The following is a 57,671-nucleotide window of genomic DNA, read 5'->3' as shown; positions in this document are numbered from 1 at the left end:
CATCGTGCAATCAGTGGCGAACTTTGCGCTCGGCTTATCGATGCGCTTCAGAAGAACCCCTATCTTCTGGACGAGACAGCTTTATTTGCGGAAGGGCAGAGCGGCTTATTTGACATGCTGGCCGACCCTTTGCTCAACAGCGCGAAGGTGATCGACTACCTAGTAGGGCGCGCTCTTGACGGCAATGGCAATCGCGGAGTCTTCTGGAAGCTCGGAAGCATCGCCCGCGCGGGTGAGCCATCGCAGGCGCTCGAGCGCTTAAAAGATATCGACCCGCAGAATTTCGTGTTGGACGATGCCGCCGATTTGGCTGCTTGCCTGACGCTCATTGGTAAGTTCGATGATGCCGAGCAGGTTCTGAATCGGAAAGTGAAAACATTGCCGGAAACTGTCTCCGGCACGGATCTCATGTTCCTGTTGGAAGCCTACGAATTCGTTCGTGCTGAGCAGGGGAGGTTTGGGCGGAAACCGGTCGACGGGATGCCGCTATGGTCCTTCCTCGAGCTCAATCTCCATTGGTTGCGACATGATGATAAGTTTCCGGTGATATTGCCGCAGATATTTGACCATCTTTCGCATTTCCGGATGTTAGACCAGATGCGATGGCTTTCCGAAGACCTATTAGGTAGTCTCGATGCAGATGATATCGTGAAATTGGCAAAGACTTCCCAGGTCATCGTTGCGTCGCTTTTCAAGGCTTCGAAGCGACCGGAGCTAGCTGTCCAAGGTAAAAGGCATCTGGCTGTACACATATACAGGAACACCGCCGCTAAGGTGACCTCGCATTATGGCAGCAGTGGTAAGAATATCCCAGGTTCTGTGGGAATGCACCTACTGCAGATGGCTATAACAGTAGGCGACGGGGCCGGTATATCGACCTATAAAAAGATGACGATCGAACAGTCCGGAGCCGTTTCTAAGTCGGATCTGCCCTTATACAAAAAGACTACCAGTGATTATTTTAATATGCTCGTAAGAGCTCGCGATTATGCAGGCGCCCGAACGTTCCTGAGTGGCCAAAAGGAGAAACTGCCTGAGGAATTCTATCTGCACTTAATTTCCAACTGCTACACCTATGAACGGAACTACGCTTCTGCAGAAGCGGTGGCGGCATCTCTTCTCAGGAAATACAAAAAGAACAGCTATAGGCGGAAGATTGCGACCATCCTTGCGAACAATGGAGAGTTGGAAAAGGCATCAGCTTGGCTGAACCACGCGGCTTCCGTAGCGCTTGCTGCCGGAAATGGTCCGCCCAAGAGAGAGTTGGCGGCAATACGAGAGGAGCTTGCTCGAGTAAACTTCCTGTCACAGGCATCGAACATATTAGAGGCTGTAGCTCAGCCAAGATTGCCCAAGGGGGTGGTTTTCCTTGGGTCATTCGGGTGTTTGAACACAATATCCATGGTGGTGCCGGTTCTCCTAGAACTGAAGCGTCGAGGATACGCGGTAGTTCAATTGGACGAGGGAATGCTCAGAAATGAACCGACAGGTATTGCGTGGATAGACAAACACGCAGGTATGATCGAACGAGTGATTCACACTGATCTCGACATATCAGATGGGCTGGAAAATGAATGGATGATCGACTGGTCCGGTCGCAAAATAATTGCTGATGGGATCAATTTCTACCAGGCGATTTTTGAAATAATGACGCAGAAGTTCCGTGCGTTCAATTTTGACATAAATGATCCGTGGATATTTAGGTGGTTCCGCTACTATCTGATAAGATGTGACAAAGCGCTGACGGCGTGCAAGTCGATCGAGCGAGAGGTAATGTCCAGAGGCATGCCAGTTCGGTTTATAAATGCGGGGTCGCATTCTGCTCCGTTTTCTGTTTATCGCTCATTTGCTCTACATCATGCTCCTCAATATGATGTCGGCTTTATCCATATGGGGCCAGCCTATGAGAACTATTACAGTAATCTGAAAAGCAAGGTCGCCAGCACGGTGTGCCTTGAGAACCTGACCAAATACCCTCTTTACAGACTGCCGTTTTTGGCAAGGCCTGACCTGTTCGAGGACTGGTTGATGCAGGACGGATTATACGACATATACCGAGATGAAATCGACCGTATCCTGAACTATAATCGCGTGGGCCGAACGGCTGAGCTATCGGAATCTCCTTATGAAGCTCGTCTGCGCGAAGCAAAACTGTCTGGGCGCAAGATCATAGGAGTCTATGGAAAGATCCTTTGCGACATGGCTGTTCCTTTCGATGGAGGACCAGGCCACGAGAACATTGCTGATTGGCTGCGGCATACCGTCACAATTGCAAGTGAGACATCCAATCTAATTGTGTTAAAGCCACACCCTCATGAGTTGCGACCGGAGATTGCTCGAGATCTAAATGAATATTGGCTCGACTTGATCAAAGGTATGAGTATACCTGAAAATGTGCTTATCCTACCCCATACGGGCTTCAACAATCAAGATCTCATAAAGTATCTAGATCTGGCTGTTCTTTGGAACGGTACTTCCTCGCTTGAATTGTGCGCGCAAGGAATTCCAGTTGTCATGGCCAGTCACTTCGGCAAGCACGATTACCCCGTGGAATTAATCTACCCGAATTCTCGTAGCGATTATGAGAAGATCATTTGCTCCAATGACTGGGAACGGCCTGGCCCTGAGAAGATGGAACGGGCAGCTCTGCTGTTAAAATATATGGGTACGGAGGAAGTTTGCGTACCGTTCAAATACTCCCATAGGCCGGTCACAAACGATCCTGTAGGTGTCCCTTTTTGGCACATGGATGAGATCGACCGGCTCCTGACGCAGGGCGATGCTCACATCAGTCGCCTCGCTGACAAATTCTTCACCTGACCGGTTCCAACTGCCGGCATTATGCAGCGTTCCTTCGCCGGCTCGCTTGTCAGCGGTGGCTCCTCCCATTATTAGTCCTGGAGATTCTCAGAGTGGTTCGAAGCTATGTCCATCTCTCGTTCGCCCGTAGAGGGGCGATATCGCTGTGTTGTGATCCGCCCGAGACGCCCCTCATCGCAACATGCGCTTTCGAGGCCTCAAAGATCGGAGACAGTCTATTGAAGACGTGCGCCACCTGCGCCAGAACCGAGAACCGCTAGGTCGCTTGCACATTGCATGTGCAAGAATTGTTGGAGGCTTGCCGGGAATGATTTCCAATGTAGGCGAGCATGCTGGTAACTCAGCTACGTAGAAAGATTGAAGGAGACGATAATGATTTCTGGCGGCACCATACTTGTTACCGGCGGCACGGGTTCGTTTGGCAACGCCTTTGTCCCGATGACGCTTGAAAAGTATAACCCTGCAAAGATCATCATATACTCGCGGGATGAGATGAAGCAGTGGGAGATGGCCAAGAAATACGCTGACGACTCGCGCGTCCGCTTTTTCATTGGCGATGTGCGCGACCGTGAACGCTTGTATCGGGCCCTCGACGGGGTGGATTACGTCGTACATGCGGCTGCAACCAAGATCGTGCCGACGGCGGAATACAATCCGTTCGAATGCGTCAAGACGAACATCAATGGTGCTATGAATCTTATCGATGCGTGCATCGATAAAAAGGTCAAACGCGTCGTTGCGCTGTCTACCGACAAGGCGAGCAGTCCGATCAATCTTTACGGTGCGACGAAACTTGCGTCAGATAAGCTGTTTGTAGCCGGAAACTCCTATGCCGGTGGACACGACACTCGGTTCGCCGTCGTGCGGTACGGAAATGTCATGGGTTCGCGTGGGTCGGTTATCCCCTTCTTTCTGTCCATTAAGGACAAGGGTGTCTTGCCGATTACTGATGAACGCATGACGCGCTTCATGATCTCGCTCGAACAGGGCGTCGAGCTTGTTTGGCATGCGTTCGATGACATGGAGGGAGGGGAGATTTACGTGAAGAAAATCCCTTCAATGAAGGTTACCGAACTCGCCCGCACGATCGCGCCGGAAGCGGAGCTTGAAATGGTCGGCATTAGGCCCGGGGAGAAGCTCCATGAACAGATGATCGGCGAAGAGGACTCTTTCCACACCTACGAGTATGAAGAGCACTTCAAGATCCTTCCAGCCATTCACAATTGGACCTCATCTGAGGCACGCATCAAGAACGGTAAAAGGGTACCGCCCGGGTTCAGCTATACCAGCGACAACAACACTGCGTGGATGACCTCAGCGGAGCTGCAAGCCTGGGTTGCTGCGAACGCAGAAAAGATTGGAAGCGTCTGAGACATGATCCCGTATGGTCGTCAGGATATCACGCAAGCGGACATCGATGCGGTTGCAGAGGTGCTCCGTTCCGATTTTCTTACGCAAGGGCCAGCGGTGCCTCGCTTTGAGAACGCCCTTGTCGATTACACGGGTGCAAAGTTTGCATTAGCGGCAAACAGTGCAACATCGGCACTTCATATGGCTTGCTTGGCGATGGGGCTCGGTCCAGGAGACTGGTTATGGACTTCGCCATTGACGTTCGTGGCGTCTGCCAATTGTGCCCTCTACTGCGGAGCCAAGGTTGACTTCGTTGACGTGGATCCGCGAACGTACAATCTTTGCCCCGCTGCACTAGAGCGCAAGCTAGTCAATGCCGAACGCGGTGGAACTCTTCCCAAGATCGTAGTGCTCGTGCATCTCACTGGTCAGCCGTGCGATATTGCAAAATTCCATGAGCTTGGGGAGCGATTCGGCTTCAGGATAATCGAGGACGCGTCACACGCTATTGGTGGCAAGTATCGGGGCGAACCCATCGGTAACTGCCGCTACAGTGATGTCACCGTCTTCAGCTTTCACCCGGTGAAGATCGTCACCACTGCGGAAGGCGGCGCGGCTTTGACCAACAAGCCAGAGCTTGCGGAGAGAATGGCGTTATTTCGCAGCCATGGAATCACACGAGATCCGGCAGCAATGACCCATGAACCGGACGGCCCGTGGTATTATCAGCAGGTGGACCTTGGATACAACTACCGCTTGACTGATATGCAAGCGGCTTTGGGCCTGAGTCAGATGGTTCGCCTCGACGAATATGTCGCAAGGCGTCATGCGCTGGCCCGGCGATATGATGAGTCGCTTGTCGAACTCCCCGTGGTGACGCCATGGCAGCACCCTGACAGCTATTCCGGCCTGCACCTTTATGTGGTTCGGCTGGAGCTTACGAAGGTTTCTAAACCTCGCCGAGCGGTGTTCGAGGGCCTCCGTGCGCAGGGCATTGGCGTGAACCTGCACTACATTCCCGTTCATACGCAGCCCTATTATTCGAAAATGGGCTTCCGAAAGGGCGACTATCCTGAAGCGGAACGGTATTACGAGGAGGCGATCACACTGCCGCTATACCCGACAATGACTGAAGCGCAACAGGACCAAGTTGTGGCGGCGCTCACTGCGGAATTGGCAACGTGAATCTCGCCATTATTCCAGCACGAGGTGGTAGCAAGAGAATACCTCGTAAGAATATCAAGCAGTTCGCCGGAAGGCCGATGATCGATTGGTCTATCCGCGCGGCGATTGAAAGCGACCGCTTTGATCGCATCATAGTGTCCACTGACGATGTAGAGATCGCCGAGACTGTGCGTCAACTCGGGGGCGAAGTTCCGTTCCTTCGGCCTGCCGAATTGGCTGATGATTATACAGGGACGAGCGATGTGATCCGCCATGCGATACGATGGATCGCGCAAAACGACAGAATGCCGGGCCGAGTCTGCTGTATTTATGCGACTGCTCCCTTCCTCCGAGCAGATGACATAGCGAAGGGGTGCGACCTCCTTGAGGAAAGCGGAGCTGAGTTTGTCTTTTCCGCGACGAGTTATGCATTTCCAATACAGCGTGCCATCCGGTTGACGCCTGAGCGGCGCGTGGAAATGCTCATGCCTGACCAGTTCGGCATTCGCTCGCAGGATCTTGAGGAAGCCTATCATGACGCTGGGCAGTTCTATTGGGGCCGCTCTGAAGCTTGGCTGTCGGGGAAACCGGTTTTCTCGCTCTCAGCTACTGCCCTCGTTCTGCCCCGCTATCGCGTTCAGGACATTGACACGCCTGACGACTGGTTGCGGGCAGAGCTGATGTTCAAGGCCTTAAATGAGTTTGATGCCACCACCTCGTAGATACAGCGTCCTATTTCGAACCGATGCGTCGATCCAGATCGGCACAGGGCATGTTATGCGTTGCCTTACGCTCGCTCGTATGTTGGCCGACGCTGGGTTCCTATGCCGTTTTGTTTGTCGTGCCCATCCGGGGAATTTAACGGATCTCATTCGTCAGAGGGGCTTTGCGGTGATCGAGCTACCCCGAGAAGTGGGAGACAGAGCGGAAACGGCATACGTTGGCCATACGCATTGGCTCGGCGCAGACTGGCAGACTGATGCATGCGAGACTGCGGCGGCGATTGGTGATGCACGTCTGGACTTGCTCATCGTGGACCATTATGCGCTCGATTCCCAATGGGAGCGCTCTATGCGACCGTTCTGCGGACGGCTCATGGTGCTCGATGATTTGGCAGATCGCGAGCATGATTGTGACCTGTTGCTGGATCAGAACCTAGGCAGAACCGCGAACGACTATATATTGTTGGTACCCGCGAACTGCGAAATGCTCATCGGGGCCTCGTTCGCGCTCCTTCGCCCTGAATTTGCGCTTAAGCGGCCGTATAGCCTTGCTCGGCGTCGAAGTGCCTCCCCCCCAAGGCGGCTGCTGGTAACCCTCGGCGGCATAGACAAGGACAATGTCACCCGGCGGGTGCTGGATGCTCTCGAACGATGCACGCTACCTCCAGATATGGAAATCACGATCGTTATGGGGCAACACGCACCATGGGCGAAATCCGTCCGCGAAATGGCCACTCAGCTACCATGGAAGGCCGATGTCGTCCTTAATGTTGATGACATGGCGTCTTTGATGTCAGATGCGGACCTTGCGATTGGTGCAGCCGGCAGCACATCTTGGGAGCGGTGCGCGCTTGGCGTGCCTACAATTCTAATGATTCTCGCGGAGAATCAACGCAGTGTCGCGCGAATACTCGACATTGAAGGTGCAGCGAAGCTCGTTGAACTCGGCCCCGATTTCATCCCCGTCTTCAGAGGCGTCGTTGAGAGCCTTGTTGGAAACAAGACAGCGCTCGAAGCGATGTCTGAACGAGCGGCGACCATCTGCGATGGCAAAGGCGGTCTTGAAGTGGTGAGAGCGATTACGGATCGCCTATGTTGTCGTATCTAGTGCGAGGTTCCTGAGAATGACGAACAGTACTTATGGCCGTCTCCGAGCAGCCACTGATGACGATCAGACAATGATGAGAACGTGGCGCAATATTCCGGCAGTAAGGGAGAAGATGTATACCTGCCATGAAATCTCGGAGGAGGAACATCAGCGATGGTGGGAAAGAACGAAGACGGCTAGCGATAATCAATATTTCATCTACGAATACCGCCATGCTCCCATGGGCGTCGTATCTTTCAACGATATAGATAGGCAGAATGAAAACGCGAGTTGGGCTTTCTATGCATCCCCGGATGCTGAGAGGGGGACCGGCTCCCGGATGGAATTCCTTGCCCTGGATCATGCATTCTTAGACCTGAAGCTGCGCAAGCTCTCCTGTGAAGTTTTGGACTTCAATACAGGTGTTATTAAACTTCACAAGAAGTTCGGGTTCGTGGAAGAAGGTATTTTTCGCCAACACTATCAGCGCGACGGTCGGTTCTACGACATACACCGCCTCGGCATCTTGGCGCGCGAATGGACAGACAGGCGCACCGACATGCTTGCCAGCATTCCTGTACCTAGAGGAGAGTAAAATTGACCAGAGTTATCAAAATCGCCGGGAGGGAGATCGGATCTGATTTCCCGCCGTATGTTATCGCCGAAATGTCCGCTAACCACAACGGTCGAATTGAAACCGCGCTGTCGTTGATCGATCGAGCGAAAGAAGCAGGAGCGGACGCGGTAAAACTCCAGACTTACCGGCCGGATACGATAACTTTGGACAGTGATGCGGACGAGTTTCGCATTCAGGGCGGTCTTTGGGGCGGAAAGACGCTCTACCAACTCTACAGCGAGGCCTATATGCCTTGGGAATGGCATGCGCCTTTGTTCGAGCACGCCCGTAAAACTGGCATCACCATCTTCAGTTCCCCCTTTGACAACACTGCGGTTGATTTGCTGGAGGATTTGAATGCACCGGCCTACAAGATTGCCTCTTTTGAGGCGGTAGACCTTCCGCTGATTCGTTACGCGGCGGGCACCGGGAAACCAATGATTATCTCCACCGGCATGGCCGACGATGAAGAAATCGCGGAAGCGATCGACGCCGCGCGCGGTGGCGGGTGCAAAGATTTGGCAATACTTCACTGCGTGAGCGGCTACCCGGCACCGGCCAGAGACTACAACTTGCGGACGATCCCTGACATGATCGAGCGCTTCGGATTGGCGACGGGTCTTTCGGATCACACGCTGGATAATACCACGGCCATTGCAAGCGTCGCCCTCGGAGGTTCTCTGATTGAAAAGCACTTCACGCTGGACAGGAGTGGTGGCGGACCGGATGATAGCTTCTCACTTGAGCCACAGGAGTTCGCAGCACTTTGCCGCGATGCAAAGACTGCGTGGGAAGCTCTCGGAAACGTTGATTACGGCCACAAATCGAGTGAAACAGGCAACGTTAAGTTCCGGCGATCCCTTTACTTCGTAAAGTCTCTCAAGGCCGGTGACATCGTGACGCCAGACGCCGTCAGAAGCGTAAGACCCGGATTTGGACTGGCGCCCAAGTTTCTTGATCGAGTGCTGGGCAAGGTACTACGAAGAGACGTCCAAATTAACACACCCGTAACCAAGGATGCCTTTGCGGTAGAACTATAACCGGATACCAATCGATCACCCCTGTGCAACGGTTTGCGTGGGGGTGATCACGATTCGAGCCAGAGACGGCTTGCAAGCGGTATTCAGGCTATGCTCTGTCCCGAATATTATAGTAGCCCATCACGCCAATCCCCCAGGCAAAGAGCAACCCAAGCGTTAGGAGAAAGGCATTCAGCAGGCGACTCGGATACTGAGCCATCTGTGAAAGCGTCGGCTCGATAAACAGCGCGAGATAGCGCTGACGGTTGTTCGCGTCGATACGGGCCTTTTCGAGAGAACCCAGGGCCGCAGTGTAGGCGCGCTCGGCGAACTCGCGCTCCGTCTCCAGTTCCTCGAACTCGGCGATACGGCCGGCAACGTCGGGCGAGTTGGGGTCACTCGCGGCCGATGCACTTTCACCCGCGCCCAGCCGCTGGCGCTCCACTGCAAGCTGCTGTTCCAGGCTTTCGATGCGGGTCTTGAGCACGCGGATGCGCGGCGTGTCATCGCTCATCTGGCTCTTGGCGGTTGCGAGGTCGGCGTTGAGCTTCGTCAATTCTGCTTCCAAGCCGCCGATCAGCTGAACCGCGAGCTTCGCGCCTTCCTCCGGGCTGATTTCCTGCGATTTGTCGCGGTAGTCGCGCAGCCCCGCGCGTGCCTTGGAAAGCCGCGCTTCGCCGGCGAGCACCTCGTCCTGCGCGGCGCGCAAAACGTCGTTGCGCGCCGAAAGCGAAAGGCTGTTCACGAGATTGTCGCTCTGGTCGACGATGAATTGCGTGATCTCCTGCGCCTGCTTCGGCTCGAAGGCCTTGACGGTCACCTGCATGATGCCGGAGGCATGGTCGAAGCTGACCTTCACCATATCGCGCCAATAGGCAAGCTTGTCCTCAATCGGCAAATCGGAGCCGATGCCATAGAAGTAGTCGAGCCCGCGGGTGGCGTAGACGTCCTCAAGCTTGAACCGCCTGTCCGCATCCGCGGCCATCCGCTCGCTCAGGATATAATCCATGAGGATATAGCTGTCCGAAACCGTGCTTCCGCCCGAGGCCTGCGTGAACATGCCGAGAATGTCGCTCGAAGCGCCGCCCTCGATGCTTCGTACGGCGAAGGAGGCCGTGCTGTGATACTGGTCGGCGGCGATGAAGGCCATGTAGAGCGAGGCGAGTGTCGCGGGCACGGCCACGAGTCCCAGGAAAGATGCGCCGATAATGGCGTGGCGCCACCGCAGCTTCTTTAGCCATTTCGGCTGCCAGCCGGCCTTCTTGGGTGGTTCGACTTTCCGTCCCGGCAGCGGAATAACCGGCGCGCTTTCCTTACCGAGCAGCCCCTCAAGGACAGCAATGCCTTTGCTTTTGGCCGTTGCCTTGGCAGTCTTCTGCTTGTCGGCGGCCTGCGCGGGGTCAGGCTTGTTCACTGCCGCGTCCTTGCTTGCCGCCATTTAGCCTTCCTTCATATTCTTGTCGTGCGCGCGGATCGCGTCTTCGACATTCTCATAATAGGTCATCTTGCCTTTTTCCAGCACCACGCCGCAATCGCAATATTCGCGGATCGTGCTGGTGCTGTGCGAAACCATGATAATGTCTGATTCCTGCAGCTTGGTCTCAAAGACAGCCTGGCATTTTTTCTTAAAATTTGTATCACCAACAGCGGTGATTTCGTCTACGAGATAATAGTCGAAGTTGACGCCCATGCTCAAGCCGAAGGCGAGGCGCGCCTTCATGCCGGAAGAATAGGTCCCAACGGGCGCCTTGAAGAAGGGGCCGAGCTCGGCAAAGTCCTCCACATAGGCGATTAGCCGCTCGGTTTCCACGCCATAGATTCGTGCAACAAAGCGGACATTCTGTTCTCCTGTCATCGTCGGTTGAAAGCTGCCCTGAAATCCGAGCGGCCAGGAGATTTTGCCGCGTCGGATGATCCGGCCCTTGTCAAGCTTGATGGCGCCGGCGATCAGGCGCAACAACGTAGACTTTCCGGCACCGTTGCGGCCGAGCAGGCCGACGCTCTTGCCGCGATTGAGCGTCAGCGAAGCATCCTGGATGATCGGCTTCTTGATGCCCTTGGTGCGGGCATATTTTGTCGCCTGCTCGAACCGGATCATTCGTTTCTCAGCGTCTTTCTGGAGAGCGTGAAGAGCAGCATTCCGGCAAACCATGTCAGAAATGCGATTCCGTAGAGATAGTCCATGTCGAGCCCGATCGCCCGGTATTCCGGATAGAAACCCTGACGGAAGCCCATGATGATGTGAACGAGCGGATTGATGAGCACGAGATCGCGATAGGGCGCGGGGATCGAATCGGGCAGGAAGAAGACGCCTGATATCAGGAAGAGCGGCCGGTTGACGATGGTGAAAACGTGCTCGTAGAGCGGGTATTTCAGGAAGAGCACGCAATTGACCAGGGCAACGCCCAGGCCGAAGAGGCAGGCCATGGCGACCGCTTCCAGGATTGAGGGCCAGTGGATGTTCGTGTCGACCCGCATGGTGGCGACGATCGTGCCGAGCACGATGAACGCGACCAGCGAGGTCGTGCCCATCTGCAGGACAAAGCGGGCGACGATGGTGTCGATCGGCGCGACATTGGGGTAGCTGAGCAGTGCCTTGTTGGCTTTCACCGCGGCGTTCAGATAGCCCGTCATCGCCTGGTAGAACTGGAAAGCGATATAGCCGGTCGCGAAGAAGAGCATGAAGCTGGTGCCGAGCGCCGGCGCGCGGGCAATCGCCTGGAAGATGACCGTCATCAGCAGGATGTGGGCCGCCGGATCGAGCAGCGCCCAGACATAGCCGCCGGGCTTCGAGCCGAATCGCGTCGCCATTTCTCGAACCAGAAGGGCGCCGACAACGCGGAAATGGGTGATGAGATAGCCCATGTCAGGCAACCGAGCGGATAAGGGATGTGACCGATGATGCGGAGCTTCCCGTCGGAGTGGCTGTTGAAGAAGCGAATCGGCTCGGCCCTGAAATCTTCGACATCGCGGCCACTCCAAGATTAGAAACGGTTGGGCCAAGGGAACAGTTCTGGCGTTCGCTTATCCTCGTGAGCATTCATATACTGCTCCTTCGCGGCCCAAATGTTTCCGCGAACCATATAAATCTCATGGTTGTCATCTATCGGAAACACAATGTTCTTCCTCAGCAATCCGCGAATTTCCTCTGATCGTTCGATAAAGTGCCGGTTTCCCCGACGCATGAGCCACAGCAGCGCCGAGCATTCGGAATCAGAAAGAGTGTCCAGAGATAAAAGAGCATCATTCTTCCTGCAGTTGGCGGGCTGCTTTCGATGACTTTCGTTCTCCTGCTCCATGCGGGCTTGTGTCTCCATGATTGTATCCGTCCTTCCAGCGATGGTCTAGCGGACCGGGCCCTTCGATTGCAATACCCTATAAGGTCCCAGCACGTGTCTGGCGCGAGTCCTCGTGCAAGACTCAAACAGCCGACGTATCGTCTCCAAGTGGGCACATGGTCTTGGGTGCACAGTGCCGGGAAGTCTGATGCCAGTGCTGAAGTAAAGTTTCGAAGCATCAGACCGAACTTGCCCCACGCCGGACGTAAGGATGAGTGCCGCCGTTCCACCGACGGGGCGCATTTCGGCGCTTATGGGCAGCTTAAAACTGAATACCATAGCAATGGGAGATGGCGGCAAGGGAACTCAGAAGGTTAACGGCTGTATAGCCTTCTTCGACCAGTCGCAATTCTGCTGGCACGTCTCGGCGTTCAACGATTTAAGTAGAATATTGAAGCCCGGGCCGACGACCGTAGTGGGGATCACGGGTCTGCAGTGGCCAAGTACGCGACGCGACGAGCGGCGCCTGCGGACATGCTGAACGCACCGACAACGCGGAAATGGGTGGTGAGATAGCCCATGTCAGTCACCCGAACGGATAGAGTATGCGGCCGATGATCCGGTATTTCCGCTCGGAAAGGGTGCGGAAGAAGCGGATCGGGTCGGACCTGAAGTCTTCGACATCGCGGTCACTGCCGATCCTGCGGATCGCCGGCGTCACGAAGGCGGTCAGCAGATGACGCCAGCCGAGAAGGCCGTAAGGGCCCCAGGCGCGCCATTGCGGTCGGCGCGGGCCAAGGCCCTGCGGCTCGTCGAGCTGTCTTCTGATCGCGGTCACGGTCGCTTCGAATGAGGTTTGCGCTCCAGTCTCGGGATCGAAGTAGCGAGGATAAAGCAGATAGGCGCCGGCGAAAAGCGCTTCGATGCTCAAGTGCCGGCCGCGCCGCGGGTTCGGCTGGCGGTCGTCCGTCAGGCCCCATCCGGAATAGAAGGGACAGCCGGCGGTCGTGACCGGGATGCCGCGAAGGAGCGCCTCAAAGCCCGCAAGCGAGGTGATCGTATAGACGTGGTCGACGGTGCGCAGTGCCTCGGCGAGCGGCAGGCTCTCGGTCACGACCTCGCAAAGATGCGCCACTTCGGCGGGGTCTGACCTTGCAGGGCGGGCGCGGCTCAGCACGTCCGGATGCGGCTTGTAGAGGATCTGGGCGTCCGCTTGCTCTGAAGCCGCGAGCCGCACCAGATCATTGTTGGTCATGCGGCTGAGATAGCCGTAGCGGATCGAAGCATCGTCCTCCACCTGGCCGACGACCAGCACCCGCTTGCGCGTCTTCTCGCCATAGACCTCCTCGGCCGTGCGCCGGCGCGCGCCATTGTATTTGCTGATGCCGCTTTCGGTGAGAAGCGCGATGCCGGCGCGCGCGCGCTCCATCAGCGCCGCATCCGCTTCGAAGTCGTAGGTCTTCAGCAGCACTTCAAGGTCGGAGGCATGCCGGCAATCGAAATAAAGCGCCCGGCCGTCGAGCGCCAGGGAGAGGGGAGGCGTGCGGCTGGCGCTTGGGCGGGCCGAGCGAAGGAAACCGTCCTCAATGAAGGTGACGGGAATGTTCCGCGCTTTTGCCAGAGCCTCCACTGGGCCCGGCAGCTCCGGCCCCCAAGCGAGAATTTCGGCGTCCTTCTCGGCCAGGATCCGCGGCTTCCAGACGCGCTCGAATTCGCGTTCGCCGACATTCATCGGAAGGAAGCGGAAGTGTCTGTCGGGGAAATATCGTTCGAAAGGCTCTCTCTTCCATTCCACGATCTGGACGGCAAAGGTCGTCACCGGCTCCGGTGCGGGAGCGGAGGGAATAGTTGCGAAGTCTTCCCTTTGTCGTCGCGTTACCGCCATCGGCGCCTTGGATCCGAAAAAGCAGACTGCTATCTACACACCCTGCGGTCGATCCGCCAGTCTCAAGCGCTTATTGATTGTCACAAATTATTGGTCTCGGACGGTCGCCCGTTCAAGCTCTCCGAGTCGTTCCGTGCAAATCATCTCGACAAGGCGGAGGAGGTGTTCGGTTCGCTCGAGCAGCCAGCTAAGCGCCTCCTCGCTTATCTCGAAATGCTTCGAATAGCGTGCTTTTACATAGGCCTCGTTTAGAATGTTGAACCACCCAATATGGCGCTGATGATCGCGAGGCCATACCTCTGCAATGCGTCGGTCTTGCCCGTCTGCGAGGCCGCGCAAATGCTTCAGATTATGGGAAGCAGGGCTATAGTTCGTCAAAACAAGCAGTAGAGCGGCATAGGCTTGTTCAATCGATTGATGTAGCAGGAAGGCCGCCTCCTTCAAATCATTCTCGCCGACGCAAAAGGCGGCCGTTTTTATAAATACCCTGGCATGAGGCAGCCGATCCTCGAAATGCTCTTTGGCTAGTCGGTAGGCCTCGGTTGGCGTTTGTGGCTTGGGCTCTGCGAGTGGCGCGTCGTCCAACTCGTAGATCACGACGCCATCGCGGCGGATGTCAACGAAGAAGGGTTGCCCTTCGTACAAGGCCGTATTCACCTCCCGACGCGAATGGACAATGAGGCTCACCGGCGTCCGAACGTCCGACAAATGCATCAGCCGGTCCTCAGCCTTTGACCAGTAGGCAGCAAAATCCGTCAGCCGCCGATCGTTGACCACAACCAAAAGATCGTAATCGGATTTGTAGCCCTTCCTCGTGTGCGGTTCGTCGACCCAAGTACCGCGGGCGTAAGAGCCATACAGAATGATTTTGAGAACACGACCGCGTTTCTTGAAATCGCTCGTCCCGCCCTTCAGCGCGTCTTCGAATTCCTCGTGAATGACTTCGACGATACGAGCGAGCTCCCGCTGCTTCTTCTCCGGCAGGTGCTCAAGGCTCGATCTCATTGACGACTGCGCGTTTTTCTCTTCGGCCATTCCCTTGAAACCACTGACTGAATCACTGCCATGGTAGATCGCAGTCGGTCTTGTGCATACCCGTAAATTCCTGTTGATCGCGCGATACCCGGCGATCTGCGGCGGCCGTCGCGCGAGAGGCTGAATGTAGCCGCTGGCGGTTTGCGGTGTTAAGCGATGCTGTTCTCGGAGGTCTCCTTATGAGGGAAAGGGGCCCGAAACTGTCAATTCAGCCTCGGGCATTGCGCCGAATGGACGCATCTTGGCGCCCCCGAACTGAAGCTCAGAAGCGTGACGATCGCCGGATCGTCATCGCGTCTTGATCAAGTAGGAACGAACCTCGGCCCCTACGGTCATCACAGATGTTGCAAGGTTGTTAGTGCATCCTAGACGAGGGGTGGACTTGGCCGCCAAGCGGAGCAACCTGCCGGGCGCAGTCGGTCCCGGCTTCCGCCCGTCGGGCGGCGCTTCTCTAATCGGCGGGTCGAGGTCAAGGGCTTTTCGAGCTTTCCACTTGGTGCGGCGTTCGACGTTTCTTCGCGGCCCGTGCTTCTCTCCGGGATCGGCTTCAGCCCTCCCACCATGGGGTTCAGTAGATGCTGTGGTCCAATCTATGCTGCATCCTGATGACGTGTCATCATCGGTATAGCGCCGCGCACGAACTCACATCACCATCGTCCGCGAAGGACGTCTTCCGCCGCGAAGCGGAACTTTGAATTTCTCTTACATCGATTGCCCTGAGAACTGACTACTCTACGCGGGCATGGCGCCGGCCATTGCCTCCCGCGTCCAGCGGAATTCTGAGCCGTCCACCCACATCCGATGCATCACGACCGCAAGCCTGCGTGCCAATGCAACGTTGGCTTTCTTTCTGCCATGTCGCCTGGCAATGCTCATTGCCCATGCTTTTAGCCAGCACCATTTCACCAAACGCGTCAACATCGTCTGCGCCGCCTCGTACAGAAGCGCTCGCATCATGGCATCGCCGCATAAGGAGACGTGACCGATCCGTTTGCTTTCGCCGGACTGGTTGAGCACTGGGGTGAGCCCCAGTACGGCTCCCACCGCCCGCGAATGGCGGAACCGGCTGGGAATGTCGATCGTCGAAACATAGGCGAGCGAGACAACCGGCCCGACCCCGGGCACCGTCATCAACCGCTTGCAAACTTGATCACGCTTCGCCTCGTGGATTTGGCGAATTCTTCGCGCAGCTTACGCCGTCCAGCGAGCAACGGCTCCATGATGTCCGCCAGGTCGGGGTCCGCCTCAATGAGTTCGCGTATCTTCGCCTCAAAGGTACCCCGGCAGACTACGCCGACCTTCAGCCCGAAATTGCGCAGCAGCCCGCGCATATCGTTCTCAAGAGCGATCGCTTGTTCCTGTAACAGCGAGCGAGCCGTCAACAGAGCACGGCGTTTCTGGCTGGTGAGCGTCTTCACGTGCACGTTCTTGAAAAGACCGACCCGCATCATCTGCGCAATGCCGCGCGCGTCGTTGCGGTCACTCTTGTTCGTTTGCGAAGCCTTCAGGAAGGCCTTCGTGTGGCGCGTCTCGATGCAGAATACCGGAAGCCCGGCCTTGGCCAGTCCTTCGAACAGCCATTGCGACATTGGCCCGGCCTCGAGCCCACCCGTTCCAAGTTGAGCGCGGGATCACTCAAAATGGCAACCAAGTCCTCCGGGTGAGACACTACCTTTTTCTCCCAGCAGATCTCGCCGCTCGCATCGGCAATACAAACGCTGGTTTCTTTGACAGAGACGTCGAGGCCGGCGTAATGTTTCATGGCTGCGCTTCCTCTTTCTGATGCTTGTGGCTGTTTCACACAGACCACGTTCTATCATCAGCTTGGAGCGCAGCACCTCCCTTCCGGTCGGCGAAGGTGGGGCACGAAGCCGATTACCCCATCTATGCTAAGCCTCCTGCGGCTGCCCTGTTACCCGGTCAAGTTGCGCGCGAACTGGCTTCGACGCTGAAGCGTCTGCGCCTGGTACGCTCATTTCACTTGCCATGGCCCTGGCGGGCCAGCTGCTGCATTCCAGGTCATCTCGGTGCTGCGGGGAGGGACACGTTCACTGCTTTCGAAAACAGGTTGGAGCTCGGTTTCGTCGTTCCGCGCCAGGCTGTATGAGGCAAGATAGGCGGTGACTTCTCCCAGCGAGCAACACGCAGGTTCTCGATTCTTGGCTCCCGCCACGTCGGTCTGATCGGTGCCGAGATTGGACCCGGACTTCGATGACGGAGGTCCAACCACCAAATTGGTTCGGAGGCCATTACCTCGTATGGGTCAAAGCAAGCGATCGGTGCTCCAGGGAGGAAGCAGTCGATTCCTCTTCGGGGAAGCCGAGAACATTAATCTTGCCACTTTTGGCCGGACGTATTGTGCGGCCACATGCTATCCCGCTATTTTCAACTTAGCCTGTTCAAGCGACCAGTACTCCATGTCGAAGAGATCTGCCTCGCTGATCGGAGTGAAGCAGCCATACGCTTCCGCGGCGTTGATTGCTCGCGCAGCCTGTTCGCAAAGATCTCCGCCGATTTTGGCCGTCTTGGCATTCGCGCCGAGTGCGAACATGCCTTTCCCAAGCACCAGAACGACGCGTGGATAGACGTCGAGTATCCGTATCTGCTCGTTGGCGCGGGTCGCGCTTCGCTCAAAGTAGGCTCTGTAGCGGTCCGCATAGGCGGCTAATGCGCTCTCGATTGCAGGTTCATCAGCATCGGCCCCGATGATGATCGGCCAGGGCTTGATGCGAATTACGTGGTCGGGCGTCAGTGTGCCGCGCAGACTGATCGCCTCAACATTCGGCTTCGATGTGAGTTCGCGGATCGCTTCGGTCGAACGGTAATCGAGGAAGACACCCTTTGCGAAAGGCGACCCTTCCCGCATCAGTGCTTTTTCCAGCCGCGCGGCAAGCGCCGCGTCTGCCTCGCCGTCAGTGGGCTGGGGGCCCGACAACGCCACGCCGGCACGGGCGAGTTCCTGCTCCGCCAGAGTTACGAATTCGATCATCAGCTCATAGGAAACACGGGCATCGTTTGCGAAGGTGAAGAGGCCGTGATTTTCCAGCCATAGGCCCTCGCAACCCGGATGGTTGCGATAGATCCGGTCGGCCGCAATGGAAAGATCGAAGCCGGGCATCACATAGGGCACATAGGCGAGGCGATCGCCATAGACGCGGCGAACGGTGTCGCGCATGTTCGGTTGGTCGGCGAGCGCCAGGACCGCCGTTGCATGCGTGTGGTCGACGTAATCGAAGGGCAAGAAGGCGTGCAGCAGCGCTTCGACGGACGGGTTCGGCGCGTCCTTCTCGATCAGGCTGGCACGCAGCAGTAAGACCATGTCAGGGTCTGAGAGCTTCGGGGTATTGCGGGCTTCGAGCAGCGGCGCAAGGCGCACGGCGGGCAGGCCCGCTGCCTCGATCGTGTCGAGGTCCCAGCCGCTGCCCTTAATGTGCATGAGCTCTTCGCTCTCGTCAGACCTTACCTTGACCGACGTGTTGCCGCCGCCGTGCAGCACCAGGTCCGGGTCGCCGCCGATGATACGGGAGGTGTAGATACGCAGGCCGAGTGCCTCGGTCTGTCCCGCGGCGCGTGCTGCCTCCACAAAACGTGCTGCGTCCTCGTCGTTCCAGCGGCTTTCCATGCGAATTGTCCTGTCTATGAATTAAGGTCGGCGGGAAGCCGGAGCCGCCCGCCGCTTGTGCGTGCTTAGAAGTCGAAGTTGCCAATGTTTTCCTTGGTGAAAACGGTGCGCTCCGGCAGCAAGATGATACCGTTGCCATCGGCTTCATAGTCGTAGCCCTGTACCTTGTTGGCTGAGACTTCGACGGTACCGATGCCGGGGATCTCCAGCTTCTCGCCGACCTTCATCGGCCCGTTCTTCAGGACGTGATCGGCAACGAAGACCGAGATCTTGCCCTGCTGCGTGACGTCCCAAAGGCCGAAGCGCTGGATCGTGCCGCGCTCGATATAGGGCCGCATGACGTTTGGAGTGGAGAAACCGACGATAGTGACGCCCTCGGCGCGCTTCAAGTTTTCCGCCGCCTGCGCGGCTGCCGGCAGGGCGTTGGCATCGGGCGCAATGATCGCGTCAAGGTCAGGATAGGTCTGCAGGATGCTTTCGGCCGTCTGCAGCGATTTCTGAGCGTCGTTGTAGCCGTACTGCGTGGTAACGATTTCCCAGCCCGGATGCTCCTTGGCGATCTTCGCCTTGGCGGCTTCCGCCCAGGCGTTCTGGTCGGTCACTGTCGGGCTCGAGTAGAAGAAGGCGACCTTGGCCGTTTCCTTCGTCACGCCCTCGGCCGCCATGTCGACCAGAAGGCCGCCAAGCTGGTCAGGCGTGCCTTGATTGATGTAATAGCTGCGGCAATCCGGGTTGACGTCGCTGTCCCAGGTCATGACGAGCACGCCGCGTTCCATGGCGCGCTTCAGCGCTGGGCACAGGCCATCCGGAGAGACGGAGGAAACGATAAGCGCGTTGTAGCCCTGGTTGACGAAATTGTTGATGAACTGGACCTGCCCGGAAACGCTCGGTTCCGTCGGGCCGTCATAGGTGACCTTCGCGCCGACTTCCTCCCCCGCCTTCACCGCGCCGGCGCCGCCGGAGGTGAAGAAGCCGACACCCACCAGCTTGGGGATGAAGGCGATCTGGTTTTCCGCATGCGCAGCGCCCGAGGCGAGCATGGTGCCGGCCAAAAGCGTCGCGGCGAGGGCGCTTAATTTCATGATGGTCTTGATCATTCTCATTCTCCTCCTGAAATGACGGCCGCCCGGTTCTGTCTCTGTTGCCGGGCGACTGCGATGAAATCGGCCAGCATCGCGCTTGCGTGGCGCAATGCGACCGCGACAACCAGCAACCCTCCCGAAAGTGCGCTGGAAATCTGGCTGGGGACGCCGGCTGCCTGCAAACCCTGCTGCAGGTAACCGATGACGAAGGTGGCGAGCAGGGTGCCGAGGATGGAGCCCTGACCGCCATAGATGGAAGCGCCGCCGAGTACGGCCGCGGTGACGGCCGGCAGCAGGGTCGCCGAACCGAGGTCGACGCGCGCGGAGCCGAAATAGGCCGACATCACGAGGCCGGCGATCGCCGCCGAAACGCCGGTAATGACATAGGTGATCGTCTGGACGCGGCCGACCGGGATACCGGCGAAACGGGCGGCGCTTTCAGACTGGCCGGAAAGGAACACTGTACGACCGAAGCGAGTGAAATGCAGAAGGACGATGAGCACGAGCGAGAGTGCGAGGAAGAGCGCCAGAGGTGCCGGCAGCCCAAGGATTTCAGCATAGCCGAAGGCGTTGAAGGCCTCCGGAAAGTTGCCGATGCCCTCGTAGCCGCCCGCGCCGACCAGACCGGAAGCAACGGTTGCCGTGCCCTGGAAGAGATAGAGGCTGCCGAGCGTGACGACGAGCGGCTGTATCTTCGACAGGTGGATGACCGTGGCATTGAGGAGCCCGCAGGCCGCGCCGGTCACCAGAGCGAGCAAGATGGAAAGCGGAAGCGGCACGCCGTAGAACGTCGCGACGCCGAAGATGATAGCGGTAAGGCCGATTACCGAGGCGAAAGAGACGTCGATGCCGCGGGCAATGATGACAAGGGTCAGCGGTAGGGCGACGATGCCGATCTGGACGAAGTCTGACGTGCCGTAGATTAGGTTCGCGAAATTGAGGAAGCGCGGATTGACGAGACCGAAGATGACAAGTTCTGCGACGAGCATGGCGAAGAGGGCGGTCTCCCAGCGGAAGATCAGCTTTTTCATCGGCTTGCCTCCATATTGCGCGCCGTCGTCGTCTCACGGGATTGTGTTGGGCCGCGCTCGTGCAGCCGATAGCGGCGGGCACGGATGCGCCGGTCGATAACCTGGCGGATGCGGCCGTCGAGCAGCAGCACCGAGAGCAGGATCGCGCCTGCAATGAAGTCGTTCCAATAGGCCGGGATCTTCAAGAAAACGAGGGCGCTGTCGATCGAGGTGATAAAGATGACGGCGGTGAAGACCCCAGCGACCGAGCCGGTGCCTCCGAGAAGGCTCACGCCTCCTAGCACACTGACGGCAATGGCCTTCAGTTCGATGCCGTTGCCGGCCTGATTTGGGATGAAGCCGATCTGTGCGGCGAAGACGAGGCCGGCGAGGGCGGCGCAGACGCCCGTCGTGACGAAAGCGGAAAATTGCACCAGCTTAACCGGTACACCGAGATGGTGGGCGGCCGCGCGGTTGTCGCCAACCGCGTAGAAATTGCGGCCGAAGCGCGTCTTTCGCAGTACGATCCAGGCAAGCGCAACAAGTGCCAGCACAACAATCGTGAGGATGGAGACGCCGAAGCCGAGATTGGCAGCGAGCGCCTTCAGACCCTGCGGCAGGTCCTCAATCCAGCGCCCGCCGGTCAGGACAAGCATGATGCCGCGATAAAGACCAAGCGTGCCGAGCGTGGCGACGATGGATGGAATGCCGAGATAGGCAACCATCAGGCCGTTGAGAGCCCCAGCGACAGCACCGGTTGCAAGGCAGAAGGCGATGGCGAGCGGAAGGCTCACGCCGGCTGTGAGTGAAAGGCCAAGTACGGCGGCGCTGAGGCCAAGCACCGAACCGCTCGACACATCGATATTGCGAGTCACGATGACGATCATTGTCCCGAGCGAGATCAGCATCAGGACGAGGCTGTTGGAGACGACCACCGAGGCCGTGGCGCCGGACAGATAGCCTGGGGCGACCGTGCCGATTGCCGCGTAGGCGACGGCGAGCACCAGGATGAGCGTTGCGACGCGATTGCGGGCAAAGAGATCAAGCATGGCGACCCTCCGAGGCGCCGAAGGCGAGGCGGGCGATGGCGTCAACCGAGATCTGGTCCGTGAGTTCGCCGCCGGACTGGCCGAAGGCCATGATCTCGACCCGGTCGGCAAGCTGTTCGATCTCGTCGAAGTCGGATGAAATGAGGGTGATGGCGACCCCGTCCGCGGCAAGCCGGCGGATGAGGTCGTAGATATCGTTGCGGGCCGCGACGTCCACGCCGCGCGTGGGCTCGTCGAGGATGAGCACCTTGGGCCGGGCGGAAAGGCACTTGGCGAGCAGCACCTTCTGCTGGTTGCCGCCCGAAAGACCGCGCGCCTCCTGGTCGGCGCCGGTGCACTTGATGCCCATGCTCGCGCGGAACGCGTCGAAGACTTTCCGCTCGGCGCCGGGCCGCAAAAAGAAGGGCAGGCGGTGCACGAGGTAGGACGAAACGTTCCATGAGAGCGGTGCTTCAAGGAAAAGGCCGTGCTGCTGGCGGTCTTCAGGCAGGTAGACGAGGCCGAGGTCGATGCATCTGCGCGGCGAGCGCTTCTTCAGTTCCACACCATCAAAGACGACGCTGCCCGCCGTCTGCGGCCGAAGGCCGAAGAGCGTTTCGGCGAACTCCGTGCGTCCGGCGCCCACGACTCCGGCAAGGCCGAGGATTTCGCCGGCCCGCACGTCAAGGCTGATATCGCGGAAACCTTCGCCGCTGAGGTCGCGAACGCTGAGACGCGGCTTGCCGATCTGCGAAACCTTGCGGCCTACACGGTTCTTTTCGGCATCATCCGCGATCTGCACTCGGCTCATCGCGTCGATGATCTCGGCATCGCTGTAGCTGTCGAGCGGCCCGCAGAGTACGATCACACCGTCGCGCAGTACGCTGATTGTGCCGCAGATCTCACGAATCTCGCGAAGCTTGTGCGAGATGAAGATGATGCCGACGCCCTGGCTCTGAAGCTTGCGTACGCGCTGAAAGAGGGTGCTGGTCTCGAAGGGGGTTAGCGCCGAGGTCGGTTCGTCGAGTATCAGCACGCGGGCGTCTCGCACGAGCCCGCGCAGGATTTCGACAATCTGCCGCTCCGCGATTTCAAGTGCGGCGGCCTGCACGTCGAGGTCGAGCGAGACGGCGAGCTCGGCGACGAGCTGCTCGACGCGCGGCCGCAGTGCGCGGGGAGAGGCGGCCAGGCCGAGGCAGATGTTTTCCAGGACGCTCTGGTTGGGAAGAATATGCGCCTCTTGCGGCACCAGGTAGAGCCCGAGTTCCTGCGCGAGCGCCGGCGATGCATGGGTGAGGTCGAGGCCGTTGATCTCGATGGCGCCGGCATTGGCAGGAATGACGCCCGACATGATCTTCATGAGGCTCGACTTGCCAGCGCCATTGCCGCCGAGAAGCGCATGCACCTCTCCCGCCTGCAAAACCAACGAGACGCCCTTCAGCACCGGAACGGCACCGTAGGACTTCCAAATGTCCGTCAGCTTCGCGACCCTCTCGGCCACAGGGCTCCCATTCATTCCGCACCTGTTCATATGTAACCTGTCTAAGTCATGTGATCACATGGCTCGGTGGTCGTCAATATGCCCGTAACATCATGACCGCATGTAGGGGGCCGGCGCTCTGGCGAATTGCGCAGAATTCTCGTCGGAATCAATAGATTGCAGATAAGAAGAATTTTTCGCGGCCCTGATGCGTTGACGTATCAAAAGTTTTATTGTTATTCAAATGATCAGAGATCGACCGAGGGAGCCGCTTACATGGCGTCGGACAACGGGGAATGGAGCTATGCCGATACGGACGAGGAGATCCTTACCCGTATCGCCTGGTATTACTACAACGACGGTCTGACGCAGAATGAGATCGGCGAAAAACTCAACATGTCGCGCATCAAGGTGTCGCGTCTTTTGGAGAGCGGCCGGCGCTCCGGCATTATCCAGGTGCGTATAAACTCGCGATATCAGGGGTGCCTGGCGCTCGAGCGGCAGATCAAGGAGCGCTACGGGCTGTTGGAAGCCTACGTGGTGCCGCAGCTTCCCGATCAGGATCCGAGTGACCGGCTTGGTCAGGCGGCCGCGCAGTTTCTCATGCAACGGCTTCAGCCGGACGACCTTCTCGCGGTCGGATGGGGCGCGACCGTGAGCAACACCATCCAGCGGCTCGGCCACCTCGCCAACGAGCGCAATATTGGCCTCGTCAGCCTGACCGGCGGCGTCGGCACCTATGTTGACGGCATGCGAACGGCCAATTGGGGCAGCAGCGTTCATCTCGTACCGGCGCCGCTCGTCGTGCGCGACCCGGATGTCGCGCGCAACCTCTCATCCGAACCCGCCGTCGCCAACTTGCTCGAAATGGCGCTCAACGCGAGTTACCAGCTCGTTGGCATCGGCGAACTTTCGGCCATCTCCACTGTCGTGCGTTCCGGCTATGTGAGCCCCGACGAGGTGGAGCCGCTGCGCCGCAAGGGCGCCGTCGGCGATATCCTTTGCCAATTCTACAACGAATGCGGAGAGCCACTCGAGTTGCCGCTGCATGATCGAGTGATCGGCGTGAAGCTCGCGGCGCTGTCTCGCGCGGAAAAGGTCGTGGCGGCGGCGGGTGGCATCCATAAGGTACAGGCCATCCATGCAGCGCTTCGCGGAAAGTTCGTCGGCATCCTCATAACCGACGAGACGACCGCGAACGGCCTCATCGAGATCGAGGACTGAGACCATGACGACTTCCTATCTGCTGGCCGTCGATGCCGGCACCGGCAGCGGCCGCGCGGTGATCTTCGACGAAAACGGCAATCAGATCGCCAGCGCCCAACACGAATGGTGGCACCGGGCCGATCCGCGCTTTCCGGGCTCGATGGACTTCGATGTGGAGGGCAACTGGTCGCTGCTGTCGCGCGCCATTCGCCAGGCGGTCGCCGAAGCCCGCATTGCACCCGCCGATATCCGTGCAGTCAGTGCCACCAGCATGCGCGAGGCGATCGTCGCCTATGACGGCAGTGGCCGGGAAATCTGGGCCTGCGCCAACGTCGACAGCCGCGCCGTGAGCGAGGTGCGCGACCTGAAGCGCGATTTTGCCGATCTGGAGCGGGCGCTTTATACTGAGAGCGGGCAGACCTTCGCGCTCGGCGCCCTGCCGCGCCTGTTCTGGCTGAAGCGCAACCTACCGGACGTTTATGCCCGCATCCACAGGATCAGCATGCTGTCCGACTGGATTCTGGCGCGTCTCTCCGGCGTTATCGCGAGCGATCCATCCAACGCCGGGACGACCGGTCTTTACAGCCTGACGAAACGCGATTGGATGCCTGAGGCGCTGAGCAAGGCCGGCATGCGCGACGATATCTTCCCGGAAAGCGTCGAGCCGGGCACCGTGATCGGCCGCGTCACCGAAAAGGCGGCTAGTGAGACGGGCATTGCCGCGGGCACGCCCGTGGTCATGGGCGGCGGCGACTGCCAGATCGGGGCAGCGGCAATCGGTGTCGTGAATGAAGGTGACTGCGCCGTGCTTGGGGGCACTTTCTGGCAGCAGGTGGTGAATGTCAGCCCGTCCGCCTCCGATCCGTCTATGGACCTGCGCATCAATCCGCATGTCGTCAACGGCCTCAACCAGGTCGAGGCGATCAGCTTCTTCGTCGGCATCGTTATGCGCTGGTTCCGCGACAGTTTCGGCGCGGAAGAGCTCGCGGCGGCCGGACCCGGCGGCGATGCCTACAGGCTCCTGGAGGAGAAAGCAGCCGGCGTGCCAGTCGGCGCCTACGGCATCATTCCGGTCTTCTCCGACGTCATGCACTATGGCAACTGGTATCACGCCGCGCCGTCGCTTCTGAACCTCTCCATCGACCCGGAAAAATCGGGAAAAGCGGCGATCTTTCGCGCCCTTCAGGAGAACGCGGCGATTGTCGCGGCCCGCAACCTTTCGGCTGTCTTCAAGCTTTCCGGCAAAACGCCGGATAAGATCGTCTTTGCTGCCGGTGCGTCGAAATCAGCTCACTGGTCGCAGATCCTCTCGAACGCCACCGGCCTTCCGGTCGTCACGCCCGTGATCAAAGAGGCGACGGCGCTCGGCTGCGCTGCGGCGGCGGCAATCGGCATCGGCCTGCGCCACAATTTCGTCGAGGCGGCGGAAAGCTGGGTGCGCTGGGACCAGCGTTTTGAGCCGAATCTCGAGCATAAGGCTATCTACGACGCGGCGGGCGAGCGCTGGGCACGTGCCTACGCGCTGCAGCGACAGCTCGTGGATGAGGGCGTCACCACTGCCATGTGGAAGGCACCAGGCCTCTGACTTTTATAGATCCGTCAATCAACACAGCAGGAATTACGACATGCTCATCCAGATGGTCAGCATCAACGTCAAGCAAGGCCACGCCCCGGAGTTTCTGGAGGCGTTCCGCATAAACTACGAAGGCACGCGCCAGGAGCCCGGTAACCTGCGCTTTGATGTCCTGCGCAATCCGGACGACGACCACAGCTTCGTCATCTATGAAGTCTTCAAGTCGCCCGAGGCGCTGGACGCGCACCGCAAAACCGAACACTACCAGGAATGCGTGCGCCGGATCGACCCGATCCTCGCCGGCCCACGAACCAAGACCTTTTATAATGTCGAGATGGCCGATTTTCTCGGCGCGGGCCAAGCCTAGCGGGTTGGAACACGGCAGAGCTCGTCGGACGGCAGCGTGACCAAAGGGCATGATTTGCCTGACGTTCCACGGACCAGACTGCCCCGAAGGTTTTGGGCGGGCGGCTTCTGCCGGTCTACGCGATGGCGCTTCTTCGTTACGCAGGGCGCAGGTGGCTCGAGCTCCGTCATTATTTGCGCGGGACCTCACGATCCCGCCGTCGCACCGGCTCGGTGGCATGCTCGCGACCGTTCTCGACGTCACCAGCAGGTACGACGCTTGTGGAAACGCTTTCAGGGCTTGTCCGCGTCGAAGTTCCGCTTGAACAATCGATGGCGTCGCTTAGTCCAGGCTCTTTGCAATCATAGGTGATTTGCGGGCTGTTGTGATCGCGGACCTCGATTAGAGGAACACTCGCCGGGCCCTATGGAGGAGTTCACCACCTCCCGCCGTAGCCGCATATTGTCGAGATTCAACGCAGGCAGGGCAACTGGTAAGCCGCGTGGCTCATAACCACGAAAGACCGGGTTCGATTGCGCGCCTACAAACGCTCACGCGCAACCACCCAATGACGCCGACTATGCCGTAGGGTGGTCGCCTATTAAACGTCATTGCCCGGACGGTACCGGGCAGGAAAGATCGCCTTCCTGGCAATTGAGGTAAGCCTTCAGCGCCTTCGTTCTATCTGTCGTCAGTACCGTCTTGCACCCGGCCACGAGCATAGGATCGGCGCTGCCGTCGGCGCTGGCTGATGTCTGGAATGCACACTCGTCGTCGCGAAAGGAAGTCCACGACTTTTGGGCGGTGACAAGCAGCTTTTTCGTGTCGGCGTCATCGCCAATGCGTGCCTCGATTTCGTTGAACGTCGAATTCAGTTCCTTGTCAGCTGTAGCGAACGCCTCGTCGCCTTCGGCTGCAACAGCAACAGCTCCAAACGAACCGATAAGCATCACAGCTGGGATCAATAGAGTACGCATTGCAAGCTCCTCGCGTTCGACAGTTGTAGCAGCCACCGATGGTGACTGGGACAAGACGTGCGCGCAGGAGTTTAGGCAAAATAAGTAGCCAAATTTATCCGTCTCCCGCCGGAGTAACCGCCAAAGTGGAGTGATCCATGTGTCCCTGAAAGCTAGTTCCTCTCGGGGGCGTCGGAGGGGTCACCTCCGGTACATCGGGTGGCACCTCTTCTGGGACGAATCCCAGGATGCTCACCACGAGAGCGACGAGGATGCAGATGAGTACGAGGAAGGCGACGCCGGCTTTGTCCATGCATTATTAGCAGTTTCGAATGTGAGCAATTCGAGGCAATGCCTCCCGAAGATCGGGAAGGCGGACAGTTGTTCGTGAAGATCGGGGCTCGTGCCTGGTCGTTCCTTCCCTAAAAAGATCAGGACGGCTCCGCATCGCGACTGTGTTAACCGGGATCCAAGGTTCACCGTCTGACGTAGAACTTCTTTGCGTCGGCAAAGGCGGGGATCATGTCCCAGGGAGTGGTGTAGGTGGCGGCTGGGTGGCCGCGTTCTCCGGCATGGGCCGGTATGATCAGCGCGCCACGGCTGGCAGGCTGATGAGCGGATCATCGCTCATCTGGCTGATGGTTTCCAGCGTCATGTATCTGGCGCGCTGCACAGCCCATTCGTCGTTCTGCTCGAGCAGGATCGCGCCGACGAGGCGGACGATGGCGTCATCATTGGGGAAGATGCCGACGACCTCGGTCCTGCGCTTGATTTCGCCGTTGAGGCGCTCGATCGGGTTGGTCGAGTGCAGCTTGGCGCGGTGCTCCTTCGGGAAGGTCATGTAGGCGAGAACGTCTTCTTCGGCATCATCCATGATGACGGCGAGCTTGGGCACCTTCGGCCGGATCTGGTCGGCGACGGCGCGCCATTGGGCGCTTGCGGCTTTCGGTGTCTCCTGGGCGTAGGCGGTGGCGATGAAGGCGGAGACGACACGGCGGCCGCTCTTGCCGGCGTGGGCGAGAACGTTGCGCATGAACCCGGCAGCGCTGCCATGTGGCGCTGAGAACCTTGGTGACGGCCGCCTTGAGGCCCTCGTGCGCATCGGAGACGACCAGCTTGACGCCGCGCAGTCCGCGCCGGGTCAGCTTGCGCAGGAACTCGGTCCAGATCGGTTCGGCCTCCGAGGTGCCGACCTCCATGCCCAGCACCTCCCGGCGACCGTCGCTGTTGACACCGACGGCGATGATCACGGCGACGGAGACGATCCGGCCGCCGCGGCGGACCTTCAGGTAGGTTGCATCGATCCATAGATATGGCCAGTCACCCTCGATCGGCCGATCGAGGAAGGCCTTGACCTTGCCGTCGATCTCCTCGCACAGCCGGCTGACCTGGCTCTTGGAGATGCCACTCATGCCCATGGCCTTGACCAGATCGTCGACCGAGCGGGTCGAGATTCCCTGCACATAGGCTTCCTGGATGACCGCCGTCAGCGCCTTCTCGGCCATGCGCCGCGGCTCCAGGAAGCCCGGAAAGTAAGAGCCCTTGCCTCAAGCTTCGGAATGCGCAGCTCGACGGTTCCGGCGCGCGTCTCCCAATCCCGCTCGCGGTAGCCGTTGCGTTGGGCAGTCCGCAGCGGGTTCTTCTCACCATAGCCGGCACCGGTGGCGGCCCCCACCTCCAGCTCCATCAGCCGCTCGGCGGCAAAACCGATCATCTCGCGCAAAAGTTCGGCGTCGGGGGACTTCTCCACGAGCGCACGCAGGTTCATCATGTCGTCGGTCATCGGTGGTTCCTTCGAATCAGGTTGGTGTCAGCAACCCGACCCTACCGGAGAACATCGATGACCACCGCTCCGCCGCCCGCTCACTACGGCGCTGTTAAGGGCGCGCTCGCGAGCGGCTTCGCTACCGCCGAGCTACACCACCTGTCGGGACACGACCAAGGCGGGCCTTGCTGCCTATCTGCCAATCAACGGCGTCGGTGCGTTCGGCAAGCCACGATGGGCCGTCCGGTCAAGGCCATCCATGGGTGGGTTTGGCCATGCTCACGTCCTGTTCATAGTTATTTCAGGCAGCGCCCAAAATTGAATGCAAAGGTCAGCCAATGAACTCGCAGGAGACGGAGCAACTTGCCGGGCGCAGTCGGTCCCGGCTTCCGCCCTTCGGGCGGCGCTAATGCTAAGCCTCCTGCGGCTACGCTGTTAACCGGTCAAGTTGCGCGCGAACTGGCTTCGACGCTGAAGCGTCTGCGCTTGGTACGCTCATTTCACTTGGCCGCGGCCCTAGCGGGCCAGCCGCTGCATCCCAGGTCATCACGGTGCTGCGGGGAGGGGGGAGGTTCACTGCTCTCAAAAACAGGCTGGAGCTCGGTTTCGTCGTTCCGCGCCTCTATTAGGCAAGATGGCCGCGCATTGAAGCGCACTCCCGCGTAGCTGCGTCGTAGTACTCAACCAGCGGCTTGGCATTATCCAGCAGTACCTCACTGGGAACACCGCCAAACCGCAGGAAAGCTCCTTCCAACCTCTAACTTGTTCCAAGTGGCCCCGCATGTGCGGTCAGTTCAGAACCGCCATTTGCAACTCGGCCTGTCGACCCAGCGTTGTCATCCACTCGGTGAACTGCGGTCGGCTTTTGATTTGCCGGCCATAATGGCGGCCGAGCGCGGCTGTCAGGTCGCCTTTGCGTCCAAGTTGCTCGTCGGCGAAACGGATCATCTGCGAATTCGGCCATGCTTGCGGCCGGATCACGATCAAACGGGCAAACAGGTCCTCGGCAGACGCATCTGGGTTCGTCTGCGCCATCAGTGACAGCATGGCGGCCGTCGAGCGCGACACACCCATATGGCAATGGACGAGCAGATGGCTTGAGCCATTTGCATCCTGCCTTGACTGAAAATCCGTTCCGAAGCGGAGGATCTCTGCCACGTGGTCCGGATGGGGCATCACCCGCCCAGGCGCCTCCGCAATGATGTCGTGGAAGCGTAGCGTGGTGCGGTGGTGTTTGCCGTAGGTCTGGAAGGCGTCCAACTCGGGATATTCGGGATCGATCAGCGACAGGACATGGGTGACGTTGCGTGTGCTCTGGCCCGGCAGTTCCTCAATCCCGCAAACTGTCAGCTCCGGTGTGAAAATGACATCCATATCCGTTCAATCCCGTTTTCCGCTTTCAGCGCAATCGCGCTCCTGAGCGACAAGCTAACGAACTTGACATACATCGGTTTGGGCGGCCGCGATAGGCGGGATCCAAATACTCACCCCGATCTGTTTTGCGGATCAGTCCGGCCGGACCTGTCGGTCCTCAATCTCGCCGCGACGTTTAGAATTAAGGACCGGACTTGGCGGGAATGCTCCGCCCGAAACGCGCGTCATTTGAGGCGGTGCAGCCGGTAGGCAGCCTTCCCTCGGCATGTCGCCGCGCCGCAGCGATCAGAACTGCCCGCCAGAACTCGCCGCGGCCACGCTCAAGAAACGCCAACTGGCCGCGCGGAGATAGGGCAGGGAGGTTGAATGCACCGCAGTCGAAGTGCGGCATGAGCGAAAGCCAATAAAGGTTCCAATCACTTCTCCGGACGACCATTTGTGCTTGCCGTCCGCTTTACGCCTGCCTTACCCGGCGGCCTCAGCCTTCTTCAACGCGTCGATGAAGTGATCGTTTTCCGCAGGCGAGCCGATGCTGACGCGAATATACGTCTCGAAGCCGGGTTGTTTCCAGGGTTTGACGATGACGCCTTGCCGGAGCAGTGCTTCGGCCATCCGGGTTGCATCTGTGCGTGTGTCAAAGAACAGAAAATTGCATTTCGATGGTGCAATCCGGTAGCCCATCGTCGTGAGTTCTGTCTTCATCCGTTCGCGTTCGACCAGAGCAAGCTCGACGGAACGGTTAAGGTGATCGGTATCATCAAAGGCGGTGAGGGCGGATACCTGGGCGATCGCATTGGTGTTGAACGGAGTACGCGCACGATTGAAAAAATCGCAAAGGCTGCCGTCGCTGACAATACCATAGCCGATGCGCAGGCCTGCCAGTCCGTAGGCTTTCGAGAAGGTACGTAGCACGACCCAGTTCAAGCCCGTCACCTTCAGGATGTCGGCGGCACTTGGATAGTCGTCGCCGGCTGCATATTCCGCATAGGCCTCGTCCACCACGATGAGCGTTTCCGGATCGAGCGCGGCGATAACCTTTTCCAGTTGAAGCGGTGTCAGCCATGAGCCGACAGGGTTCATTGGGTTCGAGAACATCAGCATGCGAGGCTTGCGGGCAATTGCGGCGAGAACGGCGTCCATGTCGACGGTGAGGTCCGGTGCAACGGTGACGCGATCGACTTTTCCGCCCATCAGGGTCGTATAGTCTTCATGCAGTGGGAAGGATGGATAGAGCGTTACCACAGTGTCGCCCGCACGCACCACCGAGCGGCAAATTACGGCGATCAGATCTTCCGAGCCGTTGCCGAGGATAACCTGATTGTTCTCGACATCGAAGCTGGCAGCCAGGCGGGCGCAGAGCGCGCGGCCCTGCGGATCGGGATAGAGCCGAGCTAGTTCGCCGATGTCGGGAAAAAGCCCGCGCAAGGCGGGCGAGGGGCCGAGAGGGTTCTCGTTGGAGCCGAGCTTGGCGACGTCGTCGACATGGTACTTCGACCGCACCTCTTCGAGCGTCAGTCCGGCATTATAGGGGGCGATCGAGCGGATTTCTTTCCGTATGGGGGTTGATGGGTTTGCCATTTTACCGTCTCCATGAAGTACCCTTGCTATGCGCTATTCATAAGCCGGGATTCATGATCTGTATATATGTATAGACATGTTGTCGAGATAATGATGTCATCCAGGTTGGAACAGGACAGGAGCCGTAATGACCCGCCCGATCTTCGACCTTTCCGGCCGCCGCGCCCTCGTTACGGGAGCAAGCCGCGGCATAGGGCAGTCTATCGCTTGCGCCCTGGCCGAGGCCGGTGCGCACGTGGCGGTAACCGCGCGAACGGTAGAGGGCTTGGCTGAGACCCGGGCCCTGATCGAAAAGGCCGGCAGCCGCGCCGTGGCGCTTGCCCAGGACGTGCGCGACGTTGAGGCTTGCGCAAGCGTCACGAGAGCAGCGGCTGAGGGTTTGGGCGGTCTCGACATCCTGGTCAACAATGCCGGGTTCGAGAATGTCCGGCCTTCCTTCGATGTAGACGAGGCGCTCTGGGAAGCGATCGTCTCGACCAATCTGAAGGGCGCCTTCTTCTGTGCCCAGGCGGCGGGCCGGATCATGGCGGACGCAAACGGCGGAGCAATCGTCAATCTCTGCTCCCTGACATCCTATGTCGGCATTCCGACGGCGGTACCCTACGGCGCCTCGAAGTCGGGCTTACTCGGCGTAACGCGTGCCCTGGCAACCGAGTGGGCAACGCACAACATCCGGGTCAACGCCATAGCGCCCGGCTATTTCCGCACCGCCATGACTGAGGGCTTCTACGAGGACGAGGATTGGCAATCCAGCATGCTGGAAAAAATCCCTCAGCGGCGCTTCGGCAAGGAAAGCGACATCGGCGGTGTCGCGGTTTTCCTCTGCAGCGATGCGGCTGCCTATATCACGGGGCATTGTATTCCAGTCGACGGCGGCTATCTCGCCTCGATCTGATCCGTGCGCGAGCCTGCATGAATGCTCCGTGTGGGGTGCAAACGGTGCGACGGACCCGTCTTGACTGCTTGTCATTCTGTCCGTCGCTAGCCAAACTGTCAGCGGCTTTGCGCCTTCCTTTCGCATCTGCACAAATAGTTGGCATGTAGAATTGCAATGCAAAAAATGCGCAATGCTGGTTGACGATACTTGTACTAATATGTATAGACAAATAGACGTAAAGGTTGGTGGAGTGCCTTTCCGCCGGGTCGAATAGAATAAAGCTTCGCCGCGGTCTTGTCGGTTGGAGCAAGACAGGGGAATTTAATGGGCGTTGTTGCTGCTGGTCTCCGTCCGAACGGATCCGTCAATCCGGTCGCTGTTTCCGTCCAGGACGTCGGCATGGCTTTCGGCGATGTTCACGCTGTCAGCAACGCCTCATTCGACCTCCCGAAGGGGCGGTTCCTGACCATTCTCGGACCGTCCGGATCCGGTAAGACGACACTGCTGCGCATGATCGCCGGTTTCGACCGGCCGACCCACGGTGAGATCTTCATCAATGGGCGGCCGGTCAGTGCCGTGCCGGCGCACAAGCGCGCTATCGGCATGGTGTTCCAGAAGCTCGCGCTTTTTCCTCATATGACGGCGGCCGAAAACGTCGCCTTTCCGCTCAAGATGCGACGCCATGATGCCCGCACGATCCCGGAAAAGGTCGCGCGCTATCTCGATCTCGTGCGCCTCGGCGGCTATGGCGGCCGGCGGATCAATGAGTTGTCTGGCGGTCAGCAGCAGCGTGTCGCTATCGCCCGTGCGTTGGTGTTCGAGCCGGACCTGCTTCTGCTTGACGAACCGCTTGCTGCGCTCGATCGCAAGCTGCGCGAGGAGATGCAGCTCGAGTTCCGCCGCATCCAAAAAGAGCTCGGCGTCACCACGATCAATGTCACTCATGACCAGCGAGAGGCGCTGGTGGTTTCCGACGAGGTCATCGTCATGAATGGCGGTTCCATTCAGCAAAAGGCCCGGCCGGTCGATGCCTATCGCGCGCCGTCGAACGCTTTCGTCGCAAACTTCATCGGCGTCACCAATTTCGTTGAAGGCAACGTTGTCGAACTCACTTCGGCGCGAGCCGTGTTCGAAGCCAACGGTGTGCGTCTCGTCGGGATCCCTGCCGATGCTGCCCTTGCGACCGGGATATCCTGCAGCGGCGCGGTTCGTGCGGAACAGATCCGCATCGCACCGAAGGATAGGCCACTCGAGGGACTCGAAACGGTGGTCGACGGTCAGGTCGTCGATTGCATTTTCGAAGGCGAACGCGTCGTTTACGAAATTCAGGTTCCGAGGCTGGCCGGCGTGCTGATGCGTGTCTTCGACCACGATCCAGAATCTCACTTGCAGTTCGGTCCGGGCGACGAGGTTCGTCTCGGCTGGAATGCCAGGGACATGCATGTCTTTCAAAAATGACCCCGAGAAGGTCCAGCCAGAGGAGAATGTCTAATGCCGCATGAAAAATTCCTGTCCGCGCAGATCCGCCGCCGGACGTTGCTTGCGTCGATCGCCGCGGCCGGCGCCTCGGCGGGGCTCTCGACGCTCGGCGCCAGTCGCGCCTTTGCCCAAGAGCCGGAAAAGCCGGCCGAGATCATCGTTCGCGCCTGGGGCGGCAGCTGGGTCGATGCCCTCAAGGCTGGCGTGTCCGACAGCTTTACCAAGATGACCGGGATTGCCGTTCGTCACGATCTGACCGAGGACAACGAGATCCAGCCGAAGGTCTGGGCCGCTGTTGCCCAGAAGCGTGTCCCGCCGATCCACATCAACTGGGATACGACCACGAACGCGACAAAGTCGGCGCTGCGCGGGGTCACCGAGGACCTGTCGGACCTGCCGAATCTCAAGAACGCCACGGATCTTGCCAAGCCGGTCGGTCTCGACGGCTATCCGATCGTCAATACCTACGGCTATGTTTACGTGCTCGCCTATCGCCCGTCGGCCTTCCCGAACGGCGCACCAAAGTCCTGGAAGGATCTGCTCGACCCCAAGCTCAAGGGTCGTATCGCGCTGTATAACGACGGCATCGGCTTCCACTTCCCGGCCCAGGTCGCCGGCGGCGGTAAGCTCGAGGACATTCCCGCCAACATGCAGCCGGCATGGGATTTCATCTCGAAGATCAAGGAGCAGCAGCCGCTGCTCGGCGAGGACCCGGATTTTACCACCTGGTTCCAGAAGGGCGAGATCGACGCCGCCTGCACCATCTCGACCAATGCGCGCGAAGCCAAGAAGAACGGGATCGAGATCGCCTGGGTCGTGCCGGAGGAAGGCGCAAAGTTCGACACCGACGGCCTTTGGATCCCGAAAGGTCTGCCCGAAAATGAGCTTTACTGGGCTAAGAAGTACATCGATCACGCTCTGACCAAGGAAGCACAGCAGATCTGGCTCGACGGTCTCGGCCTTCCCGGCGTCATCCCCGGCATCACGCCGCCGGCCGATCTGGTGGGCGATCCGTCCTACCCGACCACGGAAGAGGACTTCAAACACCTGATCCGTATCTCGTCCAAGGTACAGGTCGAGAACGAGAGCCAGTGGTTCGCCAAGTTCAAGGAAATCATGCAGGGCTGATGCCTTGTGTGCCCGCCGCGTCCCTTCTCACGGCGGGCAACATTCTCTCGTGAAACAGGATCGATGCCATGCGCGCTTCCCGTGCCGCATATCCCCTGACGTGGCGCGTCATGGATATGCTCGAACGCCTTGCGGCTTTCGTCTGGCCCTCGAGCTTCCAGCGAGGCTTACCTTATCTCATGCTGATGCCCGCGATTGTGCTCGTGGGGCTGCTTGTGCTCGGTCTTGTCCAGATTGGCGATACGAGCCTGAGAACGCTCGATACCAATACCTTCCTGATGTCGGAGACCTTTACGCTCGCCAATTATCAGCGTGTTCTGACCGAGAGCTTCTTTGCGACCGTGGCAGGCCGTAGCCTGATTGGTTCGATGATCGTGACCGCGATCACGCTGGTGTTCGCGTTTCCATATGCTTATCTGATGGTGCGCACGCCCTCGTCCACGCTTCGCAAGTTTCTGCTGGTTGCGTTGTTTTTGCCCTTCTTCATCGGACAGGTTGTGCGCGCCTATGGCTGGCTCATCATTCTCGGCAATCAGGGCATGGTCAACGAGGCGCTCGGTCTCGTAGGCGTCCCGCCCATACGGCTGCTCTACAACTACCCTGCGGTACTGTTCGGCCTCATTCAGTACATGCTGCCTTTTGCGGTGCTGATGCTCGCACCGGCTCTGACCGCGATCCCCAGCGACCTCGAGGCCGCAGCGGCCTCGCTCGGCGCGGGCTGGACCCGCACCTTTCGCCACATCGTTCTGCCGCTTTCCCGACCGGGGCTCGTGGGGGCCGGCCTAGTCGTGATGACACTGTCGCTCACCGACTTCGCTATCCCCGCAATACTCGGCGGCGGCACGCAGGACTTTATCGCCAACGCGATCTACGACCAGTTCTTCCGCACCTCCGACCAGGGCATGGGTGCTACGCTGTCAATGATGCTCGTTGCGGTCGGGTCCATGCTCGTCGGCGTCGTGTTCATGGTATTCGGCGCAGGCACGCTCGCCATGACAGGAGGCCGTAAATGACGGGCAGCAAAAGTAAATCCTTCGTTCTATGGGCTTTCGTTGCGACTGCGCTTGTGATGTTGTCTGCGCCCACTGTCGTGGTGCTCGGAGCCTCGTTTACGGCCGGAAACATCATTACCTTTCCGCCGGACGGCCTATCGCTGAAATGGTACGGGGCGATCGCCCAGGCAAGTGACCTCAGGCAGGCCTTCCTGCGTTCGCTGATCGTCGCCACGATATGCACCGTGGTCTCGATCCCGGTCGGCACGCTCGCCGGCATCGCGTTGGCCAAATATCGGGTCCGGTTTGCTCGATCGATCCAGATCTATCTGCTGTTGCCGTTCACCATCCCGCTGATTGGTTCCGGCATTGGCATGATGCTGGTCCTCGGCAATATAGGCGTTCTCGGGCGGTTGTGGCCGGTGGGTATCGCCTGCGCCGTCATTAACCTGCCCTTCATGGTCTGGGCTGTGACGGCCAGTGCCAGCAATCTGTCGCCCGACCTGGAACTGGCTGCGGCCAATTGCGGAGCGCCGCCGCTGCAACGCTTCCTCTACATCACGCTGCCGGCGGTCTTGCCGGGCGTGATCACGGGATCGCTGCTGATGTTCATCCTCGCGCTCAACGAGTTTCTGGTTAGCCTCCTGCTGGTCGACGCTCGAAGCGTGACGCTGCCGGTGCAGATCTACAACTCCATCCGCTCGATCATCACGCCCGACCTGGCCGCCATCTCCGTGGTGTTCATCGCCTGCGCGGGTGTTGCGATCGCGCTGCTCGACCGCCTGGTCGGTCTCGACATCTTCCTGAAATCGAAATGACCCTTCGGCCCTGCGAGGGCGAGATACAAGGACAAGACGATGACCAACGTGTCTTTCTACGAATATTCCAAGCTGAACCTCGAGGAAAAGGCCGCCCTGCTGCGCCGTTCGGAAACCGACATATCGGCCTTCATCGAGAAGGTCGCGCCGATCGTGGAAGCCGTCCGCACCGAGGGTGACAGGGCGCTTGCACGATTTGGCCGCGAACTCGACAAGGCCGACATCACGGAAGCCAATCTGAAGGTTACCGCGGCCGAGTTCGATGCGGCCTTCAAGCTGGTTGATGCAAGCGTGATCGAATCCGTTCAATTCGGCATAGATAACATCCGCAAATTCCATGAGGAGCAGAAGCCTGAAGCCATGTGGCTGAAGGAGATCCGTCCCGGCGCATTTGCGGGAGACCGCTTTACGCCCATTCAGTCGGTCGCGCTCTACGTGCCGCGCGGCAAAGGTTCTTTCCCGTCGGTGACTATGATGACATCGGTCCCGGCCGTTGTTGCGGGCGTCTCCAATCTGGCCATCGTCACACCGCCGGCACCGGACGGTTCCGTCGATGCTGCGACGCTGGTTGCCGCACGCCTCGCCGGTGTCGAAACCGTCTACAAGGTGGGCGGCGCGCAGGCCGTTGCTGCCGTCGCCTATGGCACCGAAACCATCAAGCCGGCGCTGAAGATCGTCGGTCCCGGCAGCCCGTGGGTGGTCGCCGCCAAGCGCTTGCTCTCCGGCGTCATCGATACTGGTCTTCCTGCCGGTCCGTCCGAAGTGATGATCCTCGCCGATGATACGGTCCATGGTGGTCTTGCCGCGCTCGACCTGCTGATCGAGGCGGAACATGGCCCGGATTCCTCTGCCTATCTCGTTACCCACAGCCGCCGCGTCGCCGAGGAGGCGCTCGCAGCCCTTCCAGAACACTGGGCGAAGATGACCGAACAGCGCGTCGCCTTCTCAACGGCCGTGCTGAGCGGAAAGACCGGCGGCATCGTTCTCACCTCGTCCATCGAGGAAAGCTACGAGTTCGTAAACGCCTATGCGCCGGAGCATCTGGAGCTTCTCTCGGAAGAGCCCTTCATTCATCTCGGCCACATCACTGAAGCGTCCGAAATCCTGATGGGTCCCCATACTCCGGTCAGCATCGCCAACTTTTCGCTTGGGCCGAACGCCGTATTGCCGACCAGCCGCTGGGCCCGAACGTTCGGCCCGCTGTCGGTCAGTGATTTCGTCAAGCGCAGCTCGATCGGCTATGTCACGGCACCGGCCTATCCGGAATTCGCAAAGCATTCCCACAATCTGGCGATCTACGAGGGTTTCTCCTCGCATGCGCTTGCCGTGTCGCCGGTGCGCGATCGCTATCTGAAGCAGGGCGCCTGAACCATGAAGGCTGTGCGGCTCTACGACGCCAAGGACTTGCGGGTGGAGGAGGTCGCCGAACTGTCGGCTCCGCCGCCAGGCTTCGTCAACCTTGAAGTAAGGGCTGCTGGCATCTGCGGTTCCGACCTTCACAACTACCGTACCGGCCAATGGATCTCGCGCCGGCCCTCGACGGCAGGCCATGAATTTTGCGGTCGCGTGACTGCGATCGGAGAGGGCGTCAGTCACGTGGTGCGGGGAGACGTCGTCTCTGCGGACTCGCGCATGTGGTGCGGCACCTGCCCGGCTTGCACGAGCGGCCGCAAAAATGTCTGCGAGGCCTTGGGTTTCGTCGGCGAGATCTGTGACGGTGGCTTTGCCGAGGCGGTGCAATTGCCAGCCCGACTGGTCGTGCGCCACGATCCTGAGCTTTCGCCCCATGTTGCCGCTATGGCCGAACCGATGGCGGTCGCCTTGCATGCCGTGCGTCGCCTCGCCATTCCGGCCGGCGAACCAGTTCTCGTCATCGGCTGCGGCACGATCGGCGGGTTGAGCGCCCTTCTTCTCTCCCGGTTGCACGCCGGTCCGCTGCTGCTGGCCGATCTGAACGCCGACAAAGCCGCTCTTGTCGCCGAGGTGACTGGTGGCGCGGTCGTTGCTCTCGACAGGGCGGTGATCGAAGAAGCACTTCCCGGCGGAAGGGTGCGGTTCGCCCTGGATGCCACCGGCAGCATTCAGGCGATCGCCCGGGCTCTCGACATCCTGTCAGCTGGCGGAGCGCTGGCGCTCGTCGGCATTGGCCACGGCAGGCTCGATTTCGACCCCAACATCCTCGTGGAGAGGGAGATGTCACTCGTCGGCTGCCATGCCTTTGCAGACGAGTTGCCCGAGAGCGTCGGGTTACTCGTCGATCTCGCACCCGCGCTGCAACGTTTCATCGAGGTGCTGCCGGCGCTCGACGATGTGCCCGAGGCTTACGAGAGGCTGCTGCGGGGCGACAGCAAGGCGCTCAAGACGATCATCGAGGTTGCGGGCTAAGTCCGGTCCGCCATGTCATTCCGGATGCCGAGGCGAAGGTGGAGGCAGTGAACCATGAATACGCTTTCAGATTCTGCATCGCCGCTCTACGCGAAGGTGAAGGACTTCGTCCTTGGCAACATCGGCAGCGGCAAGTGGGCCCGCAACAGCCGGCTTCCGTCCGAGAACGAGCTCGTCTTGGCACTCGGCGTGTCCCGTATGACCGTTCACCGGGCGCTGCGGGAGCTCACTTCGGAGGGGCATCTGCGCCGCATTCAGGGCGTCGGCACCTTTGTCGCTCCGCCGCGGCCCCAGTCGACGTTGATCGAGATCAGCAACATCATCGCCGAGATCAGAGCGCGCGGTAGCCGGCACCGGGCCGAGGTGTTCGTGCTCGAGCGCATCGCACGACCGGAACCAGAGCTTCTCCTCGCCTTCGAGTTTGAGGCGGTGAAGCCCGTCGACCATTCCGTCGTCATTCATTTCGAGAACGACCTGCCGGTCCAGCTCGAGGAGCGCTACGTCAATCCCAACCTCGTTTCCGGCTATGTCGACCAGGACTTTGCCGCAGTCGCCACTTATGACTACCTGCAGAACGCAACGCCGCTGACCGAGGTGGAGCACCTCATCAGCGCTCTGCCGGCCAGTGCTGACCAGGCTCGCCTGCTGAACATTCGCCCGGGTGACTGCTGCCTGGTCCTGCACCGCAAGACCTGGACAGGTCCGGTCGTCGCAACTGTGAATACCTTCACCTATGTCGGCAGCCGTTATTCGCTCGGCAGCCGCTATCTGCACGGCGGCAAGTGACCGCCGTTCCTATCCAAATACCCATTCGGAAAGAACGCTATGAGCCAGGCCACGAGCCGCACCGCACAAATTAGGAAGATCGCCAAAACCGGAGACGGCATGGCGGAACAGTTGCTGGCCGAGCTGCTGCGCGACCTTTTCGGGATCGAGGCAAAGAACGTCGCGATCAATCACGACCAGTATAGCCTCAATTCCCTCAATGGATTCTTCGATACCGAAGATGGCGCGTTCTTTTTCAAGTTCCATCAGGAAGAAGGCGAGGAGGCCATGAGCGGCGAATATTACCGCGCGGACATCCTGGCCCGCGCCGGACTTCCCGTAGATCAGCCATTGCTGATGTCGACTCTTCCGGGCGAACAGATCCTCGTCTATCGCCGACGCACTGATCCGCGTTTTTCCGATGTGCTGCGAGCGCTGGATCTGAATGACGATGCTGCCGCGAGAGACAGGGCTGTTGAGGCCGAACGCAGGCTGAGCGAAGCCGTGCTTCAGGTCTATCTCGATACGCTGCATCCGGTGAATGCGGGGGAGGTTGCGGCCGAGCCGATCCACCGGCTTTTTTACGAACGGCTCATCGACCCTTCGGCAGGTACCTATCCGGGCGGGCGAATGGCGAGCTTCTATGTCGGCAAGGACTTTGCCTTTCCGAACCTGACGATCGATTGGGAGACGCTATCGCGCTGCCGGTTTGTGGTGAACGGCATCGAATACCGCGACAGCCTCGGTGCTCTCTTCGATGCCGCGCATGAGCGGCTGAACCCCTCGCGGCTGACCGATGCCGGGGGAGTGGTCGCGCATGGCGATGCCCACAACGCGAATGTCTGGTACGAGGAGCGCGATGACAGGGCACGCTTGTCTTTTTTCGATCCCGCCTTTGCCGGCGAGAACATCCCGACATTGCTCGCCGAAGTGAAGACGACCTTTCATAACACCCTCGCCCATCCGCTGTGGCTCTACGATCCTGCCATGGCGGCTGAGCACTACACGGCCAGCGTAATGCTCGATGGTAGTCTGCTCCGCGTCACGACCGACTTCATGCCAAGTCCCGCCAGGCGGGCGCTTCTCGACGTGAAGGCAGAGGCACTATGGCGTCCACTGCTCCACGAACTGAAGGCGCGGGGCACGCTTCCGGCCGACTGGCGCCGGGTCATCCGGCTTGGCCTTTTCCTATGCCCGACGCTGGTGATGAACCTGCGGGCCGGCGCAACGACTCATAACGCGATTTCCTCCCTGATAGGCTTCTCCGTCGCGGTGATGGCAGGAAGCGAGCCGGCTGCGGGAGACGATTTAATTTCAAGATTCATCGACACAATCGATCCGGACAACGGCTGACATGGCGCTGGTCAACATCCACGACTTTCGCGATCTCGCCCGACGGCGGCTGCCGAAGATCTTCTTCGACTATATAGACGGTGGCTCCTTCGAGGAGGAGACGATGCGGGCGAATCGCTCGGACTTCTCCCGCATAACCCTGCGCCAGAACGTGCTAGTCGAGCCGCAGCCGCAGGACCTTTCCACGGCTTATCTCGGGAAACGTCATCCCCTGCCGTTCATGCTCGGGCCGGTCGGCTTCCTCGGCCTTTATTCCGGCAAGGGCGAGGTCAAGGCCGTGCAGGCGGCGCATGCCGCGGGCATCCCCTTCTGCCTTTCAACCTTTTCCATCGCTTCACTAGCCGACCTTCGCACCGTCACGGAAGGGCCGCTGCATTTCCAGCTCTATGTGCTGGAGGATCGCTCGCTATGCGAGGAATTGCTCCAAGCGGCAGAACGGGCCGGCGTCGATACCCTGTTCGTAACCGTGGACACAGCCATTACGGGCATTCGCGAACGGGATGTGCGAAACGGCTTCCGATCGCTGACGCGGGTGACGCCGGACCTCTTCGCCCGCCTCGCGCTGAAGCCGCGCTGGCTCGCACAGGTGGCCCTTGCCGGCATGCCGTCGGTCAGGGCTATCGAGCACCGGCCGGAATTCGGTCGCGGCGCGCTTGAGCAGGCGGCCAATCTCTCGCGCCGAATTGACAAGACGCTGTCGTGGAGGGACATCGCCTCGCTACGCGAACGCTGGACGGGCAAGCTCGTAATTAAAGGCGTTCTCACGCCCGCGGATGCCGTACGCGCTCGCGACCTCGGTTGCGATGGGGTGGTGATTTCCAACCACGGCGGACGTCAACTCGACGGTGCCCCGAGCACGATCCGCGCCCTGCCGAGCATTCGCGCCGCCGTGGGAACCGACTTCTGCCTTATGCTTGACGGCGGTATCCTCCGAGGCGCGGACGTCATCAAGGCGATCGCACTCGGCGCAGACGGCGTGATGCTTGGCCGAGCTTATACCTATGGCCTCTCGGCCGCCGGGCAGGCGGGCGTGGCCGAGGTGATCGCCATCCTCGAGCGGGAGATTGCGATCAGCCTTGCATTGATGGGGATTGCCTCCATCGAGCAGCTCAAGGCTCTCGGCGCGGAAGCCGTCTCGACATTATGATGGGAGAGCTGCGCAGCTTGCCGGCGACGAAACGCTGATGCTGGTGGAAATTGAAGATGCGTTCAGCAGTGCTGGATTCACCTACCGGTTAGGGGGACGCGCGTGTCGCCGGGACACGGCTTTCTAAGCTTGGGCGTCCAGAAGTGTCCCGAACGGCATTATGCTAGAAAAGCCGTTCCCCCCAGCAAAACTGGTAGAGACTGTGTCCAATTTTCTAGGAACGTAGCCACATCGTCATCGCTGTAGCGAGACCGCCCTGCAAGGACGTAGCAGGTGCCCATCCGGGAAAACCCCGATCTTGCGGAGCAGGTCCTTCGCGCGGGCCCAGACTGACACAAAAACCAACCTCTTGGTGAGGAGCTCAGCGGCTTCGCAACTACGGCGGAGCCCTTCCTCGATGATCATTTCAGGTGGGGGCGAGTATCGGGCGTGGGACCGATGAGCGGAAGTTGAGGCATCCCTCGTTTGAGGGGATCAGGGAGAGGGCCGACGATAGACGGTGTTTGGCATAGCAGCCTGCTCCCCGATCGATCTAGGTGAGCTTGCCCTCCACCGCGGCCAAGGAACTCTTTCGCAGGTACTTAGTTTAGACAAGTTGCATAAAGGGAGGACCACCATCATGAGCGATCCTGTCGCCGTTCATCAAACCCGCGAGACCGTTTACGCTCCTGATCTCTCGGCAAATACGGTCATCAACGAAATCTCCTGGGGAGCGGTGTTTGCGGGCGTCGCGCTCGCGCTTGCGGTCCAATTTCTGCTGAACCTCTTGGGCGTCGGCATCGGAGCCGCCGTCATCGATCCGACAACAAACGACAACCCAAACCCAAGCACTTTTTCGATCGCCGGCGGTCTCTGGTTCGTCGTCTCTGGCATAGTTGCGGCCTTCGTCGGCGGATATATCGCCAGCAGGGTTTCCGGCCGCCCTGGCAAAACGACGGGAAGTTACCATGGGCTGACGAGTTGGGCCGTCACGACCTTGATCGTTCTTTATCTCCTTACGACCTCCGTCGGCGCGTTGGTGGGTGGCGCCTTCAGCGGTCTGAGTAGCATCATCGGGGGCGTCGGCAAGACTGCCGCCACAGTCACCTCTGCCGCCGCACCGACAATCGCCGCGTCCGCGGATCCAATGGCCGACATCGAGCGGCAGGTCAGGAGTGCGACGGGAGGCAACGATCCGGCAGCGCTCCGCGACGCAGCAGTCGCCGCTGTGCAGGCAGCAGTCACCGGCGACGAGGCGACCGCGGAAGAAGCACGAAATCTCGCTGCTGATGCCATTGCAAAGGCACAGAACATTCCGGTGGACCAGGCACGCGCGCAGGTTCAACAATACGAAGAGAGTTACAAGGCCTCGATCGAACGCGCCAAACAACAGGCGACCGAAGCCGCGGATGCGGCCGCCACCGCAGTTTCTAGCGGGGCCATCTTGGGCTTCTTCTCTCTCGTTGTTGGCGCGGTCGCGGCTTGGTTCGGTGGTGCGTTTGGAACGCCGCGTACTCTGGTCACGACTGATGCCACGCGTCGTGCCGGCTAGTAAGTAGCCCCGATCTCCCGCAGCTGCGGGAGATCGGCGGTCGGAAACGCGTTTGGCCCCCGCGCTGGAACGGGGAGGGCCGGGCGAGTGCTCACCATCAGGTGTCGGCGGCTATCAATGTTCCGCAAGAATTGGCGCAGTCGACTGGAAGAACTTCCGACCGAAGAACGTCGCGGGTTCGTGATCGCCCAGCCGACTCGAAAACGAGCGATGGAGCGATGTTCATCTCTCGTCTGGAAGGCATCCTGATCTCTGCCGTGCCTAACTGGCAGCGGTTAAAGGATAGCCGGCTGGTAGCTCCACTTCTCCTGATTGGTCGGCCCAATTTAGCCGCAAGTGCCGTTTCAGAGGTTGGGATTCCCCCCGCTTCCAGGAGATGATGAACTCCTCTGTAACAGATCTCTTGATGAACCTTTGGGGCGCTCTTGCAGCATGGGCGCTCACATACGCGGATGTCAGCTTAATTTTCGAAGATAGCTGGACGGTGCTACTGTGCCAGACGGGACAATGGCAAGATGATGTTCACTGATAAACCGGTCGGACGCCAGTCATAGTTGAGGGTACCGCCGAATTGGCGGATCACAGTCTGCTCCACCAACGTGCTGCCGAAGCCCTTGGAAGCAGGAGGGGAGGATATCTCTCTCTCCCCCTCTTCATTCCAAGTGATGCTCAGGTCGTCGCCGTTGATCTGCCAGACAATGTCCACCCTGCCATTGTCGCCGCACAGCGCCCCGTATTTGGCCGCATTGGTCGCCTGCTCATGGAAGACTAGCGCAAGTCCGTTGACCGATTGCTCGCCGCATAAAATGGTAGGGCCTTCAAGAGAGAACCCGCTCTTGCCGGGGATTGCGGCAGGCTCGTGAGGCGCGATGACGATGCCCATTAGGTCCGCAAGATTGGAGGCCGCCCCTTGGACGTCGCTAAAAGATGGTTTCACCAAGGAATGGGCAGCGGCGAGCGCATGCAACCTGCCAGACAACAGCGCGACTAAATCATCCTTGCTGTCCGTGCTTCGGGCGCTGATGCGGATTATGCCGTCTACGATGGCGAAAAGGTTCTTGAGCCGGTGGCTCATCTCTCTGGTGAGCAGTTCCTGCTGTACAAGCGCCTGCTGGAGTTCCCGTTCGGATCGCGCGATCTTCAGTGCTATACCGATGAAATCGGCAAGCTCCTGCAGCGTGGCTCCGTGACCGCAGTGGAAATACCCGATCCTGTTGGCGACGACCCAAAGGGTCCCGAGTGGCTCCGTCCGTCCTATATATAGGGGAACGAGCAAAACCTCTGGCAGCGACAAGCCCGCTGGTATCCAGTCATAGACGCGTTCCGGATGGATCGCCAGTGTTGGTGCGCTGCGGTCGAGCGTAATGCCACACGGCGAGTAATCGCGGGGAGTAGTCGCCCCGTTGAACGGCGATAGAATTCCCTTCAGATTATGCCAGCGGAACACCGGGAACGACTCTGTCTGCTCGAGCAGGCTGACACCGGCGGAAATCGCGCCTGTCAGTTCCATGGCGAGTTCGACGAACTTTGGGAGCATTTCTCCAGGCGCATCGTGCATGCGTCCGGCGAGCTGAAGAAGTGCGGCCTTCTCCTGCGCGGCATCGCCGCGTGGCACTGGCCGCTCACTCAGGTCGACCGTGTAAACCGCCGAAACGTCGGGCGTGGGCACCTTCACCGCTTCCATCTTCTCGCTTCCCTCTCGGTGCGCGCAGACCCTCAAGGGTCATCGGTATCCTATTTACACGATGGAGGCAAAACAGCAGACATGGGGCCCAGTCTTCAAGACGCACCTGTTTATGACGGTCATCTGCGCTCGCTTTACTGCCCCAGTAACGCCACTTGGGCACGTGTGGCATTGTGCAGGAGCTCGCAAGACGGTGCAAGCGCTTGCGCGCCAGCATGCGTACTCGCTATGAGGCGCGGTCGTTGGCAAATTCCGAGCGATAGCGAAGCCAGGCTCAGCTCTTGTTCAGAATCCATAGCGTTCCGCCCCGGTGCGGAAACAGGAAGTTCTGCTCGAAGCGCAGTCCAACCGGCGCTTCCAATTTCGGATCAGTCTGGCAGTCGGACCAGAGCGGCACGCTGCAGTCTTTGCGCCCCCATGCCATGCGGGTGCGCGACCGCCGATCGACGACGACCTTGCCGACGCGCAGATGGCGCATTGCCTCGTCGAAAACGCTCCTGAATATTCACCAAAGGATCACATAACATACCAAAGGGAATTGCTCGTCGAATCTGGCAATGGAGAGGCCGTCCGGTCGGACGGGAGAACAAGCGTCCACATTTGGCTGGGTCACTCCTCCGGCCTCTGAAACCGCGGCGACCACCCGCGCGAGATCCCCACACTCATGAACTGCTCGGCGATCGCAAGCTGTTCGCGCAGATGCTTGCAGTCGAGCAACGGTGTGACGATCGTTGGCCGCGGATCTCCATCGTGCCATGCGAGCGCTGCCTCGACCTCCAATCCAGATCGGCGCGGTCTGCCTCTTCGAGGTGGGATAGTCCGGTTTCTCCGACCAAGCGACCATTCCAGGATTCTGCGTCCGGGACGTTATAGAACACCAGTCTCCTGCGAATTTCGGCGGCACGGCGTTCAGAAGACAGCTTGCCACGTGCTTTCCGCCGCTCCCTTCAACTGCGCCAGAAGTTGAATGGCGGGGTCTCAAGTTCTGCTCACATTAAGGCGAGGGACCTGTCCGAAGTTCAGCGCAAGCTTATTCTGATATGCGGCCTGTTTGGCCTTCGTTAGGATTGGGAGCTGCGGATACATCGATGCGGCTCAAAATATGTTCCGAGATGCTCCGCGCGATCTCCCGCTCGCCCATGATGATGAGGTTCGCTCCCAACCTTGTCAGGTAATCGACCTCAGCGTCGGAATGCGCGCGGGCGATGATCTCGAGTGTCGGATTCACTGTGCGGGCGCGCTCGATGAGGTTGCCACTTTCGAACGGACTTGGAATGGCGCTGATCAACCAGTTGGCTGCGCCAACGTTGGCCGCCTCAAGTAATCCGGGCTGAGCGGCATTTCCAATAATGACTTCGGCGCCAAGCGCCCGGAGTTGATCGGCAACCGCTTGCCGCTCCTCAATTATCAGGTAAGGCAACCGTGCTTTTTGCAACGTCTCTGCAACCAGGCTCCCAACCCGCCCATAGCCGACAAGGACAGCATGGTGGGTGAGACGGGTACCCGTGAGCTCGGGTGTGTCTGTCTTGCGGTCTTCTTGTATGGCGCCGACCGGCTCGCGTTGCTTGAGCCATGGCATTAGGCGACCGAATCCGGCGAATAGAAGAGGGTTGATGAGAATGGACAGGATCGCTCCGGCAAGCACCAGGTCCCGTCCTGCCTCCGGAAGAAGCTTGAGTTCAACTCCCAGCGCCGCAAGTATGAAGGAGAACTCGCCGATCTGTGCGAGGCTGAGGCCGAGTGTCAGAGCTACAGGCAGGGAATAGCCGAACATGATGGCGATCGCGGACGCGGCTGTAGCATTGCCAATCACGATGATCAGGAATGTTGCTCCGACGAGCAGCGGCTGCTCGACCAGAATCATGGGGTTGAACAACATGCCTACCGAGACAAAGAAGAGCACGGCAAATGCGTCGCGGAGCGGCAGCGTTTCCTGAGCGGCCCTTTGGCTCAACTGTGATTCGGCGAGGATCATCCCCGCGAAAAATGCGCCAAGAGCGAAGGAGACACCGAACAGTTCAGCTGCTCCGAAAGCGACTCCCAGGGCAATCGCCAGTACCGCCAGACGGAAAAGCTCTCGCGAACCGGTGTGAGCAACATAGTGCAGTACCCACGGAATGACGCGCCGGCCAAAGATAGCCATCGCAGCAAAAAAGGCAGTCAACTTGGTCAACGCAAGTGCAAGCGCGCCGGACACAGTTTGCGGCTCAAGAAACGTGAAGAGGCCGCCATCGCCTGAACTCGGCCGAGTTGTGCTGCCGCCAAAACTGCTAGCGAAGGCCGGCAATAATACGAGGGCGAGGATCATGGCGACGTCTTCGACGACCAGCCATCCGACGGCAATACGCCCTCCATCGGTTTCGAGTTGTCGCTTTTCCTGGAGGGCCCTTAGTACCACGACCGTGCTTGCAACCGAGAGTGCCAACCCGAACACCACGCCGGCTGCAATTGGCCATCCGATCGCTTGCGCCACGATGAACCCGAGCGTTGTCACCAGAGCCATTTGGCCGAGAGCCCCAGGAAGCGCGATAGTCCGCACGGAAAGTAAGTCGTGGATGGAGAAATGTAGCCCTATGCCAAACATCAGCAGGATAACACCAAGCTCGGCGAGTTGGCGCGCCAGCGATTGGTCTGCAACAAAGCCAGGCGTAAACGGGCCGATCAAAACACCTGCCAAGAGGTAGCCGACCAGCGGCGATAGGTGAAGTCGATTTGCCACAGTGCCGAAAATGAAGGCCAGCCCAAGGCCGGCAACGAGGGTGGCAATAAGTGGTGTGTGAGGCATTTCTCCCAGTCCGGCCGCGTTCCATTAAGAGGCCAAGTGCGGCACGAGCATAGACATAATGGACTATGGCGCGAGTGTCTCGTTATCTTTGTGAGGGTGCTTTCGCCGGCGTCGCGTACGGTTATATGACAAGTTGGCGTGTGGGTTCGGCATAGGAGCCATGTTGAATAACCGACAGGAGATCGCCATGTGCTGCCCGATAGTCAATTCCGCCATCATCCGCGCCCATCAGCACGCCGCCGGCGCAAAAAACGGGTGAAGATCAGGCCCTTGGCCGCTCCCGCGGCGGCTTGAACACCAAAATCCACATGGCCTGCGAGGTCTCGGTCACACTCACCGCAGGCCAGAAGGGCGATGCGCCGCAAGCCGACGCCCTGATCGAGGGCCTGCCCGCCGAGGTCGTCATGGCCGACACCGCGTTATCGTCTGCGCGACGCCATCGTCGACAAGGGCACTGTGCGGTGATTCCCAACAACCCGTCCCGTGCGCGAATGTACCCGCTGCACGAGCATTTCTACGCCCAAAGGCACCTGATCGAAGCTGCCGACGTCCGGATGCTCCTTCGCTGGCGCCAAAAGACGGAAGTGGTTGAGATTAATTCGACGTTCAACCTTTAAGGATATCGTGCCGAGCACATTGGTTTAGATCTGCGTTTGTATTGATGAGCGAATTTCAGAACAAAACTATCAAACTTATGACGGTCTGCGACGGCGAGGCTTCAGTGACTGATCCTGCCCAGCGCCGGCGAAACCTTCTTTCGTCGACCCTGGAGCTCTACCGGGCTCTGGGAGGGTCTTTTGAGGAACTCGAGTCAGCCATTATGAAAGAGGAAACAGGCACCCTCCGGCGCCGCGACCTCATAGTAGGCGATCTGATGAAGGAATTGGCGGCTATCTGTCACATCTGCGATATGGACATCATGCAGGCCGGTCACAACACACTCGACAAGCTGATATATGAGGAACGGTCTTTTCCAACGTAACCGGCCGATTGTTACCGCGGAGATTTCGCCTTGACGCGAGCGATGACTTCTTCGTCGTCGACGAAGCAGTCGAGGAAGTCGTTCCAGGCTTCAGGCGAACGGCGCGCATCGGCAAGCATTTGCCTCAGCTCATCGATGCCATCGTCGGTCAGTGCGGTGATTGTCTCATCGTCACCGTGTACGACGCTGATGATACTTCCATAGGTCAAATTGTCAGAATTGCTGACGATCGTCTCGAGGAGTTCCCGGTCTTCGCCGAGCATTTCGGCGACATGGTTGATGGTGAAGACATGGGTGACGGTGGCCATCAGGCGGCCTCGGCGCAGATGATTGCCACAGGTGCCCAGTTCCACGGGAGCAGTTCGTCGAGCCTATTGATCTTGTGATCGTGAATGCGGTCGAGCACGTCGGCCAGATAGGCCTGCGGATCGATGCCGTTCATCTTGGCCGTCTCGATGATCGTCATGGCACGCGCCAGGGTCTCCGCGCCGGTGTCAGCGCCTGCGAAGAGCCAATTTTTCCTTCCATTCTGCCCATGTCGGCGATGAAGTTGAGGTTCTTTATCGCTGGCATCCTTATTTTGGCCAGAGGGTTTCCATTCGCCGTGTTGAAGAACGAGCGACAGGCCGGGTTTTGAAGGTTCTGGGGCCGACAGGTGTCGTCATCGCGATCTCAGGGTGGATGATCGATCCCGTGGTCTGCCGCGGCATGACCATGGGAACGCCACGCGTCGATCTTGCGACGCTAATCGAATTGAACAGGCTGGTCTCTGGCGGCACCAAAGCGGCACCCTTCCGAAGTGGACGTAGAATCACTCAGGAGGACCATGATGAGATCCCGCAATACGCTGGTGCCGGCGTCGGGCCGGCAGCTCGACCTGATATTCAAAACCCGGATGCTCGACGGTCTGAGCGACAAGGATCGCAAGAAGGTGATTTCAACGCTGGCTTGCCTGCTGATGCAGGCCGCAGGCCTCGTCGTCGAGGAGCTCATCGATGAGCAACACTAATTTGATTCCGACAGCGTTGCTCGCGCGCAAAGCCATCGTCTACGTGCGGCAATCCTCGCAATCGCAGGTCATGACAAATCTGGAAAGCCAGCGACGGCAGTATGATCTTGTTGACGTTGCGCGACAACACGGCTTCAGCAATATCGAGACCATCGACGACGACCTCGGGCGCTCTGCCAGCGGAACTGTCGCGCGCCCTGGTTTCGACCGTCTTGTCGCCCTTTTATGCGCTGGCCAAGTTGGTGCCGTCTTATGCTTCGATGCTTCACGGCTTGCGCGCAACGGTCGGGACTGGCATCACCTGCTCGAACTATGCGGCCTGGTCGAAGCCCGCGTCATTGATCATGACGGCGTCTACAATCCGTGTCGACCCAACGATCGGCTGCTGCTGGGAATGAAGGGCAGTATCAGCGAGTTCGAACTGGGCGTGCTGAGAGCCCGGATGCTCGATGCCGCCAGATCGAAAGCGCGCCGTGGCGAACTGCGACTTTCCGTTCCGTTTGGGTACATTTGGCATCGAGAGGCGGGGCTCGGGCTTGATCCGGATTTGCGGCTGCAGGACGTGATCCGGTCCATCTTCGCACGCTTCCGTGAGCTTGGAAGCGCACGCCAGGTGCTATTGTCGATGATACGGGACAATATCCACTTCCCGCGGCCGTCGGACGAAGGTCGCATGACCAGCTTTGTCTGGACGCCAGTCCGTTACCGGAATGTCATCGGCATCCTGAAGAACCCCTTCTATGCCGGAGTCTACGTCTATGGAAAGAGCGAGAAGCGGACAGCCATCGTCGATGGGAGGGCGCGGCGTAGCTACGGACACGGCAAGCCGGCCGGCACCTGGGAAGTGATGATCCGGGACCATCACGAAGGTTACATCAGTTGGGAAGAGTACGAGCGCAACCAACAGCAACTGGCGCTCAACAATTATGGCCGTTCGGGCGGAACCAAATCGGGCCGCGGCGGCAAAGCGTTGTTGTCGGGTCTCGTGACTTGCGGACGGTGTGGACGGCGACTGAGTGTTGCCTATACGGGAAATCCACAAAATCCAGTCTATCGCTGCCATAAACAGAACCTGATGATGGGCTTGCCCCGTTGCATGACGTTCGGCGGCTCGAAGGTCGATGCGGCGGTTGCGCGCGAGTTGTTGCGCGCGGTAGAACCATTAGCGATCGAGGCGACTTTTGAAGCAGAGCGGATGCATCGGGAGCGACAGGAAGAACAGCGCCACATTCACGATCTGGAACTGCGGCAGGCCCGCTACGAGGCAAGCCTCGCCGAGCGCCGCTATGCGGCATGCGATCCAGACAACCGCCTGATTGCTGCACAGCTTGAGAAGAATTGGGAAACGGCGCTACGCCGCGTCCGGGATCTGGAAGTGCGCAAGCCTGCAGATAGTCCTTCAACCATCGAAGTTGACACAGGCACTTTCGCAAACCTCGCTGACAATCTGCAGGCGGCCTGGGAGTCGCCGGATGTCACCATGCGCGTGCGCCAGCAACTGCTGCGTACATTGATCGCCGACATTGTTGTCGATGTTGACGATGAAGTGCGCGACGTGGTGCTGACTATCCACTGGAAAGGCGGTCAGCACTCGGAACTGAGAGTGCGCAAGCCTCAGAGCGGTGAACACGGTTGCGCCACAACGGAAGATGCTTTGGCAGTGATGCGGAGCATGGCAGGACGCTGGTCCGATGAACATATCGCCGCGTCGCTCAATCGAATGGGTATGCCCACGGGTCAAGGAAAGACCTGGACCGCACACCGTGTCGCTTCCGTAAGGCGGGTCCGGGCCATTCACGCGTACAAATCAGCCGATAAAGAGGGCGAATGGCTTACCATGACAGAGGCGGCGGCGACTTTGGGCGTGACGAACCACAGAATACGCCACCTTATCAAGACGAACGTGTTGTCTGCCGAGCAGGTGGTTCCCGGCGCGCCGTATCAAATCCGGGCCAGCGACCTGGCTTCTGCGACGGTCCAAGCTGCGATAGCCCGAAAGGGCCGCCCGTGTCGCATTGCTGACACGGAGACGCTTCCAATGTTTACAGACACTTAGAGAAGGAGTGCACAATGACTCAGGTCCGGCAATTGGACGCAGGGCCCGTTCGGCGGCGTTGTTATCCATGGCGACGCGACCGTCTTCGAGGAATAGGCAGAACGAATGCCAGCGGCTCAGGCCGTAACGGAAGGCGCTCGCCAGATCGCCCTTGCCCGGAATACGGGTCAGTTGCGCTTCAGCCCAGACGCGCAAGGCTTCGACCTTTGCTTTGCTGTGCTTCTGACGAGCAGCAAGGCGGATATCGGCAGGCTGGCCTGCAATGTCGCGCTCGATGTCGTAAAGCGCGCCGATACGGTCGAGAGCCTCGCGCGCGATCTCGGATTTGTTCGAGGTCCAGATATCATGAATGTCACGTCGCCAATGCGCCCAGCAGGCCGCTTCCCGGAAGCGGCCTATGCCGTCCGCTCCTGGCTCATAAAGCTTCCCGTAGCCTTTGTAGCCGTCAGCTTGAAGGATGCCGCTTGTCTGCCTGAGGTGATGGTGGACGTGCTCTTCCTTCCAGTCGGGAGCAAAGTAGTAGACCGTTCCCGGTGGAGCCGCGCCCGCCCATGGACGCTGATCGCGGACATACGTCCAGATCCTGCCTTTCTTCACGCCTTTCCCAAGCCCTTTGTCTCGCCGAGAGCGATCCAGCACCCGGATCGGGGTGTCGTCGGCATGGAGGAGGTCACTGCCCATGATCGCAGTCTCGATCCGCTCGATCAGGGGCTGGAGCACCTGCATGGCGCGGCCGCACCAATCGACCAGGGTGCTGTCCGGAATGTCGGCGCCCATGCGGGCGAAGATCTCGTTCAGGCGATACAAAGGCAGGTGATCGTCGAACTTCGAGACCAGGATGTAAGCCAGAAGCCCAGCACCTGCCATGCTGCCCGGTATCGGACGGCTCGGCGCCGGCAACTGCACCATCTTCTCGCAGCAACGGCAGGACTTCTTCAATCGGGCGACCTCGATGACCTTCATCTGCGCAGCGATCATGTCAAGGATTTCGCTGGCGTCCTCGCCGACAAGGCGCAATTCACCGCCGCAATCGGGGCAGCAGGTACCCGGATCGAGTTCTTTGCGCTCGCGAGCTGCCTTTTTCCGATACCCGCGGACGGCGGCGCATCGTCTTTTCGGGCGTGCTTGCCACAGGCGTGGCAGGCACTGCCGCATCGACCTCATCGAGCCGCTTGGTGCTGTTTTCCGCTGCGGCGATTAAAAGATCCTCCAGCGCCAGTTCCAGCTGCTGGATTTCCCGTTCGATCTTTTCCGAGGACTTGCCGAAGACCTGTTTCTTCAGCTTGGCGATGCGCAGTCGCAGTTCCCCGATCAATTGGTCGTGCGCCTGCAACGTCGCCGACATCTTCGCGTTGTCCGCCTGCAAGGCGGCGATCATCGCCTTCAGGAAGGCCGGATCGTCGTGAAGATTTTGGCTCGCGTTCGACATGATCCTGACTACCATAGGTCAGGACGAGTATCCATAAAAACAAGCAGATTCAGTGAGATAAAATCAACCGACACGCGCCGGCGGAGCGCCCCAGTTGGGCCGTCGCCAATCAATCCCTTCCCAAAGCATGGCCAGTTGCGCCGTTGTCAGCCGGGCCGTTCCATCGGCTGCTGAAGGCCATGGAAAACGCCCCCTCTGCAAAATTTTATAGTACAGGCAGAAGCCCTGGCCATCAAAATACAGGAGTTTCAAACGATCGCCCCGTCGTCCTCGAAACGCGAAGACTGCACCTCCCGTCGGCTTCTGGCGCAGCACATCCTGCGCAAGCGCAGCCAAACCTTCCACCCCTTTGCGCATGTCCGTGGCTCCGCAGGCGAGATACACTCGAACACCGGTTCCTGGTCCAATCATGCTGCTTCAACCGCCCGGATGAGCCGAGTGAGGACGGCGGCATCGACGCCACTGTCGAAGCGAAGGCTGCGCCCATCGTTCAACCGCAACTCGATCATTGCAGGCCCGCGCGCAACCTCCTCACGCACCAGCGGGGCGCCGTGCAGGGCGGCCGTGTCTACGGGAACGAAGACCGTATCGGCCGTGGACGGCAACAAACCCTTCTTCTTCAGCTCATGCCGCCAGGCGTAAATCTGCTGCCGGCTTACATCGTGCCGATGGGCAACCTCCGTGACCGTCGCACCGTCGAGCCCAATCGACATGACAACGTCGAGCTTCTGCGCGTCACCCCAACGCCGCCGCCGTTCCTGACCAAGAATTTCGACACGCATCCCATACCTCGCCTAAGACACGTCGCTAACGACGTCGTTAACGACGTGTCTTAGGTCATCAAGGCGCTATCCGGCAGGCGGTGCCAATCGGGTGCTTACTTTCCAACGATGGAAATGGACCGGAGCTTCTAAAGTAGCCGTTGCGGGCGCTCGTCAGCCGCTGCAACAGGTTTCGCCCATCTACGTCTCCGAATCGCGCGCGCTGACATCAACAAGCTTAAGGCGCATAGATGAAGCCCTGACCGTTTCCGGTCAGGGAATTTCGTTGGAACTGTCGTTCTGCAGTATGAAGCAAGGACACGGAAATACGGTCCGCCGCAAAGCCCACTACAAGCACTGGCAATGCTAGAGGGTGTGTCAAAGCGTGGTCGATCTTATACGAAGGTATTAGGTGTGCCAGTAACAATTTAGGGGTTTTTGTATTCTTGTTTTACTCTTGTCGAATTGACCGGAGTGTGCTTGTCCCCCGGAAAACAGTCCAAGCAAAGGCTTCATCGAATGGTAAACGCTCAGTGCCAAGCGTGCCCAACACCATGGCCGATAGGAGGATCCAAGGACGCAACCCAGAACGGTCAGGACCCGGCCTTCCTCGATGCGCTGGCCACCACGCACTAGCATTGCGCGAGCGGCCGAGGCTGACCGTTATTGTGGCTCGCATGCGACCCGCATCTTCCACCGCGTTAACCGAACTTCAAACTTATCTTCTGCGAACAGGCGCAGGGGCATCAGCGGGCGTTGATGCGTGTCTCTTTCCAAGCCCCATCGCCCGTGCGAGTTCCGAGCGCTGCAGAGCATAGTTGCGGGCGGTCATCGGGTAGTCGGATGGAAGCTTCCATTTTTCGCGATACTGCTCCGGCGTCAAACCGTATTTAGTCGTTAGATGGCGCTTGAGAGATTTGAATTTCTTCCCGTCCTCCAGGCATACGATGAAGTCGTCGGTCACGGACTTCTTGATCGGAACCGCGGGCCGTTGATCCTCAACTGCGGGCGGGCTCTGCGCTGACGCAGACGTCTCGCCCAGTGCGCCGTAGGTTTGCTGGATAAGGTGGGGGAGTTCGTCGGGGGCAATGATATTGCGGCTCAAATAAGCCGATACGATGCGACTGGTGAGCTCAAGCGTTCGTCCATTTGGGTGCGCTTCTGTCAATGATCTTCTCCGCAGCCTATTACAAAAGAATCGAGCCAGCAGCGTGCAGATATTTCGGTCGGAACGAAGGCACCTGACTCAGCGCTGCGCTATATATCTCTGCTCTCATCGTTATGAAGGGTTACATGGCCGAAAACAAAACGCACTGGCTCCGGAAAGAAAATACGGATCAGACGAAGGCGAGCTTTCCTGAGCTCTTTTTCGATCTCGTTTTCGTTTTTGCGTTGATTCAGCTTTCCGAGAGCCTTTCGGATGATTTCAGTCTTGGCATCGCCGCTGAAGCAGTGCTCTTCATCTTCGCGCTTTGGTGGGTATGGATCCACACGACGTGGGTCATGGATCTTCTGGATACCGAGATCTCACCGGTCCGCCTGCTGCTCTTTACGCTGATGTTCTGCGGCATGGTAATGGCCATCGCGCTGCCGGAAGCCCTCGCGGGCATGGGCCTTGTCTTTGCGGTCGCCTATTCGGCCATGCAGGTCAGCCGGTCGCTGTTCACCCTCTATGCGTTCCGAAGAGGCGACTTGGCCTCGTTCATGACCTTCTTCCGGATTACCGTCTGGCTTATTATTTCAAGCATCTTCTGGATCACGGGGGGTCTGTCCGAACCGAATCTGCGCGTCGTCCTGTGGATCGTGGCACTTGCTCTGGAATACGTAGGCCCGATGGTCAGATACTGGGTACCACGTCTCGGAGCTTCGCCGCGCGAAACGCTCGACATCGACGGGGAACACCTCGCTGAACGCAGCGCGCTTTTTGTCATTATCGCGCTCGGGGAGACCATACTGACGATCGGCAAACACACGTATGAAAACCTGGACACTGAAGGTACGCCTCTGGTGCTGTGTCTTTCCTTCCTGACTACCGTTCTCATGTGGTGGATCTATTTTCACGACGGCCAGGAACGCGCTGCTGACAAGGCAGAGGATACGTCTAAACCGCAAACCACCGCGCAGTATCTCTTCACCTACGGTCACCTTCCGATCGTGGGCGGTATCATCTTCACCGCCGTCGCAGAAGACTTCAGCCTGGCGCATCCTTACCAATCCGGAACATACAATAGCGCGCTGGCGCAGCTCGGCGGGCCGATCCTGTTCCTTGCAGGGACAATGTGGATGAAAGGGGTGTCTTCGCGCGTCCTGCCGTATTCGCATGTCTTTGGCATCGGCTTGCTGGCAGCCAGTTTCACGCTTGTGCCTTTCAGAGCCTGACCGAAAAAGAGTTGAGTGAAATCAGTCATTTGTGATTCTGTTTGTTTGCTTATGACGAACGGAGACCACAATGGGTTGGACTGATTTCACCCGTCGGCAATATGCCCGACGCGCG

Annotated in this window: 45 protein-coding genes and 9 pseudogenes (1 of these 54 running past the window's edge); 26 read left to right on the top strand and 28 right to left on the bottom strand. The window is 59.2% G+C overall.

Translation table 11 applies throughout. The features are described from left to right. The 7 genes from ACFHWW_RS18595 to pseI form a co-directional block, all read left to right on the top strand. On the top strand, positions 1–2,820 hold the 3' portion of the coding sequence (locus tag ACFHWW_RS18595) for a lipopolysaccharide-processing protein (protein WP_379939939.1). 1,179 nt of this gene lie to the left of the window's left edge; 2,820 of the gene's 3,999 nt are visible here — the last part of the coding sequence; the start codon falls outside the window, past its left edge; its stop codon occupies positions 2,818–2,820. Positions 2,821–3,192: 372 nt separating this feature from the next. Continuing rightward, positions 3,193–4,191, top strand: a complete 999-nt coding sequence (gene pseB / locus ACFHWW_RS18590; protein WP_379939937.1) for a UDP-N-acetylglucosamine 4,6-dehydratase (inverting) — start codon at positions 3,193–3,195, stop codon at positions 4,189–4,191. 3 nt (positions 4,192–4,194) lie between these two features. Further along, positions 4,195–5,355 (top strand): UDP-4-amino-4,6-dideoxy-N-acetyl-beta-L-altrosamine transaminase, encoded by a 1,161-nt coding sequence (pseC, locus tag ACFHWW_RS18585; protein ID WP_379939935.1) that lies wholly within the window; start codon positions 4,195–4,197, stop codon positions 5,353–5,355. Further along, positions 5,352–6,056 (top strand): pseudaminic acid cytidylyltransferase, encoded by a 705-nt coding sequence (pseF, locus tag ACFHWW_RS18580; RefSeq protein ID WP_379939933.1) that lies wholly within the window; start codon positions 5,352–5,354, stop codon positions 6,054–6,056. Before pseC ends, pseF begins: the two co-directional genes overlap by 4 nt. Continuing rightward, positions 6,031–7,164 carry a UDP-2,4-diacetamido-2,4,6-trideoxy-beta-L-altropyranose hydrolase gene (gene pseG, locus ACFHWW_RS18575; RefSeq protein WP_379939931.1) on the top strand — a complete coding sequence of 378 codons (1,134 nt, stop codon included), beginning with the start codon at positions 6,031–6,033 and terminating at the stop codon, positions 7,162–7,164. Before pseF ends, pseG begins: the two co-directional genes overlap by 26 nt. Positions 7,165–7,180: 16 nt before the next feature. Continuing rightward, a complete protein-coding gene (pseH, locus tag ACFHWW_RS18570) occupies positions 7,181–7,738 on the top strand; it encodes a UDP-4-amino-4,6-dideoxy-N-acetyl-beta-L-altrosamine N-acetyltransferase (protein ID WP_379939929.1) in 558 nt (185 codons plus the stop codon). Positions 7,739–7,740: 2 nt separating this feature from the next. Beyond that, positions 7,741–8,799 carry a pseudaminic acid synthase gene (gene pseI / locus ACFHWW_RS18565; RefSeq protein WP_379939927.1) on the top strand — a complete coding sequence of 353 codons (1,059 nt, stop codon included), beginning with the start codon at positions 7,741–7,743 and terminating at the stop codon, positions 8,797–8,799. An 88-nt stretch (positions 8,800–8,887) separates the two neighbouring features. Here the strand turns inward: pseI and ACFHWW_RS18560 are convergent, their stop codons facing one another. The 13 genes and pseudogenes from ACFHWW_RS18560 to lsrA form a co-directional block, all read right to left on the bottom strand. Then, positions 8,888–10,216 (bottom strand): RkpR, polysaccharide export protein, encoded by a 1,329-nt coding sequence (locus ACFHWW_RS18560; RefSeq protein WP_379939925.1) that lies wholly within the window; start codon positions 10,214–10,216, stop codon positions 8,888–8,890. Next, a complete protein-coding gene (locus ACFHWW_RS18555) occupies positions 10,217–10,876 on the bottom strand; it encodes an ABC transporter ATP-binding protein (RefSeq protein WP_379939923.1) in 660 nt (219 codons plus the stop codon). It lies immediately after the preceding gene. Further along, positions 10,873–11,643: an ABC transporter permease gene (locus ACFHWW_RS18550; RefSeq protein ID WP_379939921.1), complete on the bottom strand. Its 771-nt coding sequence runs from the start codon at positions 11,641–11,643 to the stop codon at positions 10,873–10,875. The genes ACFHWW_RS18555 and ACFHWW_RS18550 overlap by 4 nt, the downstream gene beginning before the upstream one ends. 8 nt (positions 11,644–11,651) lie before the next feature. Next, positions 11,652–11,756, bottom strand: a pseudogene (locus tag ACFHWW_RS18545) (capsular polysaccharide biosynthesis protein); the annotation flags it as partial. Positions 11,757–11,762: 6 nt separating this feature from the next. Continuing rightward, positions 11,763–12,095, bottom strand: a complete 333-nt coding sequence (locus ACFHWW_RS18540; RefSeq protein ID WP_379939919.1) for a hypothetical protein — start codon at positions 12,093–12,095, stop codon at positions 11,763–11,765. A 547-nt stretch (positions 12,096–12,642) separates the two neighbouring features. Next, a complete protein-coding gene (locus tag ACFHWW_RS18535; protein WP_379939917.1) occupies positions 12,643–13,941 on the bottom strand; it encodes a capsular polysaccharide biosynthesis protein in 1,299 nt (432 codons plus the stop codon). A gap of 87 nt (positions 13,942–14,028) precedes the next feature. Next, complete coding sequence (locus tag ACFHWW_RS18530; protein ID WP_379940247.1) at positions 14,029–14,946, bottom strand: nucleotidyltransferase and HEPN domain-containing protein; 918 nt, start codon at positions 14,944–14,946, stop codon at positions 14,029–14,031. A gap of 762 nt (positions 14,947–15,708) precedes the next feature. Beyond that, positions 15,709–16,738: pseudogene (locus ACFHWW_RS18525) on the bottom strand (IS110 family transposase). Positions 16,739–17,347: 609 nt separating this feature from the next. Further along, positions 17,348–18,598 (bottom strand): class II aldolase/adducin family protein, encoded by a 1,251-nt coding sequence (locus ACFHWW_RS18520; protein ID WP_379939915.1) that lies wholly within the window; start codon positions 18,596–18,598, stop codon positions 17,348–17,350. Between the two features lie 65 nt (positions 18,599–18,663). Further along, positions 18,664–19,695, bottom strand: a complete 1,032-nt coding sequence (lsrB, locus tag ACFHWW_RS18515; protein ID WP_379939913.1) for an autoinducer 2 ABC transporter substrate-binding protein LsrB — start codon at positions 19,693–19,695, stop codon at positions 18,664–18,666. A gap of 2 nt (positions 19,696–19,697) precedes the next feature. Next, a complete protein-coding gene (locus ACFHWW_RS18510; protein WP_379939911.1) occupies positions 19,698–20,711 on the bottom strand; it encodes an ABC transporter permease subunit in 1,014 nt (337 codons plus the stop codon). Further along, the gene (locus tag ACFHWW_RS18505) at positions 20,708–21,739 is read right to left on the bottom strand and encodes an ABC transporter permease subunit (protein ID WP_379939909.1); all 1,032 of its coding nucleotides are present in this window, start codon (positions 21,737–21,739) and stop codon (positions 20,708–20,710) included. Before ACFHWW_RS18505 ends, ACFHWW_RS18510 begins: the two co-directional genes overlap by 4 nt. Beyond that, positions 21,732–23,234 (bottom strand): autoinducer 2 ABC transporter ATP-binding protein LsrA, encoded by a 1,503-nt coding sequence (gene lsrA / locus ACFHWW_RS18500; RefSeq protein ID WP_379939907.1) that lies wholly within the window; start codon positions 23,232–23,234, stop codon positions 21,732–21,734. The genes ACFHWW_RS18505 and lsrA overlap by 8 nt, the downstream gene beginning before the upstream one ends. A gap of 240 nt (positions 23,235–23,474) precedes the next feature. Between lsrA and ACFHWW_RS18495 the strand changes: the two genes are divergently transcribed. The 3 genes from ACFHWW_RS18495 to ACFHWW_RS18485 are packed head-to-tail and all read left to right on the top strand — an operon-like array spanning position 23,475 to position 26,344. Next, positions 23,475–24,422: a sugar-binding transcriptional regulator gene (locus ACFHWW_RS18495; RefSeq protein ID WP_100674376.1), complete on the top strand. Its 948-nt coding sequence runs from the start codon at positions 23,475–23,477 to the stop codon at positions 24,420–24,422. Positions 24,423–24,426: 4 nt separating this feature from the next. Continuing rightward, positions 24,427–25,989 (top strand): autoinducer-2 kinase, encoded by a 1,563-nt coding sequence (lsrK, locus tag ACFHWW_RS18490; RefSeq protein WP_379939905.1) that lies wholly within the window; start codon positions 24,427–24,429, stop codon positions 25,987–25,989. A 40-nt stretch (positions 25,990–26,029) separates the two neighbouring features. After that, positions 26,030–26,344: an antibiotic biosynthesis monooxygenase gene (locus ACFHWW_RS18485; RefSeq protein WP_379939903.1), complete on the top strand. Its 315-nt coding sequence runs from the start codon at positions 26,030–26,032 to the stop codon at positions 26,342–26,344. Positions 26,345–26,931: 587 nt separating this feature from the next. Here the strand turns inward: ACFHWW_RS18485 and ACFHWW_RS18480 are convergent. From ACFHWW_RS18480 to ACFHWW_RS18455, 6 genes and pseudogenes are all read right to left on the bottom strand, one after another. Continuing rightward, positions 26,932–27,300 (bottom strand): lysozyme inhibitor LprI family protein, encoded by a 369-nt coding sequence (locus ACFHWW_RS18480; protein ID WP_379939901.1) that lies wholly within the window; start codon positions 27,298–27,300, stop codon positions 26,932–26,934. A gap of 160 nt (positions 27,301–27,460) precedes the next feature. Next, a pseudogene (locus ACFHWW_RS18475) lies at positions 27,461–27,592 on the bottom strand (exopeptide); the annotation flags it as partial. Positions 27,593–27,865: 273 nt separating this feature from the next. Further along, positions 27,866–29,062 (bottom strand): annotated as a pseudogene (locus tag ACFHWW_RS18470) (IS256 family transposase). Between the two features lie 620 nt (positions 29,063–29,682). Further along, positions 29,683–29,798, bottom strand: a pseudogene (locus ACFHWW_RS18465) (IS21 family transposase); the annotation flags it as partial. Between the two features lie 35 nt (positions 29,799–29,833). Continuing rightward, positions 29,834–30,418, bottom strand: a complete 585-nt coding sequence (locus tag ACFHWW_RS18460) for a tyrosine phosphatase family protein (protein ID WP_379939899.1) — start codon at positions 30,416–30,418, stop codon at positions 29,834–29,836. Between the two features lie 465 nt (positions 30,419–30,883). After that, positions 30,884–31,996, bottom strand: coding sequence for a histidinol-phosphate transaminase (locus tag ACFHWW_RS18455; protein ID WP_379939897.1), 1,113 nt, complete (start codon positions 31,994–31,996; stop codon positions 30,884–30,886). Positions 31,997–32,123: 127 nt separating this feature from the next. Between ACFHWW_RS18455 and ACFHWW_RS18450 the strand changes: the two genes are divergently transcribed. The 11 genes from ACFHWW_RS18450 (at position 32,124) to ACFHWW_RS18400 (ending at position 44,471) form a co-directional block, all read left to right on the top strand. Beyond that, positions 32,124–32,891 carry an SDR family NAD(P)-dependent oxidoreductase gene (locus ACFHWW_RS18450; RefSeq protein ID WP_379939895.1) on the top strand — a complete coding sequence of 256 codons (768 nt, stop codon included), beginning with the start codon at positions 32,124–32,126 and terminating at the stop codon, positions 32,889–32,891. Positions 32,892–33,197: 306 nt separating this feature from the next. Continuing rightward, positions 33,198–34,331: an ABC transporter ATP-binding protein gene (locus tag ACFHWW_RS18445; RefSeq protein ID WP_379939893.1), complete on the top strand. Its 1,134-nt coding sequence runs from the start codon at positions 33,198–33,200 to the stop codon at positions 34,329–34,331. Positions 34,332–34,364: 33 nt separating this feature from the next. Continuing rightward, complete coding sequence (locus ACFHWW_RS18440) at positions 34,365–35,480, top strand: ABC transporter substrate-binding protein (RefSeq protein ID WP_100674381.1); 1,116 nt, start codon at positions 34,365–34,367, stop codon at positions 35,478–35,480. Positions 35,481–35,548: 68 nt separating this feature from the next. Further along, on the top strand, positions 35,549–36,493 hold the full coding sequence (locus ACFHWW_RS18435; protein WP_379939891.1) for an ABC transporter permease: 945 nt from the start codon (positions 35,549–35,551) through the stop codon (positions 36,491–36,493). After that, complete coding sequence (locus ACFHWW_RS18430; RefSeq protein WP_324763982.1) at positions 36,490–37,290, top strand: ABC transporter permease; 801 nt, start codon at positions 36,490–36,492, stop codon at positions 37,288–37,290. Before ACFHWW_RS18435 ends, ACFHWW_RS18430 begins: the two co-directional genes overlap by 4 nt. Before the next feature lie 39 nt (positions 37,291–37,329). After that, the gene (gene hisD / locus ACFHWW_RS18425) at positions 37,330–38,658 is read left to right on the top strand and encodes a histidinol dehydrogenase (RefSeq protein WP_379939889.1); all 1,329 of its coding nucleotides are present in this window, start codon (positions 37,330–37,332) and stop codon (positions 38,656–38,658) included. 3 nt (positions 38,659–38,661) lie between these two features. Then, complete coding sequence (locus ACFHWW_RS18420; protein WP_379939887.1) at positions 38,662–39,675, top strand: zinc-binding dehydrogenase; 1,014 nt, start codon at positions 38,662–38,664, stop codon at positions 39,673–39,675. A gap of 54 nt (positions 39,676–39,729) precedes the next feature. Then, positions 39,730–40,461 (top strand): histidine utilization repressor, encoded by a 732-nt coding sequence (gene hutC, locus ACFHWW_RS18415; RefSeq protein WP_100674386.1) that lies wholly within the window; start codon positions 39,730–39,732, stop codon positions 40,459–40,461. Between the two features lie 111 nt (positions 40,462–40,572). Beyond that, positions 40,573–41,793, top strand: coding sequence for a hypothetical protein (locus ACFHWW_RS18410; RefSeq protein ID WP_379940245.1), 1,221 nt, complete (start codon positions 40,573–40,575; stop codon positions 41,791–41,793). 1 nt (position 41,794) lies between these two features. After that, a complete protein-coding gene (locus ACFHWW_RS18405) occupies positions 41,795–42,940 on the top strand; it encodes an alpha-hydroxy acid oxidase (protein WP_379939885.1) in 1,146 nt (381 codons plus the stop codon). A gap of 619 nt (positions 42,941–43,559) precedes the next feature. Beyond that, positions 43,560–44,471, top strand: a complete 912-nt coding sequence (locus ACFHWW_RS18400) for a PhnA-like protein (protein ID WP_379940243.1) — start codon at positions 43,560–43,562, stop codon at positions 44,469–44,471. A 487-nt stretch (positions 44,472–44,958) separates the two neighbouring features. Here ACFHWW_RS18400 and ACFHWW_RS18395 read toward each other — a convergent pair whose 3' ends face one another. From ACFHWW_RS18395 to ybaL, 3 genes are all read right to left on the bottom strand, one after another. Next, positions 44,959–46,155, bottom strand: coding sequence for a sensor histidine kinase (locus tag ACFHWW_RS18395; RefSeq protein ID WP_379939883.1), 1,197 nt, complete (start codon positions 46,153–46,155; stop codon positions 44,959–44,961). Positions 46,156–46,429: 274 nt separating this feature from the next. Beyond that, the gene (locus tag ACFHWW_RS18390) at positions 46,430–46,633 is read right to left on the bottom strand and encodes a hypothetical protein (protein WP_379939881.1); all 204 of its coding nucleotides are present in this window, start codon (positions 46,631–46,633) and stop codon (positions 46,430–46,432) included. A 552-nt stretch (positions 46,634–47,185) separates the two neighbouring features. Next, a complete protein-coding gene (gene ybaL / locus ACFHWW_RS18385; protein WP_379939879.1) occupies positions 47,186–48,940 on the bottom strand; it encodes a YbaL family putative K(+) efflux transporter in 1,755 nt (584 codons plus the stop codon). Between the two features lie 199 nt (positions 48,941–49,139). On the opposite strand from ybaL, the pseudogene ACFHWW_RS18380 reads away from it, so the two are divergent. Both ACFHWW_RS18380 and ACFHWW_RS18375 read left to right on the top strand, forming a co-directional pair. Beyond that, positions 49,140–49,479: pseudogene (locus ACFHWW_RS18380) on the top strand (IS5/IS1182 family transposase); the annotation flags it as partial. Positions 49,480–49,601: 122 nt separating this feature from the next. Next, positions 49,602–49,922 carry a hypothetical protein gene (locus tag ACFHWW_RS18375; protein WP_379939877.1) on the top strand — a complete coding sequence of 107 codons (321 nt, stop codon included), beginning with the start codon at positions 49,602–49,604 and terminating at the stop codon, positions 49,920–49,922. An 11-nt stretch (positions 49,923–49,933) separates the two neighbouring features. Here ACFHWW_RS18375 and ACFHWW_RS18370 read toward each other — a convergent pair whose 3' ends face one another. Beyond that, positions 49,934–50,230, bottom strand: a complete 297-nt coding sequence (locus ACFHWW_RS18370) for a hypothetical protein (protein WP_088200579.1) — start codon at positions 50,228–50,230, stop codon at positions 49,934–49,936. Next, positions 50,230–50,448, bottom strand: a pseudogene (locus ACFHWW_RS18365) (transposase domain-containing protein); the annotation flags it as partial. The gene ACFHWW_RS18370 and the pseudogene ACFHWW_RS18365, both read right to left, overlap by 1 nt. A gap of 303 nt (positions 50,449–50,751) precedes the next feature. On the opposite strand from ACFHWW_RS18365, the gene ACFHWW_RS18360 reads away from it, so the two are divergent. Continuing rightward, the gene (locus ACFHWW_RS18360; RefSeq protein WP_101778541.1) at positions 50,752–50,931 is read left to right on the top strand and encodes a hypothetical protein; all 180 of its coding nucleotides are present in this window, start codon (positions 50,752–50,754) and stop codon (positions 50,929–50,931) included. Next, entirely contained in the window at positions 50,918–52,987 is a 2,070-nt protein-coding gene (locus ACFHWW_RS18355; RefSeq protein WP_101778543.1) for a recombinase family protein, read from the top strand. Before ACFHWW_RS18360 ends, ACFHWW_RS18355 begins: the two co-directional genes overlap by 14 nt. A gap of 30 nt (positions 52,988–53,017) precedes the next feature. Here the strand turns inward: ACFHWW_RS18355 and tnpC are convergent. The 4 genes and pseudogenes from tnpC to ACFHWW_RS18335 all read right to left on the bottom strand — a co-directional run. Beyond that, positions 53,018–54,416, bottom strand: a pseudogene (gene tnpC, locus ACFHWW_RS18350) (IS66 family transposase); the annotation flags it as partial. Between the two features lie 63 nt (positions 54,417–54,479). Continuing rightward, positions 54,480–54,827 (bottom strand): IS66 family insertion sequence element accessory protein TnpB, encoded by a 348-nt coding sequence (tnpB, locus tag ACFHWW_RS18345; protein ID WP_102903080.1) that lies wholly within the window; start codon positions 54,825–54,827, stop codon positions 54,480–54,482. Further along, a complete protein-coding gene (tnpA, locus tag ACFHWW_RS18340) occupies positions 54,824–55,198 on the bottom strand; it encodes an IS66-like element accessory protein TnpA (protein WP_379939873.1) in 375 nt (124 codons plus the stop codon). The genes tnpB and tnpA overlap by 4 nt, the downstream gene beginning before the upstream one ends. A 697-nt stretch (positions 55,199–55,895) precedes the next feature. Continuing rightward, positions 55,896–56,345 carry a MucR family transcriptional regulator gene (locus ACFHWW_RS18335; protein WP_379939871.1) on the bottom strand — a complete coding sequence of 150 codons (450 nt, stop codon included), beginning with the start codon at positions 56,343–56,345 and terminating at the stop codon, positions 55,896–55,898. Positions 56,346–56,470: 125 nt separating this feature from the next. Here ACFHWW_RS18335 and ACFHWW_RS18330 point away from each other — a divergent pair. Next, a pseudogene (locus tag ACFHWW_RS18330) lies at positions 56,471–57,553 on the top strand (low temperature requirement protein A); the annotation flags it as partial. Between the last annotated feature and the right edge of the window lie 118 nt (positions 57,554–57,671).

It is taken from the genome of Sinorhizobium sp. P24N7 (genome assembly GCF_042436655.1).
GTDB lineage: Bacteria > Pseudomonadota > Alphaproteobacteria > Rhizobiales > Rhizobiaceae > Sinorhizobium > Sinorhizobium meliloti_A.
This window is presented reverse-complemented; position numbering and strand designations above follow the sequence as displayed.

Bases quoted from the DNA above. Each gene is read 5' to 3' on its own strand.
- lsrB (WP_379939913.1), bottom strand. From the start codon at position 19,695: ATGATCAAGACCATCATGAAATTAAGCGCCCTCGCCGCGACGCTTTTG.
- ACFHWW_RS18435 (WP_379939891.1), top strand. From the start codon at position 35,549: ATGCGCGCTTCCCGTGCCGCATATCCCCTGACGTGGCGCGTCATGGAT.
- lsrK (WP_379939905.1), top strand. From the start codon at position 24,427: ATGACGACTTCCTATCTGCTGGCCGTCGATGCCGGCACCGGCAGCGGC.
- ACFHWW_RS18450 (WP_379939895.1), top strand. From the start codon at position 32,124: ATGACCCGCCCGATCTTCGACCTTTCCGGCCGCCGCGCCCTCGTTACG.
- lsrA (WP_379939907.1), bottom strand. From the start codon at position 23,234: ATGAATGGGAGCCCTGTGGCCGAGAGGGTCGCGAAGCTGACGGACATT.
- ACFHWW_RS18460 (WP_379939899.1), bottom strand. From the start codon at position 30,418: ATGGATGTCATTTTCACACCGGAGCTGACAGTTTGCGGGATTGAGGAA.
- ACFHWW_RS18480 (WP_379939901.1), bottom strand. From the start codon at position 27,300: ATGCGTACTCTATTGATCCCAGCTGTGATGCTTATCGGTTCGTTTGGA.
- ACFHWW_RS18510 (WP_379939911.1), bottom strand. From the start codon at position 20,711: ATGAAAAAGCTGATCTTCCGCTGGGAGACCGCCCTCTTCGCCATGCTC.
- ACFHWW_RS18485 (WP_379939903.1), top strand. From the start codon at position 26,030: ATGCTCATCCAGATGGTCAGCATCAACGTCAAGCAAGGCCACGCCCCG.
- ACFHWW_RS18430 (WP_324763982.1), top strand. From the start codon at position 36,490: ATGACGGGCAGCAAAAGTAAATCCTTCGTTCTATGGGCTTTCGTTGCG.
- ACFHWW_RS18420 (WP_379939887.1), top strand. From the start codon at position 38,662: ATGAAGGCTGTGCGGCTCTACGACGCCAAGGACTTGCGGGTGGAGGAG.
- ACFHWW_RS18495 (WP_100674376.1), top strand. From the start codon at position 23,475: ATGGCGTCGGACAACGGGGAATGGAGCTATGCCGATACGGACGAGGAG.
- tnpA (WP_379939873.1), bottom strand. From the start codon at position 55,198: ATGCGTGTCGAAATTCTTGGTCAGGAACGGCGGCGGCGTTGGGGTGAC.
- ACFHWW_RS18360 (WP_101778541.1), top strand. From the start codon at position 50,752: ATGAGATCCCGCAATACGCTGGTGCCGGCGTCGGGCCGGCAGCTCGAC.
- ACFHWW_RS18555 (WP_379939923.1), bottom strand. From the start codon at position 10,876: ATGATCCGGTTCGAGCAGGCGACAAAATATGCCCGCACCAAGGGCATC.
- tnpB (WP_102903080.1), bottom strand. From the start codon at position 54,827: ATGATTGGACCAGGAACCGGTGTTCGAGTGTATCTCGCCTGCGGAGCC.
- ACFHWW_RS18535 (WP_379939917.1), bottom strand. From the start codon at position 13,941: ATGGCGGTAACGCGACGACAAAGGGAAGACTTCGCAACTATTCCCTCC.
- hisD (WP_379939889.1), top strand. From the start codon at position 37,330: ATGACCAACGTGTCTTTCTACGAATATTCCAAGCTGAACCTCGAGGAA.
- pseH (WP_379939929.1), top strand. From the start codon at position 7,181: ATGACGAACAGTACTTATGGCCGTCTCCGAGCAGCCACTGATGACGAT.
- hutC (WP_100674386.1), top strand. From the start codon at position 39,730: ATGAATACGCTTTCAGATTCTGCATCGCCGCTCTACGCGAAGGTGAAG.
- ACFHWW_RS18560 (WP_379939925.1), bottom strand. From the start codon at position 10,216: ATGGCGGCAAGCAAGGACGCGGCAGTGAACAAGCCTGACCCCGCGCAG.
- ACFHWW_RS18440 (WP_100674381.1), top strand. From the start codon at position 34,365: ATGCCGCATGAAAAATTCCTGTCCGCGCAGATCCGCCGCCGGACGTTG.
- ybaL (WP_379939879.1), bottom strand. From the start codon at position 48,940: ATGCCTCACACACCACTTATTGCCACCCTCGTTGCCGGCCTTGGGCTG.
- ACFHWW_RS18400 (WP_379940243.1), top strand. From the start codon at position 43,560: ATGAGCGATCCTGTCGCCGTTCATCAAACCCGCGAGACCGTTTACGCT.
- ACFHWW_RS18390 (WP_379939881.1), bottom strand. From the start codon at position 46,633: ATGCGCCATCTGCGCGTCGGCAAGGTCGTCGTCGATCGGCGGTCGCGC.
- ACFHWW_RS18455 (WP_379939897.1), bottom strand. From the start codon at position 31,996: ATGGCAAACCCATCAACCCCCATACGGAAAGAAATCCGCTCGATCGCC.
- pseC (WP_379939935.1), top strand. From the start codon at position 4,195: ATGATCCCGTATGGTCGTCAGGATATCACGCAAGCGGACATCGATGCG.
- ACFHWW_RS18370 (WP_088200579.1), bottom strand. From the start codon at position 50,230: ATGGCCACCGTCACCCATGTCTTCACCATCAACCATGTCGCCGAAATG.
- pseB (WP_379939937.1), top strand. From the start codon at position 3,193: ATGATTTCTGGCGGCACCATACTTGTTACCGGCGGCACGGGTTCGTTT.
- ACFHWW_RS18375 (WP_379939877.1), top strand. From the start codon at position 49,602: ATGAGCGAATTTCAGAACAAAACTATCAAACTTATGACGGTCTGCGAC.
- ACFHWW_RS18355 (WP_101778543.1), top strand. From the start codon at position 50,918: ATGAGCAACACTAATTTGATTCCGACAGCGTTGCTCGCGCGCAAAGCC.
- pseG (WP_379939931.1), top strand. From the start codon at position 6,031: ATGAGTTTGATGCCACCACCTCGTAGATACAGCGTCCTATTTCGAACC.
- ACFHWW_RS18550 (WP_379939921.1), bottom strand. From the start codon at position 11,643: ATGGGCTATCTCATCACCCATTTCCGCGTTGTCGGCGCCCTTCTGGTT.
- ACFHWW_RS18395 (WP_379939883.1), bottom strand. From the start codon at position 46,155: ATGGAAGCGGTGAAGGTGCCCACGCCCGACGTTTCGGCGGTTTACACG.
- ACFHWW_RS18405 (WP_379939885.1), top strand. From the start codon at position 41,795: ATGGCGCTGGTCAACATCCACGACTTTCGCGATCTCGCCCGACGGCGG.
- ACFHWW_RS18505 (WP_379939909.1), bottom strand. From the start codon at position 21,739: ATGCTTGATCTCTTTGCCCGCAATCGCGTCGCAACGCTCATCCTGGTG.
- ACFHWW_RS18445 (WP_379939893.1), top strand. From the start codon at position 33,198: ATGGGCGTTGTTGCTGCTGGTCTCCGTCCGAACGGATCCGTCAATCCG.
- ACFHWW_RS18540 (WP_379939919.1), bottom strand. From the start codon at position 12,095: ATGGAGACACAAGCCCGCATGGAGCAGGAGAACGAAAGTCATCGAAAG.
- ACFHWW_RS18530 (WP_379940247.1), bottom strand. From the start codon at position 14,946: ATGAGATCGAGCCTTGAGCACCTGCCGGAGAAGAAGCAGCGGGAGCTC.
- ACFHWW_RS18520 (WP_379939915.1), bottom strand. From the start codon at position 18,598: ATGGAAAGCCGCTGGAACGACGAGGACGCAGCACGTTTTGTGGAGGCA.